Origin of the sequence: Ereboglobus sp. PH5-5, from assembly GCF_029504805.1 — a bacterium.
Taxonomy (GTDB): domain Bacteria; phylum Verrucomicrobiota; class Verrucomicrobiia; order Opitutales; family Opitutaceae; genus Ereboglobus.
On sequence record NZ_JAQFIT010000013.1, the window covers coordinates 57,672 to 115,342 of the forward strand.

Consider the following 57,671-nt stretch of genomic DNA (forward strand, 5'->3'; position numbering starts at 1 on the left):
GCCGACAACAACTGGATCTACGACCGTTCCACCTCCAGCCAGTCCGACATGAGCGGCGACCTCATCCTCACCACCGACACCCAGCATCCGATCACCCAGGCGCTCGCGGACAACAATCTCGCGCTCAAGTTCGGCGCAACCCGCTCGGTGCGGCCCGCGCCCTCGCGCGCGACTGATCCGAGCCTCTCCATCACGCCGCTCGTCCTCACCGCGCCCACGGCCTGGGGCGAGGTTTCCTACCGCACCATGCGCCGCGGTCGTGCGCCGCGTTATGATGTCGGCGCGGACCTGCCCGGCCCGCTCGCGGTCGTGACCGTTGCCGAGCGCGTCACCGCCAAGAGCGATTTGCCCTTCAGCATTCCCGTCGGACGGCTCGCCGTTTTCGGATGCTCCGATTTTATCGCCAACGGCCGCCTTGGCACCCGCGCCAATAGCACCGTCTTTTTCTCAACGCTCAATTGGATCACCGACAGCGACACGCAATTCAACATCCCCGCCCGGCCCATAGAAAGATTCCAGCTCGCCCTCAGCCGGGACCGGCTCTCACGCCTCCGCTACATCCTTCTTTTCGGCGCGCCCGGAGCGTTCGCCATCCTCGGCTTCATCGTCTATTGGACGCGACGGCGCTGATGCTGAATGCATAATGAACAATAAATTTTCTCCATGAGAACAAAGATCACCATAGTGCTGCTTTTGCTCAACGCCGCGCTTTTTTATTACATTTTCTACGTGCGCCAGCACGATATCGGCGACCGCGAAACCACCACCATTCTCGGCTCCGAGGCCTCGAATATCCAGGCCATCACGATAGAAGACCCCGACCAGCCTGGTTCGGCCATTCATCTCGTCCGGCAGGGTGACAACTGGACCATTTCCTCCCCCGTCGAATGGCCCGCCAACCCCTTCGCCGTTCGCCCCATCATCGCCGATCTGCAACGTCTTTATTCCATAACCAGCTTCACAGTTCAGGATCTCGTCAAAAGCGGGCAAACACTCGACGAATACGGCCTCGAAAAACCCAAACGCATCCTCACCTTCACCCCGGCCTCGCTTCCCGGGCTTCCCGTAAATCCCGTCACGCTCAAAATCGGCGCCCCCACCCAGGCCGGCAACCGCCTCTACATCCTCTCGCCCGACGGCCAGCGCGTTCACATCGTCATGCGCTCCCTTGCCGAAAGCCTCAACGTCAGGCTCGACACCCTGCGCGCCGACACGCTCTTCACAATCGATGTCTTTGAGGCGCGCTCGCTCAACATCGAGCCCGCCGCCGGCTCGCGCGTCCGCTTCCGTCGTGACAATGAGCGCTGGGCCCTCGAGGCGCCCATTCAGGCCCGCGCCAGCAAGACCGGCACCGAGATCACCATCAACGACCTGCGCGGGCTCCGCGTTGACCGCTTTCTCGACACGGCCGACACCGCCGCGCCCGCCCGCGACAGCCTCGCGCTTCCCGCCCTCCGCGTCACCGTCGAGGGCAACAACCGCTCCGAAACCCTGCTCATTGGCGACCGCCTTGAAAAGGCCCCGTCCGCCGCCTCAGGCGGAGAAGACACGGAGCCCGCCGCCGAATACTACGCCCAGCTCGACGGACGCAAAGCCTACTTCATCGTTCGCATTCCCGACATCCTCGTCAAAACCCTGCGCGACGCGCAGCAAGACCTTCGCGACCGCCACATCCTCGACTTCAACCGCGCCAACGTCACCTCCATCACGATCGCCGCCGCGCAACAAACCGAGGTTGTCCTCCAGCGACTCGAGGCCACCGGCAACCCCGAAAGCGCGCCCTGGCAAATCATCCGCCGCACCGACCACGGACCGCAAATCACGCCGGCGGATCACGACGCCGTTGTCAGGCTCCTCGACTCGCTCGCCGGCCTGAGGGTTCTCCAGGATGGCACCGAGGGAAAAGGTTTTGTCAACGACGCCCCCTCCGACGCCGAAAAGGAAAACTATGGCTTCACCATGCGACCCGCCCGCGAGATCACGCTCAACTTTGCCGCCGCGCCCGCCCTCACCCTCCAGGTCGGCTCGGGCGCGAGCACGGTCGCCGAGACGGCCGGCAACACCTACGCCCGCGTCACCAACCAAAACTACATCTACCGAGTTTCCCCCGACATCCTCGACGAGCTGCCCGCCAACCCGCTCGCCTATCGCGACCGCGTCATCCGCGAACTGCCCGCCGGCGCGCAAATCACCGCCCTCAAACTCACCGATCTCGCCAGGCGTGTTGTTGTCATGGACGCCGCGTTTCCCCTCGAACCCGGCACCGTTGGTCGCGAGGCCATCGAATCGCTCTCCGCGCAACTCCGCACCCTTCGCGCCAAACGGTTCACGTCCGACGATTTTGCGAACACCATTTACGTTGCGGGAGAGGAGCGCTCGTGGGCCTACCAGCTCGAAATGACCATCACCCTGAGCGGCGGCGCGGCGGCGCGCACCGACACGGACAGCCTGTTTGTCGCGGCCCGCTCCGGCGGCACGACCCAATACATCGGCTCGCCGCAATACCGTGTGATTTTTGAGGCCGAGCAATCCCTGATCGACGCCCTGCATACCATTACCTACGGCCCCCGCGACCCCGGTCCGCCTGAGCCGTCGAAATAACTCCCGACAACTCCAAAAAAGCCAATCAACACACATCCCAACAATGGAGCCCCACCCCCCTCAACTACCGCCGGCGCAGCCGCCAAATCAAAACGTTCTTCCACCACCCGCTCCCGCCCCGGCCAGCCGCCAGTCGCATTCCGGCCTGGGTATTGCGTCGTTCGTTCTCTCCATCATCAGCGGCATGGCGTTGTTTTGCGTGGTGCTCGCCGCCGGGGTCATTGAAAGCAGCACGCCCGGAGGCATGGATGAATCATCACCGCAGGCCATGGTTGTGGGCTTGTTTCTTTTTGCGTTCATGGGGCTGGCATTGCTGGCGGCGGGGCTTGGCGTTGGCGGATTGTGCCAGAAAAATCGCCGGAAAATCTTCGCGATTCTCGGTGTGGCCTTTTCCGGCGCCGCGATTGTGCTTGTGATGGGGCTGATGATTTTCGGACTGATGGCTGGATGAACCGGGGCGGATTGTTCCGCCCTGTTTTTTTGATCTTCACAATTTCGCCGGTTTTCCGAATAAACAAAACCGTGCCCAATCCCCGCAATCCCCGCGCCATGAACATAATGAAAAAAACATCGAAAGTCATATTCACCAAATCCCTCGCGTTTGCCGCCGGCATCGCACTCGCCCTGATTTGCGCCGTCGCGCCACTTCACGCGCAAAGACATGCCGACCCGCAAAAACTCGCGAACCCGGATTCGTTTTCAATGATCCTCCTCGGCGATCCGCAGGGTTACACAAAATACGACATCAACCAACCCATCTTTGAGCTCTGCACGGCGTGGATCAGCGACAACATCAGCCGCCTCAATATAAAAGCCGTGCTGTGCACCGGCGACCTCGTTGAGCAAAACGAGAACATCATCCTCAACCGGAAAATGCTCAACCAAACCAGCCGCGAAATGTGGCAGTCCGCCTCGCGCTCACTCGCGCGCCTCGATAACAAGGTTCCCTACATCGTCTCCTGTGGCAACCACGACTACGGTTACAGGTCCTCCGAGAATGGCATGACGCGCTTCCCCGAATATTTTCCCATCGAGCGCAACTCCACATGGCGCGACACCTGCGTCGCCGCCCTCCCGAACCGCAACGGCATCCCCTCGCTCGAAAACGCCGCCTTTGAGTTTTCCGATGAAAAATGGGGCAGGCTGCTGGTCATCACCTCCGAGTTTCACCCGCGAAACGAGGTGCTCGACTGGGCGAAAAAACTCGCCTCGTCCAAAAAATACGAAAACCACACGGTCATATTTATGACGCACAGTTTTCTCACCAACGGAAAAGACAGCCGCCGCATTGAAAAGGAGAAATACAAGCTCATCGACAACAATGGCGCCGACATTTGGGAAAAACTCATTCGCTCCACGCCCAACATCCGCCTCGTCATTTGCGGCCACACCGCCAACGGCAAGGGCAAGTTCGAGGACAACGTCTCCTATCGCGCCGACGCCAATGACGCCGGCAAAACCGTGCACCAAATGATGTTTAACGTGCAAACCCTCGGCGGCGGCTGGGAGGGCAACGGCGGCGACGGCTGGCTGCGCATCCTCGAATTTCTCCCCGACGGCAAGACCATCGCCGTGCGCACTTATTCGCCTCTGTTTGGAATCTCGCCGTCCACAAAACACCTCGCCCACCGCACCGAGCCGTTCGACCAGTTCGAAATGACAATCGAGCGCTGATCTGCGCGTGTGTTCGATGCGTTCAGTCGCTTGGTAGGGCGAACCCTCCGGGTGAGCCGGGAATTTTTCGACCCACCCGGAGAGTTCGCCCTACCAAAACAGCCACGTCATATCCATGGCCGCTGTTTTGGGTTTATTTCTTTTTCGGTTTTGCGTTGGCGAGCCGTTCGGTCGCGGCTTTCACGTCGTCGTTGGCGGCGTTTTTGCGAAGGTAATCCAGCGCCGCGGACTTCGTGCCGACGCGCTCCATCAATGTGACGAGCATTGTTTGCGCGAGCAGTCGCTCGTGGTCATCGTTGGCTGCCTTTGAAATCGAGACGAGCGCATCAACCGCGAGGGGGCTTTTCCAGGCCCCCAGCGTTTTGATGGCGTCGCTTCTCAGTTTTCCCGCGTGGGCGCGCGTGCACAGGGCGATGGCGTTTTCGCTGTCATGCAAGGGGGCGAAGCGCAGCCAGAAGGCTTTTGCGGGCGCGGCGGTTTGCGCGTAGGCGTTTTCCACCGCGGCGAACATCGCCGGCGTGAACACGGCTTGCGAGATGCGCATGAGCGCGCGCTGCATCGCGGTGCGCAGCGATGCGCTCGTTTCGACGGGAAGGCGGCGGGCGATTTCGCAGAAAACATATTCGTCGGCGAGGGATTCGCAGACTTTCAGCATGGCGCGTTTTTCGTCCGCGTTTGCCGAGTCGTAACCGGCGAGAAACTTGCGCCCGAAATGCGACAAATCCATCAGCGCGAGCGCGGATGCCGCCAGCTTTGACACGGACGAATCCCGAGAGCCGAGCGCGCCCGCCAGCGCGTCCGCGCGCGAGGGCAAGGGGGCTTGCGCCAGGTAAATCGCCATCTGTGCCGCCTGCTCCTTGTCGAGCATGGGGGCGAATGAAAGGAGGCGCGTGAGCGTTTGCGCGTCCTTCGTTTCTTTTGAAAAGGCGCATCCCAGCGCGAGCGCGAGTTCCGGCGTCGCGGGGTCTAGCGCCCACAAATTCATTTCATTTTTGCCGCGCGCCAGCAGCGCGTAAACCAGCCTCGGTTTCATTGGCTCGCTGAAGTTTTCAAACACCAGGTAGGCGGGCAGCGGTGTTTCCGGGTGGCTGCCCAGGTAATCAATCAGCAGCGCCTGGTCTTGCGCGGACGCCGGCAGCGCGGACGGGATGGAAAGCTGCTTTTCCGCGATAATCGAGGTGCCGCGTTTTGTGTGCGCGAGGGCTTCCGCCAGGCGCGAGCGCACCGATTCATCCTTTTCGGCGGCGATGATTTTTTCGAGCCGCTTCGCGCCGGCTTTTTGCATGCCGACGGCCTGGACCAGTTGCGCGAGCATCATTCGGTAGCGCGGAGTGCCCTTCCCTCCCGCAATCTCGTCGAGCAGCGCCTTCTCCATGCGCGCGCAAAAATCCTTGTCGTTGTTGTGATAATACACGGCAAAAACCAAATCGTTGATGGCCTTTGTTTCGGTTTCGCCGGAGCCAAAATCGCATTGCTGGAGCTGCCGCACTTGCGCCATGTCGGGGGCGGGATACAGCGGTTGCGACTGCGCATGGCAAACGCATGTGACCGCCAGCAATAGTATCAAGGGTGTGATGATTTTTTTCATAAAATATTATTACATTTAATTGTATTACAATTTTCGGGTGCTCGGGATCGGAAGCCGGGCTCCTTAGATCTTCGCCCATTCACCCCTGTTTTCGCGCCACAGGAAACGATTCGCCACCTCGTCGCCGACAAAGCTCCGCGTGCGCCAGTCCCATTCGAGGCTGCGTCCGAGCTGGTGCGCGATGTTGCCGATGAGGCACATGTTGCAACTCGACTGGCCGACCTCCGGCGGGCAGATCGTCGGGCGGCCCGTGAGCACCGCGTCGATGAAGTCGCGCCGATGGTCGTTGGACACTTGCACGGGATTGTTTCCGTCGCCGAAACGCACGTTGCGAAGCGACGGTTTGTTCACCCAAAACCGGCCGCCGCGCGCGCAGGATGCCGTGGCCTCGGTGCCCACGAACGTGACCATGGTCGCCTTGCCGGAATTGCGTTTCACCTCGTCGGGGCATCCGTAACGAACCTTCGTGCCGTTGGCGAATGTGTAGGAAATGTGCTTTGTGTCCGCCGGCATTTTCGGGTTCGGGCTTGGGAAAACCTCGACGTATTTCGGCCCCTTGCCATCGAGCCCGAGCCCCCAGAGCGCGATGTCGAAATGGTGCGCGCCCCAGTCGGCCTGCAAACCGTTGCCATACTCGATGTGCCAGCGCCACTCGCCCCAGGGATAACCGTAGGGTTTCGGCGGCGTGCCTCCCATCAAAGGAGGCAAAAAGTGCGACGTGTAAGGTCGCATGACCGCCGGCCCGACCCACATTTCCCAGTCCATGCCCGCGGGCAGTGGCTCCGCCGGCCAGTTGTAATCCGTCGGATACCAGCGCCCGAAATCGCACCACACCTCCTTGATGTCGCCGAGCATTCCCGTGCGGGCAAGCTGCACCGCCCGGCGGAATCCCGAATCGCTCCGCTGTTGCGAGCCCGTTTGGAAAACAACGCCGCTTGCGCGCACCGCGTCCACGACGCGCTGGCCTTCCTCGATCGTAAAGGTCATCGGCTTTTCGCAATAGATCGCCTTGCCCGCGCGCGCCGCGAGTATCGACATGATTGCGTGCCAGTGGTCGGGTGTCGCAATAACCACCGCGTCGATCGTGGGGTTCGCGAGGAGCGCCCGGAAATCCTTGTAACCCGCCACGCTGATTTTTTCCCCGTATGCCTGCTCATATTTCGAGGCGATGTTTTTCTTTTCGTAGGCAATGCGCTCGTCGTCGACATCGCAAACGGCGGTGATCCGGCAGCGCTCGTCGTTGACGAAGGACCTTATGTGCGAGGACGCCATCCGCCCCAATCCAATGACGCCCACATTGACCAGCGAGTTGCGCGAGGATGCCCGTGCGAGCACGGCTCGCGGAAGCAACAGGGCTCCGCCCGCGGCCACCGCCGCTTGTTTTAGAAAATCACGGCGTGTCGCCAGTGTGTGTCGGGGAGTTTTCATAGGATAATTGGCTCTGGGTTAAAATTGCGCGCACGCAATTCGAGGGTTTTAGGCAAGCCATGGATGGCATTATTTTCATGAGCGGAGTCAATTGTGAAGACGAACCGGGGCAAAACGCGTTCGCCTTTCAACGCCGCCCCGCAAAATAAAAGTGGAAGCATTCGCCCCGGGTGCTTTTATTTCGCGCCATGCCATCGAAACCCATTCCCGGATCGACTGGTGAAGTGCTCACTTGCCTGCCTTCGCCCTACATTCCCCATGCCGCAACCGGGCTGCTTTACCTGCCGCGCTTCATCGCCAAGTGCAAATACGTGAAAACCCACGGCGCCCTGCCCGCCAGCTACGCGAAAAACTACAAGCGCGGGCTCGACCGTTTTCTCTGCCTCCATCTCGGCGTGGATCCGTCCGCGGTCGAGGAAATCGTGCACACCTCGACCGGCGACGCCGAAATTGACCGACGCTTGCTCGAACTTTTCCCAAGGGACACCCGCGCCGCAAAATGGAACCGCGACCTTGTGCAAAAAGGCATGACCGACGCCGGGCGGGATTTTTTGCGCGACGCGCTCACCGCAATGGGCTGCGCCGACCGTGCCGGCGAAATCAAAAGCGTGCCCGACTTGATCGATTTCGACGAAGGCCGGATCGAATAATTCGCAGTCTTCATATGTAGGGGCGTCGCTTGCGACGCCCGGTTTGATCCAAAAATTCGAGCAAGATCGCGACATTCGCAGCAAGATCGCGGGCGAAATAATCACGCGGCGTGATATTATCCGGCGTTCGTGAACATGCGGGCGCGCCAGTGCTCCGCGCGCGCGGCAATGTCGCGCCTCAAAATATAAACCGATAATATAATGAAAAAGGATAAACTGATTTTAATGGCCGCCTTGGTTTCCGCTTCGCTTCTTTTCTCCGCCTGCTCCGAAAACTCCGGCACGGTTAACAAGACCGCCGCCAAACCCGCCGGGAAAAGCGAGAAGGCGAGGGTTTATTATACATCGGAAATCAGCTCGCAAAGTTTGATAGCAATATACAAGGCGCTCGGTCGCGAGGCCAGGGGCAATGTGGCGGTCAAGCTGAGCATGGGCGAACCCGGGGGAAACAATTACCTCAAGCCCGCGCTTGTCGGGGATTTTGTCCGGCTTGTGAACGGCACGTTTATCGACGCGAACACCGCTTACGGGGGACGCCGCTCCACCACGGAGCAACACTTGCAAACCGCCCGGGATCACGGTTTCGCGGCAATCGCCCCGGTGGATATTCTCGACGCCGAGGGCGAAATCGACCTGCCCGTGGTCGGCGGCAAACACTTGAAGCGCGATGTCGTGGGCTCGCATTTTACGAAATATGATTTTGTCGTTAACCTGTCGCACTTCAAGGGCCACGCGATGGGCGGGTTTGGCGGCGCGCTCAAAAACATGTCGATCGGCATTGCTTCCGTGTCGGGCAAGTGCCTCATCCACACGGCGGGCGCGAGCAGCACGAACGCGTTTGAGAAGGTCGAGCAAAACCATTTTCTCGAATCGATGGCCGAGGCGGCCAAGGCCATCGCCGACCATTGCGGCGAAAATATTATTTATATAAGCGTGATGAACAATCTCTCCGTCGATTGCGACTGTGACGCCAGTCCGGAGGACCCCAAGATGGGCGACATCGGCATCCTCGCCTCGCTCGACCCGGTGGCGCTCGACAAGGCGTGCGTCGACCTCGTGTATGCGTCCAAGGATCACGGGAAAATACACCTAATCGAGCGCATGGAATCGCGCAACGGCATCCGCATTGTCGAGCACGCCGAGCAAATCGGCATGGGCACGACCAATTACGAACTCGTAAACTTGAGCCGGTAAGGATTCGCCGAAACGAACTACGCCTGCGTCCGGGAGCGCGGGCATCTTGCCCGCCGGTTTGAAGGCCTGTGCGGCGCGGCGCGCCGTCTTGCGGGCAGTATGCCCGCGTTCCCGGGTGCAAGGTGCGCCCCTGCAAGATGAAACGCGTTGACAAGCATGCTGAACTCCCGAAACAGGAGCGCGATTTTTTCTTGGCGCCAATCTATGCTGGCAATCCCGGCGCGGATTTCGCGTCCCATTTGTTTTTATATTAATATTTAATAATATTCTTCATGATTAATTATATTACGACAACCCTGTGTCGTTCCTTTCAGTGTCTGCGCAGATTTATTATTATATTTTCCGCAATAACACTAATGGCGGGCGCCGGTTTTGCGCAGCAGCGCGCGGATGATATTGTCACATTGCCCGGGGTTTCGGTTGACGCGGCGCGGCTGCCGGTGGCGCGGGCGTTGCGGGAGACGAGACAGGTTCCCGGCGGCGCGGGCGTGGTGGACGCGGCGGCGTTGCGCGGCGGGCGGCTCAACAGCCCCGCCGACCTTTTCTCGCTTCAACCGGGCGTGCTCGTGATGACGGCATTTGGCGGGATCGATCATCCGCGCCTGAGCATTCGCGGCGCGAGCATCCAGCGCGGCGGCGATCCGAGCGCGGGGCGCGGCATTTTGTTTTTGCAGGACGGGTTTCCGGTGAACTTCAGCGACGGCAGCTACGATTTTGTCGAGTTTCTCGATCCGGCGGGCATTGATCACGCCACGATTTTGCGCGGTGGAAACGCGCTCACGCTCGGCGCGACCGCGCTCGGCGGCGCCGTCGATCTGGTGTCGCCCGCGGGACGCGATGCGTCGGGCGGCTTGGTGCGCGGCGAGGCCGGCGGGCATGGTTATGCGCGCGGGCAGCTCTCGCTTTCGGGTGACGGAAAGGGGAGGGATTTTCATTTCGACGCCACGGGGTTCGCGCTCGACGGCTGGCGCGAATACAGCAGGCAGGAGGCGTCGCGCGCGCGGCTCAATTTCGGCATCGACCTCGGGCGCGGCTGGAGCAATCGCGTTTTTCTTTCCGCGATGCACAGTCGCGTGGAGGTGACCGGCGTGCAGACGCTCGCGCAGATCGACGCGGGCGACACCGCGGCGCTGCCCATCGCCATCATGGCGCAGATCGGGCGCGATTCGTCGCAATACCGTTTCGGCGACCGCGTCACCGGGCCGCTCGCCGGCGGCACGCTCTCGGCGGGCGCGGGCGTCGCGTATGTGGATTTCACTTTTGCGCAGGGCGGCAATGTCACGCGTTCGCGCAACACCGATGCCAGCCTCGACGCGAAGTGGACGCGGCGCGGCGAAGTTTTCGGCGGGCTCGCAAACACGCTCACACTCGGCGCGCGCGCGCAAATCGGCCGCCGCGACCAGCAGGTGTTTCTCAACGGCAGCGGTGTCGCCCCGAACCTCGGCGGCGTGCGCGGACTCATGCATTCCGACAACCGCCTGACCGCGGAAAACGGCACGCTCTGGATCGACAACCACCTCGGGCTCGGACGCGGTTTCACGCTCGTCGCCACGGCGGCGGTCACGCGCGCCAACCGCATCAACGAGGACCGCTTCACGGCGATTCGCGCCGGGCGGCCCGACAGCTCCGGCAGCGTTGGCACGGCAGCGTTTTTGCCGCGCCTCGCGCTGGTTTACGAATGCAAGGATGTGCAGTTTTTTGCCAACATCACGCGCGGATTCGAACCGCTCACATGGGACGCGTTGCTGACGACCCGCGGCGGCACGGGCTCGGGCGAGGCGCTCATCAACGGCTCCGATCCTCGCCGCGCCGTCGCCACCTCCCACTCGCCGCAACGCGCGATCACGGTCGAGGCGGGCATGCGCGCGCGCACGCGCCGCGTCGCGTGGGAGCTCACGGCGTATCGCTCGTGGGTGAGCAAGGAACTGCTCCTGCTCGCGACCGACGCATCCGGCGTGGCGACCCGTTTTGGCAACGCCGACCGCACCATCCACCAGGGCGTGGAGGCTGCCGCGGGCGTTGACCTGTTGCAAACCGCGGCGCATTCGCTCATCGCGCGCGCCAGCTACACATGGAGCGATTTTTATTTCGACGGCGATCCCGTCTGGCGCAACAACACCCTGCCCGTGATTCCGCCGCACTTCGCGCAATTCGCGCTGCGCTATCACCACGCGCGCGGCTGGTATGGCGGCGCGACGCTCACCTGGCAGCCGCGCGGAGGCTGGGCCGATTACGCGAACACATTGCGCGCCCCCGGTTACGCGACCCTCGACTTGCGCGCGGGCTACGCGCCGGCCAAGGGCATCGGATTTTTCCTCGATCTGCGCAATGTGCTCGGCCGCCGCCACGTCACCGGCATCAACGCCGGCGCGGGCAATCTCGGCGGCATGGATGCCGCGCGCTTTTTCCCCGGCGAGCCGCGCACCCTCTACGGCGGGGCGGAATTCCGCTGGTAAAAGCGGCGTTGTGTGCTTTATTGCGGGCACACAACCCGAAGAATCCATGAAATACATCATCGCAATCGTTCTCATCGCAATCGGCGGCTGGCTTATTTATTCCGGCTATCAAAAACAGGAATCGCTCAGCGGCTCGTGGAATTCAGTGAGCAGCAAAGTCGCAAGCAGCGTGGACGGCAAAACACGCGTCACCAATTACACCTGGTATTACATCGGCGGCGGCGCGCTGGTCGTCGTTGGCCTGGGCTCGCTCGCGCTTGGGCGGAAGAAGGGGTGAGGGCATTTATACTGTAACCCTATACTCCGTCGTTGACATTCAATACTGCAGCGCGAGCCTAAACGCCGTTTTCACACATACAATTCAAAACCATTTTGACCTGATATTATCGGCTGTTTGATAAAAGATTCTCCTTCAATCCATAACTCACAAAAAGAAAACAACCTATGCCTGACTATGTAAACACATTCATCACGCCCAGTTATATCGAGGAAATTATTACTAAGAAAGAAACCGGAAAGGTAGTTGGCACAATTCGAATTAAACCATCCGGACTTCTTTGGAAGCCTGCTGGTGCTCGCAGCTATTACAGTGTATCTCTTGATACATTTACAACGTGGATTACTTCAAGTGCTACAGCTGCAGCTAAAGTTAAAAGTTAAAAAGAGCCTAATCAGTAACCAAAAACAATGTGGATGAACGATTTAACATATCAACTCCATTGACTCTGCGCGGCTCATCTTTGAGCCGCCCCAGAAGATGTCCAAGAGCATTCACACTACCCGGCGCATAGTTAGTAAAGTTCGACGATTTAGTCTTGGATCGGCGGAATATAAAGATGCGGCACTTGAACCGTTATACGACGAACTCACAGAGAAGCGATATTTGAAGCGTAATGAGAAGCGTCGGCGTGCGGTCAACAAGGCTGGCGTGCCGATTTATGTTCATTCGCACATCCCGCGTCATGAAGATTCAAACCGTCCGTATGTCGCAATCACGCCGGTGACTGCGGAGGAGTGTGGTCGCGCACTTTCCGATATAAAAGAAATCCGCATTGATACCAATGCCCTTTCAAAAGGAGATTGATTGACAGCAAGTCCCTCGTAGGGGCGCACCTTGCGTGCGCCCTGGTATGCGAAAGACTGTGTGCGCATGAATGATAACGCGAGGGCGCACGCAAGGTGCGCCCCTACGAGCCCGCGGCTCATCCGTTGAGCGCGCGGGCTTCCTCGGCAAGGTCGCGCTCCATTTTGGCGCAGACGAGGCCGCATAGCTGGTCCACCACTGAATCCGCCAGCTCGTAATTCACAAATACCCCGGCGCGCGATTTTTTGACCAGGCGCGCCCCGTGCAGCACCGTCAGGTGCTTCGACACGTTCGCCTGGCTCAGGCCCGTCACCTCGACGAGCTCGCCCACCGACAGGGATCCCTCCTGCAACGCCTGCAGGAGCCGCAGCCGGGACGGCTCGGACAGGGTCGCAAACAACATCGACGCCCTCTGGAGCTGGGGCTCGGAGAGTTTCTTATTTGACTTTTTTTTCACGGACATGGCCCTTGACATATTACTGATTAGTTATATCGTTATAAGTGAAATTGTTTTTTAATCAACCATGAACTCCAGTCAAACACAACCATCATCACGTCTTCGCGTTCTCATCGTCGGCGGTGTCGCGGCGGGTGCCTCCGCGGCGGCCCGCGCGCGCCGTCTTTCCGAGGGCGCGCACATTACCATCATCGAGCGCGGTCCCGATGTTTCCTTTGCCAACTGCGGCCTGCCATACCACATCGGCGGCGAAATCGCAGATCGCTCGCGGCTCGCCCTTCACACGCCCGAAAGCCTCGCGGAGCTTCTTAATGTGGAGGTGCGCACCAGGACGGAGGCCGTCGCCATCGACGCCCGGGGCAGGACGCTTGCCTTGCGCAATCTCGATACGGGCGCGGAGGAGACGCTTTCCTATGACAAGCTGGTGCTGGCGCCCGGCGCCGCCCCGTTGCGTCCTCCGCTGCCCGGCATAGATCTTCCGGCAATCCATACGCTGCGTTCCTTGCAGGACATGGACCGCATCAAGGCGGCGGCGGCCTCCGCCCGGTCGGTCCTGATTGTGGGGGGCGGTTTTATCGGACTGGAAATGGCGGAGCAGTTGCGCCACCTCGAAAAACAGGTGACGCTCGTCGAGACCAACGATCAGGTGCTCCCCCAGGTCGATGCCGAAATCGCCGGGCCGATCGCCTCCACGCTTCGCGCGCATGATGTCGAGCTGGTTCTTGGCGATGCCGCCGAGTCGTTTGCACCGGGGAAACCACCGGCGGGCGACGCGGTTGTCACGCGGCTGAAATCGGGCCGGGAAATCACGGCGGACATGGTGATCCTTTCAATCGGGGTGAAACCCGAAAACGCCCTTGCTTCCGCGGCCGGTCTCGAGCTCGGGGCGCGCGGGGCGATAAAGGTCAACCAGTGGATGCAAACCAGCGATTCGGACATCTATGCGGCGGGCGACGTGGTCGAGGGCGCGGATCGCATTTTTGGCGGTGCGATGCACCTCGCGCTCGGCGGGCCCGCGAATCGCCAGGGGCGGGTCATTGCCGACCATATTTTCCTCGGGCCTGAGAAGGCGCATCCTTATCCCGGGCACATCGGAACCGCCATTGTGCGCGTTTTTGACATGGCCGCCGGGGTCACTGGCTGGACGGAAAAACGTCTGCGCCAGGCGGGCACGGCCTTTGAGTCCACGATTGTCACGGATCATCAACACGCCGGCTACTATCCCGGCGCCACGCCGCTCACGATCAAGCTCCTCTGGTCGCCGTCGGACGGGCGGCTTCTCGGCGCGCAGGCATTCGGCGCAGATGGCGTGGACAAACGCCTTGATGTTCTCGCCACGGCCCTGGCCGGGCGCATGTCCATCGATGAGCTCGCCCAGTTGGAGCTGGCCTACGCGCCGCCCTTTGGCAGCGCCCGCGATGTTGTGAACACGGCCGCGTTCACCGCGCAAAACCAGCGCGACGGCCTTGTCAAAATTGTCCCGAAAATCACCGCCGACCGGCATTTGATCGACGTGCGGCCGCAAGCCGTCGCATCAATCGATCCGCTGCCCGACTCGACCAACATCCCTTTTTCGGACCTGCGCTCCCGCCTCGGCGAATTGGATGCGGGGAAAAAATACGCCGTCACTTGCAGCTTGGGAAAAACCAGCTACTTCGCCGCGCGAATCCTCATGCAGCACGGTTTTGACGTGGTCAGCGTGGCCGGCGGCCTGAAGATGTCCCGGCCCGTCGAGTCCGAAAAAACGCAGCCGCAACCCGCAACCGCCGCGCCGGTTTCGAAAGACGAATTGTTTCCCGAGGACGCGCGGATTGTCGAATCGCTGGATTGCACGGGCATGAGTTGTCCCGGCCCGTTGCTGCAACTCAAGTCCCGGATGGAAACGCTCGCCTCCGGCGCGGAGTTGCATGTGACGGCCTCCGATCCGGGATTCGCGCACGATGTCCGCGCGTTTTGCCGTTCCGCCAATCACGAGCTGCTCGGGGTGAGCAGCGGGAAGGGCGTCATTTCCGCGCGCATTCGCAAAACCGCCGGCGCCTCCATTTCCGCGCCCGCGACATCCTCGCCACAGGCGACCGCGCGCCGCAAGGGAGCCACGGTCGTTGTGTTTTCCGGGGAAATGGACAAAGTCATGGCCTCGCTGGTCATCGCAAACGGCGCCGCGGCGCTCGGCGGCAAAGTCACGATGTTTTTCACCTTCTGGGGGTTGAACGCATTGCGTCGCGAACGCCCCGTGCAAGTCCCGGGGAAAAAGTCGCTGCTCGACCGGATGTTTTCGTGGATGCTGCCGAGAGGCCTGTCGCGACTGCCCCTGTCCAAAATGAACTTCGGCGGCGCGGGCCGGGCCATGATGAAACACCAGATGGCCGGCAAAAACCTGCCAAATCTCGCCGGTTTGCTGGGCTCGGCCAAAATGTCGGGCGTGCGATTTGTGGCCTGCACCATGTCGATGGAGGCGATGGGAATACAACCCGAGGAGTTGATTGACGGAGTCGAGTTTGGCGGAGTCGCCGACTATCTCGATTCCGCCGAACTCTCCGGCACCAACCTCTTCGCGTAAAAGCAAGCAGCCGTGTGGGGGCGCACCTCGCGTGCGCCCTGGTGCGCGAAAGACGGGGCGCGCATGTATGCACAAAACGGGCGAACACAAGGGCGCACGCAAAGTGCGCCCCCACGATTCAGCTCGGATTGCCATCACTCACCGAGCACGAACGGCTGATAATTATCACGATTAATCACAGTATAGTTGGCGTTGGGATAATTGGTTGAAAAGGCGCCGGGTATTTTCGTGCGAGCGTCGCCCCATTTGAATTCGTAAGCGCGCAGGACGGACGCAGGCACGGCGGCTGTTGAACCGGCTCCACCGAGCTCTTCAATCAGGTCGATTTCCTGCCCGTCGTAGGTGCGCCAAAAGTAGTGCGCTTTGTTTTGGAAGAGATAGGCGTTTTGTTTGCGCCGTTCGGAAATGAGGTAGCTTTCCCAAAGCTGCCCGACGTCGTTGCGAAGAGCGAGCGGGCTCAGATTGCCGATGATCGCGTTGCGGATGCCGTTATCATAAAAATACCACTTCGACGTCTTGCGGATTTCCTTGCGCAAGTTGCGCGAAAAGGCGCCGAGGCGGTAAATGACAAAAACCTGGGTGAGCAAATCGAGATATTTTTCGACGGTGTTTCGGCTTAGGCCGAGTTGCGTGCCGAGTTCGTCGTAGGAGACTTCAGCACCGGTTTGAAAGGCGACAAGGCGCAGGAGATCACGCATTTTCGATGCGTTTTTGATGCCGTCGATTGAGAGAATGTCTTTTAGCAAATAAGCGTTAACGATATCGGCCAGATAGGCTTTTTTTTCGCCGGCGTCCGTCATGCCAACGATTTCGGGATAGGAGCCATGGACAAGGCGGTCTTCGAGGTGCTGGCGTGTTTCGAGGGTGTTTTCGGCGGGCGAGAGCTCGGCCTGGCTGAAAGGGAACAAGTGGAACGCGGTGCTGCGCCCGACGAGAGGCTCGCCCGCATGGTGCAGAAGGTCGAAGGATGAGGAGCCGCTTGCGATGACTTTGACGCCTTTGATTTCGTCGAGGATGAGTTTTAGTTTTTGCCCAATGCCGGGAATGCTTTGGGCCTCGTCGATGACGAGCAAATCGATGCCGCTGAGGAGCCGAGCGTAATTGGCGGCGGTGCGTTGTTCAAGCAAGGCGTGGGTGTCGAGGTCGTCTCCATTGAGGGAGAGCGTTTTGCCGTCAAAGTTTTCGAGGATGCTCCGAAGCAAGACCGTTTTTCCAACGCGGCGCGCGCCAAACAGCAACGCGGCTTTGTTCGGACGCAGGCTTTTGCGGATTTTATCCTCAAGGAGACGTGGTATGATTTGCATTGCTGCGCAAGATTGGGAGTTTGGAGCTTTGAAGGATTTACTAGTAAATTTTTCAATGCAATGAAGAAATTAGCATTAAATCTTTCATTTAATTGACAAAAACGCTGATTTTGAGCGATCAGACAAAACGGTGCGGGCGCCAGATTCATGAGTGAGGCGTTTACGCAGTCTGATTAAACCGTGTCTTCCGCGTTGAATCCATATCTCAAATTTTGCGGCGCTCATTTTTCCCTATCGACAAACACCGGTCATGCGTGTTTTAGGAACCCCTTCCCTTCTTTCCACACCATGCTCATCCATCACGGCTCCTCCGCTCTCTCCGAATTTCGCCTCGCCAAACTCCGGCAGGACCTGGCCGACGCCGGCGTGCCGGTCGCCCGCATCTCCGCGCAATTCATCCACATCGCCGAACTTGCCGACCCCGCCGCAAAATCCCTCTCCGCCGACGAGCAAGCCGTTTTCGAAAAAATCCTCACCTACGGACCCGCGGACTCCGGCAGTTCCGCAACCCGCAATCCCCAATCCGCACACTACATCGTCACCCCGCGCCCCGGCACCATTTCGCCGTGGTCCTCCAAGGCCACCGGCATCGCGCATATTTGCGGACTCGCCGCTATCAAGCGCATCGAACGCGTCATCGCCTACACCTTCGAATTCGCACCCGGCACGCCGGACACATTCCGCATTCCGCAATCCGCGTTCCGCATTTTCTCGGATCGCATGACGCAGGCCGTCTTTGAAAAACTCGACGACCTCACCGCGCTTTTCTCGCACGAAGCCCCCCGTCCGCTCACGACCATTCCCGTCCTCGCGCAAGGCCGCGCCGCGCTCGTCGAGGCCAACCAAACCCTCGGCCTCGCGCTCGCCGAGGACGAAATCGACTACCTCGTCAACGCCTTCACCGGCCTCAAGCGCGACCCCAACGACATTGAGCTCATGATGTTTGCGCAGGCCAACTCCGAGCACTGCCGCCACAAAATTTTCAACGCCACCTGGGACATCGACGGCCAGCCGCAGGACCGCTCGCTGTTCCAGATGATCAAGAACACCTACCAGCTCCACAGCGACGGCATCCTCTCCGCCTACAAGGACAACTCCGCCGTCATCGAGGGCACCCGCGCCGCCCGTTTCTTCCGCGACCCCGCCACCGGCGAATACATCACGCGCGAGGAGGACATCCACATCATGTGCAAGGCCGAGACGCACAACCACCCCACGGCCATCTCGCCGTTCCCCGGCGCGTCGACCGCCGCCGGCGGCGAAATCCGCGATGAAGGCGCCACGGGCCGCGGCGCCCGCCCCAAGGCCGGACTCACCGGCATCAGTGTGTCCAATCTTCAAATACCCGGCGCGCTCCAGCCCTGGGAAAAGGACAACGGCAAACCCGGCCGCATCGTCAGCGCGCTCGACGTCACAATCGACGGCCCGCTCGGCGCCGCCGCGTTCAACAACGAATTCGGACGCCCAAGCATCAACGGCTACTTCCGCACCTTCGAGCAAGCCGTCCCCGCCGCCAAACCCGCCTCTCCTGACTCCTCTCTCCTGACTCCTGACTCCTCCACCGCAGCGGAGCTGCGGGGTTATCACAAACCCATCATGCTCGGCGGCGGCCTCGGCAACATCCGTCCGGCGCACATCAAGAAAGGCGTGATCAACCCCGGCGACCACATCGTCGTCATCGGCGGCCCCGCGATGCTCATCGGTCTCGGCGGCGGCGCGGCCAGCTCGATGGCCGGCGGAAGCGGCAGCGACGACCTCGATTTTGCCAGCGTCCAGCGCGACAACGCCGAAATGCAATGCCGCTGCCAGGAAGTCATCGACCACTGCTGGGCGCTCGGCGACGACAACCCGATCGCCTTCATCCACGACGTCGGCGCGGGCGGCGTGAGCAACGCCATCCCCGAGCTCGTCAACGACGGCGGCCGCGGCGGCCGCGTCAACCTGCGCGCCCTCCCCAACGACGAGCCGGGCATGTCGCCCCTCGAAATCTGGTGCAACGAATCGCAGGAACGCTACGTGCTCGCCATCCCCGCCGCGCGCATCGAAACCTTCAAGGCCCTCTGCGCCCGCGAACGCTGCCCCTACGCCATCGTCGGCGCCGTCACCGAGGAAAAACAACTCGTCATCGAGGACCCGCACTTCAAAAACACACCCATCGACCTGCCCCTCGAAGTCCTCCTCGGCAAACCCCCGCGCATGCACCGCAGCGAAAAAACGCTCGTCCGCCCGCAGCGCCCGCTCGACCTCGGCGGCACCACGCTCGCCGAAGCCGCGCGCCGCATCCTCGCGCACCCCGCCGTCGCCGACAAAACCTTCCTCATCACCATCGGCGACCGCAGCGTCACCGGCCTCATCTCTCGCGACCAGTTGGTCGGCCCCTGGCAGGTGCCCGTCGCCGATTGCGGCGTGACCGCCACCGCGTTCGACACCTTCGCCGGCGAAGCCATGGCCATGGGCGAGCGCACACCCGTCGCCGTCAACAACGCCCCCGCCTCCGCGCGCCTCGCCGTCGGCGAAGCGCTCACCAACCTCGCCGCCGCCAGCATCCCCGACCTCGGCCGCGTCAACCTCTCCGCAAACTGGATGGCCGCGCCCGCGCATTCCGGCGACGCCGCCGACCTCTACGCCGCCGTGCGCGCCGTTGGCATGGAACTCTGCCCCGCGCTCGGCATCACCATCCCCGTCGGCAAGGACTCCCTGAGCATGGCCACCGCGTGGACGGAAAAAGACGCCGCCACCGGCAAGGAAACACGCAAGAGCGTCATCTCCCCCATCTCGCTCATCGTCTCCGCCTTCGCGCCCGTTGCCGACATCCGCAAAACACTCACCCCGCAACTCGCCACCACCGGGGAAGCCGGCGACGACACCACGCTCCTGCTCATCGACCTCGGTCGCGGCAAAAACCGCCTCGGCGGCAGCATCCTCGCGCAAACCCTCTCGCAAATGGGCGAGTCCACGCCCGACGTGGACAACCCCGCCGACCTGAAAAATTTCTGGAACGCGATCCAGCAACTCAACGCGCAGGACAAAATCCTCGCCTACCACGACCGCAGCGACGGCGGCCTCTTCGCCACCGTCACCGAAATGGCCTTTGCCGGAAACACCGGCGTGGACCTCGCGATCCCCGGCGGCGCGACAACGCCATCCGACCTCTTCGCGCAATATTTCTCCGAGGAACTCGGCGCCGTCATCCAAATTCGCACCGCGGATTTCGACGACGTCCACAGCGTCCTCCTCGAGCACGGACTCGAAGACTGCACCCGCGCGATCGGACGGCCCAACAACGACAAAACGCTCCGCATCCTCGACGATGTTGGCGGCAAGGAAATCTACGCGGAAAAAATCCACGCCCTCCGCGCCATCTGGAGCGACACCACCCGCCAGATCTCCGCCCTCCGCGACAACCCCGCCTGCGCCGAGTCCGAATACCAACTCAAACTCGACCCCGCCAACCCCGGCATCACGCCGAAAGTCACATTTGATTACACGACCGTCAGCGCCACAAAAACCCGTCCCCGCATCGCCATCCTCCGCGAGCAAGGCGTGAACGGCCACGTCGAAACCGCCGCCGCCTTCACCCGCGCGGGCTTTTCGGCAATCGACGTCCACATGACCGACATCCTCAGCGGACGCGTCAGCCTGCGCGATTTCCGCGGCCTCGCGGCATGCGGCGGCTTCAGCTTTGGCGACGTGCTTGGCGCCGGCGAAGGCTGGGCCAAGAGCATCCTCTTCAACGCCCGCGCCCGCGATGAGTTCTCCGCCTTCTTCGCGCGCCCCGACACCTTTGCCTTTGGCGTGTGCAACGGCTGCCAGATGATGAGCAACCTCCACAGCATCATCCCCGGCGCGGAAAACTGGCCGCGTTTCGTGAAAAACAAATCCGAAAGCTACGAAGCGCGCCTCGTGTCCCTCCTCATTGAAAAATCCCCGAGCATCCTGCTCGCCGGCATGGAAGGCTCGGTCCTCCCGGTCGCCGTTTCGCACGGCGAAGGCTACGCCGAGTTCCCGAGCGCGGCCGCGGCCGACGCGTTCAGCGCAAGCGGCCTCGTCGCCGCGCGCTATGTGGACAACCACCACCGCGCGACGGAGCAATACCCGCTCAACCCGAACGGCAGCCCGCACGGCATCAACGCGCTCACGACGCGCGACGGCCGCGTCACCATTCTCATGCCGCACCCCGAGCGCGTGCACCGCACCGTGCAAATGAGCTGGCACCCGAAATCCTGGCTCAAGCACGACGACTCCCCCTGGATGCGCCTCTTCCGCAACGCCCGCGCCTGGGTGGATTGATTCGTGATCGCCCGGCTTAAATCGACCTGAACCGATTCAGGTCGATTTGAGCCGAACCGCAGCATGACAAGTCTCGCCCGCAAATGCTTCGGCGCGAGACATTATTGTTGACCATCCGGTTTCGATGGCGGTTGTTTTTGCGCTGTTTTTCCCCATGAACAATACACCCGAGCAATTGAAGACAAAGACTGGTCGTCCCCGTTTATCACCGCTGGCAATCCTGGCATGGGCCGTTGTGGCCGTGCTGCTGGGAATCTCGGCAAGCATCATCGCGCTGGCGCGAGGCGAGCCGATCAACGCCATTTGGATTGTGATCGCGTCGGTGTGCGTGTTCGCGCTGGCGTATCGTTTTCACTCGTCGTGGCTGATGGCAAAGGTGCTGACGCTCGACGACATGCGCGCCACGCCCGCGGTCGCGAAGAGCGACGGGCACGATTTTGTGCGCACGCACAAGTGGGTGGTGTTCGGTCACCACTTCGCGGCGATCGCCGGGCCCGGGCCGCTGGTGGGACCGGTGCTCGCGGCGCAATTCGGTTATCTGCCGGGACTGTTGTGGATTCTGGTCGGCGCGACGCTGGGCGGCGCGGTGCACGATTCGCTTATTTTGTTTTGCTCGATTCGGCGCGGCGGAAAATCGCTCGGGCAAATGGTGCGCGACGAGGTCGGCACGTTCGCGGGCGTGGTGGCGTTGATCAGCACGGTGGCGATTTTGATCATAATCATCGCGGTGCTTTCGCTCGTCGTGGTGAAGGCGCTCGCGGAAAGTCCGTGGGGTTTGTTCACGATTCTGGCGACGATTCCGATCGCGATGGTCATGGGCGTGGGACTGAAATCCGGCAAGGTGCACGTGGGCGCGGTGAGCGTGTTCGGCGTGGTGATGCTGATCCTGTCGGTGTTTGCCGGAAAATGGATTCAGGGCACAGCACTCGAGGGCTGGCTGACGCTTGGCGGCGTGCCGCTGGCATGGGGAATCATGGGTTACGGTTTGCTGGCGAGCGTGCTGCCGGTGTGGTTGCTGCTGGCGCCGCGCGATTACCTGAGCACGTTCATGAAAATCGGCGCGGTGGCGATGCTGGGCGTGGCGATTGTGTTTCTCGCGCCGACGCTGCACATGCCCGCGCTGACCAAGTTCACCGACGGCACGGGGCCGGTGTTCGCGGGCAAGGTGTTTCCGTTTTGTTTTATCACGATCGCGTGCGCGGCGATCTCGGGTTTTCACGCGCTGATCTCGTCGGGCACGACGCCCAAGCTGCTCGCGCGCGAAAGGGACATCCGCGTGGTGGGCTACGGCGCGATGATCACCGAAATGCTCGTCGGCGTGATGGCGCTGGTCGCGGCGTGCGCGATGCAGCCGGGCGAATATTTCTCAATTAACATGACCGGCACCGCCGCCGAGGTGACGTCCAAGGTGACCGAGCTCGGCTTCCCCGTGAGCGAGGAGCAGATGGCGAAACTCGCGTCGGATGTCGGCGAAAAAACAATGATCGGACGCGCGGGCGGCGCGCCGACGTTTGCCGTGGGCATGGCGCGGATTTTCTCGAACGTGTTCAAGGATCCCACGGCGATGTCGCTGTGGTATCACTTCGCGATCATGTTCGAGGCGCTGTTCATATTAACGACGATCGACGCGGGCACGCGGGTGGGGCGGTTTCTTGTGCAGGACTTGCTCGGCTCGGTGTGGAAGCCGCTCGGCAACACAAAATCCTCCGCGGCGAACTGGGCCGCGAGCGTGTTGTTCGTGGCGGCGTGGGGATGGTTTTTGTATCAGGGCGTGGTCGATCCGCACGGCGGCATCAATTCGCTCTGGCCGATCTTTGGCGTGGCCAATCAGTTGCTCGCCGTGATCTCGCTTTCGCTCGGCGCGACGGTGCTCATCAAGATGGGGCGTGCGCGTTACGTGTGGGTGGCGTTCCTGCCGCTGGCGTGGTTGTTGTCGGTGACGATGACGGCGGGCTGGCAAAAGATTTTCGCCGCCGATCCGCGCCTCGGGTTCCTGAGCGCGGCGCGCGGGTTGAATGAAAAAATCGCCGCGGGCCTCGGTTCGCCCGAGCAAGTCGCGGTTTGGAAGCATCTCGTTTTTAACAACTACGTGAACACGGGCGTGACGGCGATTTTCATGGTGCTCGTGCTGCTCATCGTCGGCGCCAGCGCGCGCTGCTGGTGGCTCATGCTGGTGAAGGGGCAAAAGCTGCCGCTGCATGAGGACTCGCGCGTCGAGGTGGCGGCGGAAGGGTGAGACGCTTTCGCCGGAGTGTTTGTTTGCGCATGAGACGCTGATTGCGAAAGAGCGTCTCATGACAAAACGAATTGCGCGGACGCCTTGGCAAGCGGCTTGAAATTCGGCGGGACGAAGACTCAGGGAGTGTTTTTCAAAAAAAACGTGCAGCCGGTGCGCCAACCGCTATGTTGCCGACATCATGGCAAATAGCAACGGACGCATTCTTGTCACCGGCGGCGCCGGATTTATCGGCAGCGCGCTCATCTGGGCGCTCAACAAACGCGGCTTCACCGACATCGTCGTCACCGACATTCTCGGCCAGGAGGAGAAGTGGAGGAACCTCGTTCCGTTGAAATTCAGCGACTATATTGAGGCGGATGTATTCAGAAAAAAGATACACGAGACGCCGTCCGTGCTTGGGAAATTCGCCACCGTGTTTCACCTCGGCGCGTGCTCGGCCACGACCGAGAAAAACGCATCCTACCTCGTGGACAACAATTACGAGACGACCAAGGAGCTCGCCGGCTGGGCGCTGGCGCAGCAAGCGCGCTTCATCTACGCGTCGTCCGCGGCCACCTACGGCGACGGCGCGCGGGGCATGGATGACAAAAATGACAACATTTCCGAACTGCGCCCGCTCAACATGTATGGTTATTCGAAACACATGTTCGATCTCTACGCGCAACGGCACGGTCTGCTCGATCGCATCGTGGGCGTGAAGTATTTTAATGTTTTTGGCCCCAACGAAGACCATAAGGGCGAGATGCGCAGCCTTGTGAACAAGGCCTACCAGCAAATCCTCTCGACCGGCCGGGTGCAGCTTTTCAAGAGCCACAAACCCGAATACAAGGACGGCGAGCAGATGCGCGATTTCCTCTATGTGAAAGACGCCGTCGAAATGACGATTCACTTCGCCGAAACCGCGACCGGCGGCGGCGGTCTTTACAACCTCGGCTCCGGCGAGGCAAACACATGGCTCACGCTTACGAATGCGATTTTCTCCGCGCTCGGAAAGAATCCCAAGATTGACTTTATCGACATGCCGGAAGTCCTGCGCGGCAAATACCAGTATTACACCTGCGCCGACATTTCGAAACTGCGCGCCAGCGGTTACGAAAAACCGCTCACACCGCTTTCAGAGAGCGTGCGCGACTACGTGCAAAACTACCTGGTGACCGGCAAAAAGCTGGGAGAGTGAAGATCCTCGGGGTAAGCAGCGAGGCATTGTAAGGGCGGGCTCCGGCCTGTCTGTGCGCAATCGGAGTCCGTTCGTTTTTCAAACCGGACGACACAGAGGTCGTCCCTCCATCACAAAACATGCTTCGAGATATTGAACTTGTTTTAAATAAAAAAAGGGGCGTCGTTTGCGACGCCCCTGCCCTTGCGCATGAAACTTGCGCCTTAGATAAAGTGGAGGACGATATAGATGATACCGGTGATGATCGCCGCGATGCCGAGCTTGCCTTGGTAAGGAGCGACTTTTGCCAGCATTTCCTGACCCTTTGCCTGGGCCTCAGGACTCTTGGAAATCGCGTGTTTGGCGACCAAGTTGTATCCCATGATAAAACCAAGACCGATTTCAACGATGGATATGGCAAGGAAAATAACCCATGTTATAATCCCCCAAGTGCCGCTGCTAAGCAGACTTAGCGAACGAATTACGCGGTAAAGCGTCCAAATGCCCCAAATGAGGGCGACAACGCCGATCCAGCCCATGTAGGGGGCGACTTTGTCAAAGAGTTCCTTGGCGTTTGGCTTTTTGGCCAACACGAGCGAAGGGATTGCCAGCAGGCCAAGTATGATAATTACGATTCCGTATAGCATGATTTTGTTGTAGTGTAGTTTGCGTTGAGGGTTGTGGAAAACGATTGATGACTTATTGAAACGCAAATGCAGTTTCATCTGCCGGATCACTCGCACTTCTGAGAAGAAGATGGTCAAAAATGTGTTAAACCATTTACACTAAGCCAACCCAAAATTCATGGAAACGGCGGCAATATTTCCACATCCGCCAGTGGCAAATGGAAGGGTTTTTAATAATTTTGGAGATGTTTGTCTCTCGGATATTGACCCAACGGGCATAAAAAAAACCGCCTGTTCCCAGGCGGTTTTGATTCAAAATGCTGTTGTGTGTTATTCGACTGACACGACCTTGGTCTTGGCCCACTCGTCACCGAGGCGCAGGCCGGTTTCCTTGTTCTTGATAAGAACGCAGTAGAGCTCAACCAAGCCGAAGAACGGGATGAGCAACACAACCTGACGGATGGCGCAAGGGCCCCATTGACCGGCCATCGACTGACCGTCTGCCGTAACACATTTGATTTTCATCAGTTTACGACCCACGCTCTGGCCGCCGAGAAACGGAAGCGCGTCCTTCGTGAAAAAGTAAATCAGACCGACGATCGGTATGCAGATAATAACGCCATCGATAATGTAAGCTATGAGTCGGTTAACAAATGTTGCAGGTTTCATATAGTAGGTGTGGTGGATAAAGTCCGCATATAAATGCAACATGACCCTTTGATGGCAAGGATGTTTATTTGCGTTTAGAAACAATTGCCCGGCAACGCCGCATGTTAACAGTCCCTGAATCGCCTTAAAAAGGCATCACGCACGGAGCCCGCGAAATCAATTTTTACCGTCAACTGTGCGTCTGGTTGCGGATGCGCGCCGCCGCAGGGATAACCTTTGAGAAACGCTTGGCCCAAACTCCTCCTTTCCCATGAAAACACAAACCCGCATCGCACTCGCATGTTTGCTGATGGCATCCGCGCTCGCCGCCCAGACTCCTTCGCAAACCGCCACTGTCATCATTCGCGCTGACCAGCCCGGCCCGGTTATCAATCGCAACATCTACGGACACTTCGCCGAGCACTTGGGACGTTGCATTTATGAGGGCATTTGGGTCGGCGAGGATTCTTCCATCCCAAACACGCGCGGCATTCGCAACGACGTCGCCGCCGCACTGCGCGAACTCAACATCCCGGTGCTGCGCTGGCCGGGCGGCTGTTTTGCCGACGAATATCATTGGAAGGACGGCATAGGCCCGCGCGAGAAACGCCCCGCGATGATCAACACGCACTGGGGCGGAGTCGTGGAAAACAACCACTTCGGCACGCACGAATTCATGGACCTGTGCGAGCAAATCGGCGCCGATCCCTATGTGTGCGGCAATGTCGGCAGCGGCACCGTGCAGGAAATGATGGAGTGGGTCGAATACATGACTTCCGACGCCGATTCACCAATGGCAAACCTCCGTCGCGCCAACGGCCGCGACAAACCGTGGAAACTCCCCTACTTCGGCGTGGGCAACGAAAGCTGGGGTTGCGGCGGCAACATGACGCCGGAGTTTTATGCCGACCAATACAAACGCTACAACACATTCGTCAAAAACTACCCCGGCAGTAAAATCTATCGCATCGCCTGCGGCGCGAACGGCGGCGATTTCAACTGGACGGAAGTGCTCATGAAAAACGCAAGCCGCCGCATGAACGGCCTCTCGCTGCACTACTACACGCTCCCCACCGGCAATTGGAAAACGAAAGGCTCCGCCACCGATTTCGACGAGGCCGGCTACATCGCCACGCTCGTCAACACGCTCAAAATGGACAGTCTCATAGCGAAGCACGCCGCGATCATGGACAAATATGATCCGCAAAAACGCATCGGCATGATCATCGACGAATGGGGCATCTGGACGGATGTCGAGCCGGGCACCGAGCCGGGTTTCCTTTACCAGCAAAACTCGATGCGCGACGCGATCATCGCCGCGCTCAACTTCAACATTTTCCACGCCTACGCGGACCGCGTTGCGATGACGAACATCGCTCAAACGATCAACGTGCTCCAGGCCATGATTCTCACGGACAAGGGAAAAATGGTCCTCACGCCGACCTACCACGTATTCAATATGTATAAAGCGCACCAAGGAGCGGCCTCGCTGCCCCTCGCGCTTTCGACTCCGAATTATGAGCACGGAGGCAAAACAATCCCCGCGGTCAGCGCCACCGCCTCGCGCGCCAAAGACGGCAAAATCCACATCAGCCTCGTGAACACAAATCCGAGCGCCCCCGCAACCGTGCGCTGTGAAATCGCAGGCCTCGAAAAACAGCCTAAAGTTATATCGGGGCAATTGCTGACCGCGCCTGCCATCAATAGCGTGAACACCTTCGACTCGCCGCGAGTTGTGGAGCCGAAGGCGTTTTCCGATTCGAAAATCGCGGACGGAACATTGACAATCACCCTGCCCGCAAAAGCCATCGTGACGCTGGTTGTGGAGTAAAGGCCGATTTTTACCAAAGACTGCTCAATGCCCCGCGACAACAGCTTTGTCGCGGGGTGTTTTTTGTAAAAATCATGTCGAATGCATTTTTTTTAAAAAAAAGGTATTGACGAAACGCACACGAGGGCTTTCTTCTTAATCAAGATTTTTCATTTCTCCCGCATAGCGGGAGTTTTGGGGTAACTAAGAAAGCAAATGGCCGGTCGCTTAGGGGTAGGCGACCGGCCAACTTTTTTTCAAGTTTTGTTTCCCTCGGGAAAAATCACGAGCGCGCTTCGTGCTCAAAACCAAATGCGCAAAAGTCGTTTACTGGCACTTCATTGCGCTTATTTTTATCCCGCTCGCGAATGGGATTTTTTACCTTTTAGGTGTCGCCAATGGTAGGGCGAACCGTCCCGGTGAGCCGCAACATCCCCGGCTCACCGGGACGGTTCGCCCTACCAAAAGGCGTTTCATAAACCGAAACAGCTCTAAAGGCCAAAATGGCGCACAAACGCTATCACACCTCGATGAGGTCTTTTTCAGTGCGGAGGTTTTTGATGATGAACTCCTGGCGTTCGGGAGTGTTTTTGCCCATGAAAAAGCTCAAAAGCTGATCGCTGTTGTGGACGTGCTCGAGCGTGACTTTTTCGAGGCGGATGTCCTCGCCAATGAAATCCTTGAACTCGCCGGCTGAGATTTCACCGAGGCCTTTGAAGCGTGTGGTTTCGGCGGTCTGGCCGAGTTTTTTCAGGGCGCTTTGTTTTTCGGCTTCGTTGTAACAGTAAATGGTTTCCTTTTTGTTGCGCACGCGGAAGAGCGGAGTTTCGAGGAAGAAGACGTGGCCGTTGGTGATCAACTCCGGGAAAAATTGGAGGAAAAAGCTGAGGATGAGCAGGCGGATGTGCATGCCGTCCACGTCGGCGTCGGTCGCGACGATGATTTTGTTGTAGCGGAGGCTGTCGAGGCCGTCCTCGATATTGAGGGCGCTTTGGAGGAGGTGAAACTCCTCGTTTTCGTAGATGATCTTTTTGGTGAGGCCGTAGGTGTTGAGGGGTTTGCCGCGGAGGGCGAAGACTGCCTGCGTCTGCACGTTGCGGCAGGAGGTGAGGGAGCCGGCGGCGGAATCGCCCTCGACGATAAAGAGGGAGCTGTCCTCGGCGCGCTTGTCTTTGCTGTCGAGGTGCACGCGGCAGTCGCGGAGTTTTTTGTTGTGAAGGGAGGCCTTTTTGGCGCGCTCGCGGGCGATGTTGCGGATGCCGGCGAGTTCCTTGCGCTCGCGTTCGCTGTCCTCGATTTTGCGCTTGATGGCGTCGGCCGCCTCGGGGTTGCGGTGCAGGTAGTTGTCGAGGTGTTGCTGGAGAAAACTGGTGACAAAATTCCGGATGGTGGGGGCGTTTTTCTCGGGGGAGGTGGTGACCGATCCGAGCTTGGTTTTGGTTTGCGACTCGAAGATGGGTTCCATCACGCGAACAGAAACGGCGGCGACGATGGACTGGCGAATGTCGGCGGCCTCGTAGTCCTTCTTGAAGAAGTTGCGGACAGTGGTGACGACGCCCTCCTTGAAGGCGGTGAGGTGCGTGCCGCCCATGGTAGTTTGCTGGCCGTTGACAAAGGAGTAGTATTCCTCGCCGTAGTGGGCGCCGTGGGTCATGGCGATTTCAATGTCCTCGCCTTCGAGGTGAATCATGGGGTAAAGCGGCTCGCCGGTGAGCTTTTTGGCAAGCAAGTCCTTGAGGCCGTTTTCGGAGCGGAAATTTTTACCGTTGAAGCTGAGGGTAAGGCCGCGGTTGAGGTAGGCGTAGTTCCAGAGCATTTCCTCTATGAACTCGGAGCGGAAGCGGAAGTCCTTACCGAAAAGAGCCTCGTCGGGCGTGAACTCGACAAGCGTGCCGTTGCGTTCGCCAGGCGGGGTGTTGACGACCTTGCCGTCCTTTTTGAGTTTGCCCTGGTAGAATTCGACGAGGCGCGACTTGCCGTCGCGGATGGCCTGGGCGCGGTATTCGAGGGAGAGGGCGTTGACGGCTTTTTGGCCGACACCGTTGAGGCCGATGGCCTTCTTGAAGGTTTCGGAGTCGTATTTCGCGCCGGTGTTGATAATGGAGACGCACTCGACGAGTTTGCCGAGGGGAATGCCGCGTCCGTAATCGCGCACGTAGATGGAACGGTCGGCGAGGTGAATTTCGACGCGCTTGCCGAAGCCCATCGTGAATTCGTCGATGGCGTTGTCGATGGTTTCCTTGATGAGCACGTAGATGCCGTCGTCGGGATGGGAGCCGTTGCCGAGGCGCCCGATATACATGCCGGGGCGCAGGCGGATGTGCTCGAGGGCGGAGAGTGTCTTGATGGATTTTTCGTCGTAAGTGGCGGACATGTGCGAAAAAGAGAAGAAGTGTGAGTGGTGAAGTGTGAAAAATAGCGCGTTTGGCGTCGGGCGGGTTGCCGCCCGGACGGAAAAACGAAAACAAATAATCGTTCGGCTGAGAGCCCGCGGGGCAAGATGTTTTGCACAAATCCACCAGAATTGCCCTTGCGATCTGCGGCACCGTGCCACCGTGCCACTGGTTTTCAGTTGCCATGGCGCGGCTTGGGCGTGATTTGTTCTGCGAACCCCGTTTTACCCTTGGACAATGAAAAACCAGCCACGAATACGCCGAGTCGCTTGAAGGAATTGGCGGCGACTGAGCGTCCACAGGAACGACTGCAACGGCTGGGAGCGGGGGCGTTGAGCGATGTGGAGTTGTTGGCGATGCTGTTGCGGAGCGGAACGCGCGGGCATGATGTGCTAACACTCGCCGGGGCGTTGTTGCGCGAGGCGGGATCACTGGGGGCGTTGATTGGCTGGAGGGAAAACGATTTCAAGAAACTGAAGGGAATCGGGCGCGTGAAGGCGTTGCAGTTGTTAACGGTAATGGAAGTGGCGCGACGGGTGCTGGCGCAGCAAAACGGCGCGGCTCCGGTATTCGACAAGGGTGATGGGGTGGCGGCATATATGAGGCCGTTTTGCGCGGGGGCGGAGGTGGAGAAGTTTTGGATTTTGTGTCTGAACCGAAAAAACCGGCTGCTAAAACTGGTGGAGCTTTCATCGGGGACGGCGACGCAGGCGCTAGCGGGAACGCGCGAGATTTTTCGCGAGGCGTTGCGCGAGGGCGCGGTGGGTATCATTTGCGTGCACAATCATCCGAGCGGCGACCCGATGCCGAGCGCGCAGGATATCCAGACGACGCGGCAGATTCGCGAGGGTGCGAGGGTGCTTGGCGTGGATTTGGTTGACCACGTAATCGTGGGCGAGGCGGCAAACGACCCTGCCGGCGCGGGATGGTATTCGTTCAAGATGGCGGGGCTGCTGTGACTGCGTGAAAGCTCGTTGCAATCAATGCTGCAATTGGCGCCGGCTCGCGACTCATTTTGCCTCGTCGCGTCTGATCCGGTCGTGGTTATGGCATCATATTCCTTCGCACTTCGCATGCTTGCGCGGGTCTCAAGCTTTCCCAACTCTTCAAGCCGGTTTCGGTTCTCAACTTTTTCCCAACAGTTTTTCAACGAATGATTTTGTCGCGTTTTTTCTCCACATTCGCACCCGCCTTTTTGCTCGCGGGTGTTTTTTCGGGATGCGTCGCGTTTGCCGAGCTGCCGCCCGGGATTGCCGCGCCCAAGGGAGCGGATGCGCCACCACCCGCGCAATTCGTTCCCGTGCCGGTCAAACCCAAGCAACACCCGCAACTCGACACCGAAAAAGCCGATCGTGAATTGCGCGAAATCGTTGCCGCGCAAAATACTATTTTCGCCGAGGCCGAGGCGGCGGGCGCCAATTTTGACCGCGACAGTTTCCGCTCAAAATTGCAGCAACTCACCCATCGCTACGACAAGTTGCTCCGCATGAACCCCAATTACGTGCCGGGCTGCGTCGCCTACGGGCTCCTGCTGGACAAAATCGGCATGAGCCGCGAAGGAGCCGCGTTCATGTATAAGGCCAACGAACTCGACGACAAAATCCCCGTCGTGAAAAACCAGCTCGGCAATTTCTGCGCCGAGGAGGGCCGCCCGCTCGAAGCCTACATATTCTACAACGCCGCCATAGCGCTCGCCCCGCAAGAACCGCTTTATTATCATCAGCTCGGCACGCTGCTCGCCGAGGCGCGCGATATTTTTCTGAAGGAACAACCCGAAATGTGGTCGCGCTCGACAATCGACCAGGCCATGCAAGCCGCCTTCCTGCAAGCCACCGAGCTCACCCCCGGCGACTGGCGATACGCCTACCGTTACGGCCTTTCGTTTTACGACCTCCAAACCGGCGAATGGGAAGCCGCGTTGCAATTCTGGGAAGTCTTCGAGACAAAACTCAAACCCGGCATCGAGCAACAAGTCTGCCGCATCCACCAGGCAAAAGCCCTCGGCCAGCTCCGCCGTCTCAAGGACGCGCAAATCAAACTCGACACCGTGACCGCCGATGAACTCCTCACGCAAAAAATGTCGGCCGTGCTGGAAATCGACGCCCTGCGCAAAAAAGGCGTCGCAGACCAAAGCGAGCCGGCAAAAGAGGAAAAAGCTGAGCCGCAAAAAACCGCGCCAACTATTGATAAGCCGGATGAAGCACCCAAGGAAACTGCATCAACTCGGGAGAAAGAGGAAAGCTGACTGAGCAAACCGGAGGCGATCTGGGATTCAATTTTGTAAGGGCGCACCTCGCGTGCGCATCCACAAAGAGGGCGAACATGAGGGCGCGCACAAGGTGCGCCCCCACAATTGCGCTTGATCAAAACTTGCTGGAGAGTGTGACCAGATAATCCACCATAAAGGAAAAATGGCACCAAAGAACACGCCACCAACTGAACACCGGCCTTGCTTTGCGCACAATCCATGCGTCGGCGCGCATTTCGGATTTCACACTTGGCCGCGCTGTGTCCACATTGCACGGATATGATTTCCAACCGCGACACCATCGCCGCGCTCGCCACGCCGCTCGGCACATCGGCAATCGCCATCGTGCGCGCGAGCGGGCCGGATTGTGCCGCCATCGCCCGCGACGCGCTCGCCCTCCCCCACCCTCCCCAACCCCGCGTCGCCACCCATGCGGATTATCGCAACCGTTCCGGCGCGCTGCTGGATGATGTCGTCGCCATCTATTACGCCGCGCCCAACTCCTACACGGGCGATGACATTCTCGAAATCTCCTGCCACGGAAACCCTTTCATTGCCCAAAAAATCCTCGAAGACCTTCTCGCGCGCGGTTGCCGCCCCGCCGAGGCGGGCGAGTTCACGCGTCGCGCCTTCGCCAATGGTCGCATCGATTTGAGCCAGGCCGAGGCGGTCATGGACCTCATCCATGCGCGCAGTGAAAGGGCGTTAACCGCAGCCAACCAACAACTTCGCGGTTCTCTCGGGCGCCATCTCGACGCGCTCACCGAGAACCTCCTCTCCGCCCTCGCCCGCATCGAGGCGTATATCGATTTTCCCGACGAAGACCTTCCGGCGGAAGATCGCGCGATTGTCCGGCGCGACATTGAGGATCTCTCAAAAGGCACGGCGCGGCTCCTCGCCACACAGCACTATGGCGAACTTTTGCGCGAAGGCATCCGCACGGTCATTATCGGCGAGCCCAACGCCGGCAAAAGCTCCCTGCTCAACCGCCTCGTCGGCCAGGAACGCGCGCTTGTAAGTGCCGAACCCGGAACGACTCGCGATTTTATCGAAGAGCGACTCCACATCGGCCCGCACTGCCTGCGGCTCATTGACACCGCCGGCCTGAACCCCTCCCCTGCCCCGCTCGAAAAACTCGGCATGCAAAAAACCCTCGAGCGCGCAGCCGAGGCGGACCTGTTCCTGCTCGTGCTCGATGCCACACGCCCCCACCCCAGCCTGCCGCCGGAAATTTTGGAAAAGTTATCACAGGAAAACGCCCTGATTGTCTTGAACAAGATCGACCTCGTGCCCGTTGCCGGGGCGGCAACGGGAAATTCCAAATCTCAAATAAATCTCAAATTCCAAATCTCAAACTCCAGAAATAATGATATAACTCATTTTTGTAAAACAAGTTGCGTGACAGGAGAAGGGCTGGATGCGCTTGAAAAAGCCATTGTTGACCGCGCCGAAACATTTCGACGCGACCAAGGCGACGAGATTATCGCGATCAACGCCCGCCATGCCGACGCCCTTTCGCGCGCCCAAGCCAGCCTCACCTCCGCCCTCGTTCATCTCGACACCAACGGCCCCGTCGAGTTGCTCGCCGCCGACCTCCGCGCCGCCCTTGATGCCTACGGTGAAATCGGAGGCCGCATTGACAACGAGCGCATGCTCGACCACCTCTTCGCAACTTTCTGCATAGGAAAATAGTTATGAAATTAGAATACAGAACACAGGAGTCAGGAGTCAGAATATAGCAAAACAGAAAGCTTCCAACCCAAACCCGCCACGGCTCTATAGCGCCTCTCCTGACTCCTGTATTCTGACTCCTGACTCCTTTCCTTTTCTGTTCTTCAGCCTTTTTCTCCACCCGTGATCTACAATCCATCCAATCCATTTGATGTCATCGTCTGCGGGGCCGGTCATGCCGGCTGTGAGGCGGCGCTGGCCGCCGCCCGCATGGGGGCGCGCACCCTGCTTGTCACCGGCAATCTCGACACCGTTGCCCAGATGTCGTGCAATCCCGCCATCGGCGGACAAGCCAAGGGGCAAATCGTGCGCGAAATCGACGCGCTCGGTGGCGAAATGGCTGTCAATACCGATGTTACGGGAATCCAATTTCGCCTGCTCAATGAATCGAAAGGCCCGGCAGTTCAGTCCCCACGCGCCCAATGCGACAAAAAAGCCTACCAATTTCGCATGAAGCAGACGCTGGAGCTCCAGCCCAATCTGCAACTTTTCCAAGCCACCGTCACCGCCCTCACCTATGCCCTGCCCTCCCGCGACCGCGTCACCGGCGTGCAGACCAATCTCGATATTGAGTTTCTCGGCCATACGGTAATCCTCACCACCGGCACGTTTCTGCGCGGGCTCATGCACATCGGCTCAAACAAAAACGAAGGCGGGCGGCTCGGCGATTTCAGCGCCCTCACCCTTTCCGCCAGCCTGCTCGAAGGCGGCATTGAACTCGACCGCTTCAAAACCGGCACGCCCTGCCGCGTGCTCGGGCGAAGTTTGGATTTTAGCAAAATGCAGCCGCAATACGGCGACGCCTCCCCGACCCTTTTCGGATTTTACGACACGCGCGACCCGAAGGACTTGTTCCACGTGGAACAAGGGAATGCGGAATGCGGAATGCGGAGTGCGGAATGCCTGACTCCGCCATTTCACGGTGAATTGGGTAGGGCGAACCCTCCGGGTGAGCCGATGACTGGCGGCTCAGCCAGAGGTTTCGCCCTACCAAATATAAACGAGGGCGCGCGCGAAACGCCGTTCCACGTGGAACAGCAGAAGCTTTGGCCTTTCAAGCGGCCCGGCTGGAAGCCCGGCGGCGAGCAGCTTGCGTGCTGGATGACATACACAAACGAGCAGACAGCCTCGGTTGTGCGCGCCAATTTGCACCGCTCGGCGATGTATTCCGGTCAGATCGAGGGTATCGGGCCGAGGTATTGCCCGAGTTTTGAGGACAAAATCGTGAAATTCGCCGAAAAGCCGCGTCATTTGCTTTTTCTCGAACCCGAGGGCCGCACGACCGGCGAGTATTACATCAACGGGCTTTCCACATCGCTGCCGTTCGATGTGCAGCTCGAAATGGTGCATAGCGTGCCGGGACTCGAAAACGCCGTCATCCTTCGTCCTGCTTATGCAGTCGAATACGATTATGCGCCGCCGACCCAGCTTTATCCGTCGCTTGAATCGAAGAAGGTCGAGAATCTTTTCTTTGCGGGCCAGATCAACGGCACTTCGGGTTACGAGGAGGCGGCAGGGCAGGGGCTTGTCGCCGGAGTGAACGCCGTGCGAAAAATCCGACAACAAATTCCGCTCGTGATCAGCCGTCACGAGGCTTATATCGGCGTGCTCATCGACGACCTCGTGACCAAGGGCACAAACGAGCCCTACCGCATGTTCACGAGTCGCGCCGAGCATCGCCTGCTCTTTAACCACGGCAGCGCGGAGCTTCGCCTCATCCATCACGCCCGCGAACATGGGCTGCTAAGCGCGAGCCGGATTGCGCGCATCGATGAAAAATGCCGGCTGATCGCACATTGGATTGAGCAGTTGGAAAAAACGCGTCCGTCCGCAGGCAGCGGGGCAGGGCAGGGGACTTGGGGAGATATTATCCGGCGGGGTGGAACGGGTAGGGCGAAGCCTCCGGCTGAGTCGCAATCCGATGCGGACAAGTCGAGTGGTGATTCAAAAAACGGCTCAGCCGGAGGCTTCGCCCTACCATCGGAGCTTCTTGCGCAATCTCAAGCTGTTCGTGATGAAGTTTTGTATCGCATTGCATATCAAGGATATTTGTCACGAGAGCAACGCCAGATCGAAAAATATGCTCACATTGAAAAGGTCAAGATTCCGCCTGAAATGGATTTCCTGAACGTGCGCGGGTTGCGCAAGGAATGCGCCCAGAAACTCCAGCAATTCAGGCCTTACACGCTCGGTCAGGCGAGCCGGATCAGCGGCATCACGCCCGCCGATATCAACATATTGATGGCTTTGATCGAATCCGGGCGGTTGGGGGGCGTGAGTGTGAGCGCGGAGAAAGGTGGGGCAGGCGATCTTAAAAAATCTTAATATATTGATCACAAATATATTAAGATTTCAAGTGACCTCTTTACGCATTATCAAACGACTTCAGAACCAGCCAAACAGCATCTCTCAGGCTGGCCTTGGCTTCCTCCACGGTTTCGCCCTACCCCGCGCCCATTCCATTGTTCGATAAGGGAGGCGGCGGAATGAATCCCGCTGCCCAAAGCAGCGATAAATCGCCGCACTCCATAAATGCGTGCGCCTCGCTTCTTTATTACCTTTCGCAATTGCACCCCTCTAATGCCCAACCGTTTCGGCTACTTGATTCGGTTCTTTCGCCACCGTGTGGACGAACCGCTGAAGATATATGAGAGTCGTAACAAGTTGCACTGTTTTTTCTCCTTTTCGCGCTATATAGATATCTTCGTATGCTGGACGCCGAGTGTGATAATCCTCCGAGCAAATTTTAATCCTCTCGGGTGTAATGCGTTCAATGGATGTAATCTTGCATGAACCTGACATTTCACGCGCCAACGCTGCCACTTGTTCCTGGCCAAGGTCCAGCCGTTCCGCGTTCTCTTGCAATACCGCCAGCCGCCCCGGGGCTCGATACTCCCTGCTTATGCAACCAGCACAGAATAGAACCGAAAGCATGAATAGAAAAAGGGTAAGTGCTTTCATTTTTAATGGATGTTACAAATGAGCCGCCCACAGGCAAGCGTGTTTGCCTTGGATATGTCGCTGTTGAATGGGGAAGGGGAGTTTTTGCGGGCGTCGCAAGCGACGCCCCTACGCGCATGCGGTTGGTAGGATTAGGAGGCAGACTTGGAAGTCTGCGCCACGCCGCCACGTCGCTACGGGGCTTGACGATTTGGGCGGGGTGGGGTCGAGTCTTGGTTGCTCAATCTAACCATCATGGACCAAGGGATTTTTTTCATACAGGACCTCGCCTTGGTGCTCGTTGTCGCCGCAGCCGCCGGGTGGGTTTGCCAGCGCATCGGGCTGTCCGTCGTCGTCGGATACTTGATGGCGGGCATGCTCATTTCCTTGCATCCGTTCACAGAGACGATGCTCCAGGACACGGCTCGTATTGAACGGCTTGCGCAAGTGGGTTTGGTTTTTTTGATGTTCGGGATCGGCCTGCGGTTGAGCTTGCGACGGCTGCGCCGGCTCGGGCTGTCGGTGATGCTGGCGGTGTTTGTAAGCGCGAGCACGATCTACTACATCACGCGCATGGTGGCGACGGGGGTGTTTGCCATGCCGCCGATGCAGGGGCTTTTTCTCGCGGGCATGTTGATGGTGTCGTCGTCGGCAATTATCAGCAAGGTGCTCGAGGAAACGGGCGGGGCGCACGAGCGCGCGGGGCAGACGGCGATGGGCGTGGTGGTGCTCGAGGATGTGGTCGCGGTGATTCTCGTGGCGGTGCTCAACTCGGTCGCGAAATTCGGAAGCACCCAGGAGGCGCACATCGGGAGCACGCTCGGCACGTTCGCGATGTTTGTGTTGATGGCGGGCGTGGCGGGGTTGCTTTTTGTGCCGTGGTTGTTGCGCAAGCTGAGCATTTCGGCGAGCGGTGAGTTGCAGACCGTGGCGGTGGCCGGCATTTTGCTCGGTCTGGCGCTGCTGGCAAACGAGGCGGGGTATTCGCTCGCGCTGGGCTCGTTTTTGCTCGGCATGATCGTGGCGGAAACACCGCAGCGCATTCAGGTGGAGCGCACGTTCGAGGGAATGACGGATGTGTTTTCATCGGTGTTTTTCGTGGCGATCGGGCTGCAAATCGAACCGGGACTGCTGCTTTCCTCGTGGAAAATGATCGTGGCGGTCGCGGTGCTCACGATTGTGGTGCGCACGTTTGCGGTTTCGTTCGGGCTCTCGTTGATCGGCACGCCGCTGCGCAATGCGTTTCGGGCCGGCTTGATGGTGACACCCATTGGCGAGTTTTCCTTCATAATCGCGCAAGTCGGTGTCGCAGCGTTGCTTGTGCCAAAGGAATTTTACCCGATCGCCGTCGGTGTTTCGTTGCTGACGACCGTGTGCGCGCCTTCGCTGACGCGCAATGCCGGAAAAATCAGCAAGGCGATTGTCAACCGCATGCCCGGATGGATGCGCACGTGGCATTCGTATTACAACACGCAGCTCGATCAGCTGAAGATGCGCAGCAAGAAGAACATGCTCTGGCAGTTGAGCCGCAAGCGCATCATTCAGGTCGCCGTCGAAGTGCTCATGGTCACGGGCGTGATGGTTTTTTCGCGTCCGCTGCTCGGTTTGCTGACGGACTGGCTCGGCGAGGACTGGCTGTTTCCGAACGGGCTGTTCGTGTTGTTTTGGTTGCTCATGATGATCGTGGTTCTGGCGCCGCTCGTGGCGTTGTGGAGGAACCTCTCCGCGTTGAGCCTGCTTTATGCGCAAGTGCTCGTGCCGCGGCGTGCGACCGGATCGCATCGCCTGCGGCCAGTGATGGAGGCGATGTTCAAGATTCTCGCGGCGACGATCATGTTTGTGTGGTTTTTCACGCTGTTGCCGTCGATGCCCGGCACACGCTGGTTTTTGCTCACAAGCGTGCTCGCGGCGGCGGTGCTGTTGTTCATGTTGCGGCGCAGGTTGATTTACTGGCATAGCGAAATGGAGTCCGAACTGCACTCGATGCTCAACCATCCCGCGCAATTGGGCGTGGAAACAGCCGCGCCCTGGCTCGCCATGCGCGACGACTGGGGCATTCGCGCGACAAGCTGCACGCTGCCCGATCTTGTTGATTGCCAAGGGAAACGCATCAACGAGTTGGATTTGCGCGCGCTCTACGGCTGCGTGATCACCGGCATCGAACGTCAGGGTGTGATGATTCCCCACCCGAGCCCCGAGGAAGTGCTTTATCCGCGCGACAAGGTTTTGCTGATTGGCACCGAGGAACAAGTGGCCGCGGGCAAAAAAATGCTCACCTCCGTTTCCGGTCGCGCCTGCACGACCGAATTCGACGATGTGAGCATAGACACGTTGCTGGTGCCGCCGGACAGCCGCGCGGCCGGGAAAGATCTGCGCTCGCTCGCCCTTGCGCAAACGCACCGCGTGCAAATCTTGGGCATACGCCGCGAGAACCGCCGCATACTTAACCCCGATGGAAACGAAGTTCTCATGGCGGGGGACGAGTTGCTCGTGATAAGCACGCCCGACGAATTGCGCGCGTTCAACGCCTGGCTCGCGGAGTCGGGCGAGACGGAAGAGTAGGGGAGGGCGGTTGCACCTCGTGATTCCCGGCGCGCTCGGCGAGCGCGCCCCACCGCCCCGCCAGTGAAACCCAATCGCGTGTTGCTATTTTCCCGCGGGACGCTACGCATTTTCGGCTTCACCCACGTTTTAGCCTGAGATTTTTCCCAAAATGAAATCCGAATCCGCCGCTCCTCTTGTCGCAATTATCATGGGCAGCCAGTCCGACTGGCCTGTGCTCGAAAATGCCGCCAAGACCCTCGCCGATTTCGGCGTCGCCCACGAAGCGCGGGTTATCAGCGCGCACCGCACGCCGCACGCCGCATTTGAGTATGCGACGTCGGCGCAAAAACGCGGCTTGAAATGCATCATCGCCGGCGCGGGCATGGCGGCGCATCTCGCGGGCGTCATGGCCGGACTCACACAACTTCCCGTGCTCGGCGTGCCGATGGAGTCGCCGCAGTTGAAGGGCATCGACTCTCTTCTTTCCACCGTGCAAATGCCGGGCGGCGTGCCCGTGGCGACATTCGCAATCGGCAAGGCCGGCGCGGTGAACGCGGCGCTGTTTGCCGTGTCGATGCTCGCGCTGAACGATGAGAGCCTTTCAAAGTCGCTCAGCGATTTCCGCGCCTCGCAGGCGAAAAAGGTGCTCGATATCAAACTCGGCTAAACGCCTTTCCCCGCCGTTGTCCTGAAACGTGCGCCTTCGCTTCGCCGCCCGCCGGCGCGATCCCGTTTAATTAATCCCCAAAACAAAAAACACATGACCCCTGAACAGGCCAAGAGATTCAAATACTGGCAGACGCGCACGATCATCGGCACAATGGTCGGCTACGCGCTCTATTATTTCGTGAGGAAAAACTTCAGCCTCGCGATGCCGGGATTGGAGGCGGACATGGGCATCACCAAGGTGCAGTTGGGATTTTTCCTGACTTTGCACGGCGTCATTTACGGATGCTCGCGCTTCGTCAACGGCTTCATCGCCGACCGTGTGAGCGGGCGCAAGTTCATGACGCTCGGGCTGGTGCTTTGCTCGCTGGCCAATTACGCGTTCGGATTCAGCGACACGTTCGCGCGGTGGACGACCGGCATGTCGAACGGCGCGCAGTTTCTTTCCGTCACGGTTGTGTTCATGGGCGTCATTTGGGTGATGAATGGCTTTGTCCAGGGCATGGGCGTCCCTCCCGTCAACCGCCTGCTGACCCACTGGATTCCGGCCAGGGAGCTGGCCACAAAAATGTCCGTCTGGAACACGTCGCACTCAATCGGCGCCGGGCTCGTGGTTATTCTTTGCGGTTACCTGATGACGCATTTCGGTGTCGGCGCGTGGCGGTTGTGCTTTTTTGTCCCGGCAACGATTTCGCTTTGCGGCGCCGTCTGGCTGTGGTTCACGTTGCGCGACACGCCCTCCTCGCTGGGGCTTCCCGAGCTGACGAACACCGCCACCGCGGGAAAAGTCGAAAAAACGGACACCAAATCGCCCGCATACAGGGCCTTCGTCCGCAAGCAGGTTTTCGGCAACCGCATCATCTGGACGATCGCGTTCGTCAACTTCCTCGTTTACATCGTCCGCTTCACCATTCTCGACTGGGGCCCGACGCTCCTCAAGGAAACCAAGGGCGTGTCGCTCGCCTCGGCGGGCTGGATGGTCGCCCTCTTCGAAATCGCGGGCATCGTGGGAATGCTCGTCGCCGGCTGGGCGACTGACCGGTTCCTGAAAAGTCGCGCCCATCGCACCTGCGTGTTTTGCATGATCGGCGCCGCCGTATCGATGCTCCTGTTCTGGAAAATCCCGGCGGACGCGCATCCCATCGCCACCTTTGTCGCACTCTGCATGGCGGGCTTCTTCATCTACGGCCCGCAAGCCCTGCTCGGCATCGCCACCTCCAACCATGCGACCAAAAAAGCCTCCGCCACCGGCAACGGACTCGTGGGACTCTTCGGCTACGCCAGCACGGTGATCTCGGGATTGGGCATCGGGTTCATGGCCAAAAATTACGGCTGGGATCACACCTTTGTGGCGCTGCTCGGCGTCGCCATCTTCACCATCCTCGTCCTGCTGACCATCTGGAACATCAAGGCCGACAGCTACGAGGAGGCCGAAAAACTTGAAGCCAAAATCGCCGCCAAATACAAAGACGAAAATTCCCTCACGAACTAAAATGGAACGAAAAATCTCAGTATCATTAATGTGCGCCGACCTCCTGAACCTGGAGTCGGAAATCAAGCAGTTGGAAAAATCCGGCGTGGATTACCTCCACATGGACATCACCGACGGGCACCTGGTCCCGAACCTGACGTTCGGCCCCGATTTTGTGACAGCGATGCACCGCGTCAGCAACACGCCCACCGACACCCACCTCATGGTGAAAGACCCGGAGCTGATTCTCTCCAAGCTGAACATCCGCAAAGGCGACATCCTCTCCGCGCATGTGGAGCTCGACCGCGATTTCGCGTCGATGAGCAAAACCGTGCGCGCCGCCGGCGGAAAATTCGGCCTCGCAATCAACCCCGAAACTCCGATCGAGGCGCTCGAACCCTGGCTCGGCATCATCGACGTCGTCATCCTGATGCTCGTGCGTCCGGGCTTCGCCGGCGGCAAGCTGATCGACGGCATCCTGGACAAAGTGCCCCAAACGCGCGCCTATCTCGACGCGCGCGGCCATGCCGACGTGCTCATCAGCGTCGATGGAAGCGTGAGCACCGAACGCGCGCGCCTGATGGCCGGCATGGGCGCGAACCTATTCGTCGGCGGCACCACGGCAGTGTATCGCCCCGGCCAGCCGCTCGATCAATCCATGCGGGAATTTCGCGCGGCGATATCCTGATTTGACTGCCGGCCACGCTCACGAATACCGCATGCTTTTGCCGAGGTAGTTGAGCGTCCAAAGTTCCTTCCACGTGCGGTAGCGGCCGGCGTTGGTGATGCGGCCTTGCTCTTCGCGATGAAGCGGGGTTGTCAGAAAACCCATCTCGACATTGAGGCGCTCGATCATGCGTTGGTGCGCGTTCGTTTCCTCCAGCGGATCACTGGTGTGCGGCACCGGGGTCTCGTTATTCTTTTCGAGGCGGTTTTTGTGCCGCTTGAGCAACGATGTCAGCGAGCGAATCCACGGTCTGCGCTCAACAAACCAGTTTTCCGGATAAAACCCGGCGTAGGGCATGAAGGTGTTGTCGGTCACGTAACGGCATCCGTCGGCGGTCAGCGTTGAGAGTCCGATGATTGTCGCCATTCCATTGGTTTTTGTTTGCGGCAGAAAGGTGATTTGAAGGCGCGTCGCGGTCGAGGCGTCCTGGTAAACGGATATGCGCACATGCACGCTGTCCATGACCCGCGCGCGCATCGAGCACAGGTGGACAAAACCGTTGGCGCGGATATCCTCCCGCATTTTGAGGAAGCGTTTTTGTGTGGGCCACTCCTCGCCGGATTCGTTGGGCTCGTAATTCGGGAAGAGCGGCAGTTCGCTGTAACTGTATGCCTTGATTGCCATCCAGTTGTAGAGCGTTTCGCCGAGGAACCAGATCAGCGCGAACATAACCACCAGCATCCAATACGGATGATCGAGCATCAGCAATCCCTTCAGCACATACGCGCCGCCGGTGGAAAAAATCCCCCAGCGCAGCCAGCGGTTCACCAGCGCGATGATCGGCGACGCCTCGGTCCGGTTGATTTGAATCAACACAAGCGAAACGACCATCGCGAAAACAATGATGTATGCGGCGTTTTCCATCGGAGAAATTTTTGATTTTCGATTCTCGATTTTCGATTGCGCGCTTCCGCGCGGAATCACGCTTTGGTAGGGCGAACCCTCCGGCTGCGCCGCAACGTCAACGGCTCAGCCGGAGGGTTCGCCCTATCTCAAAATGCGACGAATCAAACATGTCCCAATCGCAAAATCGAAAATCGCCTCAGCTCATGCGCACGGGCATGATCACGCAAATAAAGCTGTCGAGCGTCTTGAACACGCCGGGGCTCACCTCGTCCTTCACCTCGAAGAATACCTCGTCCTTGTCGAGCGCCTTGAGCGGATCGAGGATGAAGTTCGGGTTGAAGGCGACTTGGAGTTCGGGGCCGCTGTAGGCAATCGCCATGTTTTCGTGGGCCTCGCCGAAATCGGGGCTTTGCGCCATGACTTCGAGCAAGTTGGTGCTGAGCTTGATTTTGACCGAGTTCGACTTGTCGCTGCACACGAGCGCGGCGCGATGCACGCATTGGTGGAAAAGCTCGCGCTCGAGCTTGATGCGCTGGTGCGTTTCCTTGGGAATAACCTGGTTGTAATTCGGGTAGTTGCCCTCGACGACTTTCGAATAAAGGTAGATGTTGTCGAGCAGGCCGCTGGTGTCCTTTTCGACATTGATTTGGAAGGAGGCGCGGCGTTCGTTGAACGAGACCTTCACCTTTTCACCCTTGTCGAGCATGCGGAGAAGCTCGGCGACGGTTTTTGCGGGAACGGTGATGTTGCCGGCGGCGTCCTCCGGGATTTCCATTTCCTTGCTCATGAGAGCGAGGCGGCGGCCATCGGTCGCGACAACGGAGAACTTGCCGTCCTTGAAGTTGAAATAAACGCCGTTGAGGATGTAGCGCGTTTCGTCGGTGGATTGCGCGTAGGCGACGTTTTTGAGCATTCCAATGAGCTCGGTTTGATCGAGCACGAAGGAGCGTTCGTTGCTGAACTCGGGCAGCGGGGGAAACTCCTCCTTGCCGATGCCCATGATGCGAAAGTTGGAGCCGCCGGAGGTGAGCTTGACCTGGTGGTTCGGCGAGGCGTCAAAGGAAACGTCGATGTTGGGCAGTTCGCGAACGATTGTGGCGAGGCGCTTCACGGGAAGCGTGACGGTGCCGGGTTGCGAAACCTCCGCCTTGATTTTGCAGCGAATGCCGAGGTCGAGGTTCGTGGTGGTGAGCGAGATGGAGTCTTTTTCAGCCTCGATCAGCACGTTGCTCAATATGGGCATTGTGGCCTTTGAGCCTACGACATTAAGGACTTGTGCCAGTCCGTTGCTGAAGTGATCGCGGTTGATCTTGAATTTCATATGATGTGGGATGGTGACGAAACAGGAGCGACTTTGAAAGGATTAACAAATGGTAAATACTTACTAAATCAATAAAGAATGATATCCGTATTATTATGGGGTGTGAAAAACGGGCACAAGCCGGTTTTTCCCCAGTGAAAACACGCCAAAAAAGGCCTGTGAACAAATGCGGACGGGAGCGTTAATAAGCGGGTGGTTGTTCACAAAAGGAAGTTGTTGGAAAGTTGCGGGCAGGTTGCTCACACAGTTGTTCGCTTGTTGGAATCGGCTGCCGCGGGGGCGGTTTTGTGGCCGAATACCTTTCGTTTGATGTGCCGCAAGATGCCGAAGAGCAGAAACGCCACGCACAGGCCGAGAAACGCAAACTCGCGGTAGTAAATGACAAAGCCAACCACAATGAGCAGGACGACAAAGTAACGCACGCGAATGCGCGTTTGCATGCCAAGGTTTTTGCCGCTCGGAAAACGAATCGTGCTCATCATCAAAAACGCGACCAATAGCATCAGCACGGGCAGCCCGAGCGAGATGACCTTGAGCGATTTTTCGGATTCCGTCAGGCGCATGAGGCAGAGAAGCGTGGCGGCCACGGTCGCGGCGGCGGTCGGCACCGGCAGGCCGATGAAATCCTTGTTGGAATCCTTGGCTCCGCGGTGGAGCAGGGGATTGGTGATGACGTTGAAGCGGGCCAGTCGCATTGCCGCGCAAAGCAGGTAAATAAAACCGACCGCCCAGCCGATGTTGCGAAACCAGGGAATGCCCTGCGTGGGCGAGAGGATGAAAAAGAAAACCATCATCGCCGGCGCGATGCCGAACGAAACCACGTCGGCGAGCGAGTCGAACTCGGCGCCAAAAAGCGATTCGCGACCGCCCATGCGCGCGAGCCGTCCATCGAGCGAATCAAACACTGCCGCGCCCAAAATCAGAAAAACGGCAAACCGGTAATAATCGTAGGACGAGTAGCCATTGTAGAGCCCGTCGGCGCCGTATTCGGCGAAACGCGCGAAGATGCAGCTGATGAGCGACGAGAATCCGCAAAAAAGATTCCCCGCCGTCATAAGGTTGGGCAGAAGGTAAATCCGGCTGGCCTGCGTGACATTGTAAGGGTCTCGCGGATCGGCATCAACGGGCGACTGCGGGTTTGTCGGTGAATCTTGCGACATGGGAAGGGAAGGTGGAAAAGGCGTCGGAACGTCGCGACTGCTTTATTTTTTCGTGAGCGTTTCGAGATATTTCCAGAACTTGGAGTGCTGTTCAACGAGTTGCGACTCGGAAACGGGAAGTTTGTTGCGCAAAAGAAAATCCTCCAGCGAGTTTTTGTGCAGGATGTAAATGGTGTGGAGCGTGCTGCCGCGCACCTCGAAATAAAAACGGAACTCGGCGGCGCGCAACCGGTAGAGCGTGTTTGTGCCGCGGGTGAAGCGGCTGAGCGGTTCGCGCGGATTGGCGATGTCGGACGGCTTGAGATTGCTGATGGGCAGGATCACTTCCAGCTGTTGGAGTTTGTCGAGCTTGTTGAGCTCGGCCATCGCTTGTTCTGAAAAGGTGACTTGATACATTGGCGTTGAGTGTGAAGCGCGTGTGGAAAAGTGCGCCTACTCTCGGGGGTGCTTTCACGCATTGCAAAGATTTTCCGCCGCGCCCGCGCCGCCGGGTTTCGGGGCATAACGCCGCCGTGGCGTCTCCGCGGCCAAAACGAAACCACGCCGATTTCTTCGATTGAAGCGGCGCCGTTTCGCGTTTTTCCTTTTCGCAAAACAAAGTCCGCACACACAAACAACCATCCGCATGTCCGCAACCATTCCTCTCCTATTGATCGCCAGCATTTGTTTCGGCGTGATTTCGATCGTGATCTTCTTTGTCCACCAAAACACGCGCAAACGCCAGGTCGCGGCCGCGCGCGCGAACACCCGCAACGATGCCGCGCCCGTTGTGCTCGATCTCGGCGGACGCCTTCCGGCAAAACGCCGCCGCCCCTGCGGACGCCATGGCGAGGGAGGCGGCAACTGCGACGATTGCGAGCACAAGCACGAGCACGGCGAACACGAACACAACCATTGCCAAAAATAACTCCTCCCACATCTTTCAGTCCTTCAGCCTTTCAGTTTTTCAGCCCTTCCCTCCACTCATGCACAAACCGATCCTCGCCCCGTCGATCCTTGCGGCGGACCACGCAAACCTCGCGGCGGGAACCGCCGTGGTCGAAAACCTCGTCCGCCCGCAAGAGCTCGCGTGGGTTCACCTCGACATCATGGACGGGCATTTCGTGCCGAACTTTTCCTTCGGCCCGCAGACCGTGGCGGCGCTTCGCCCAAACTCGCGCCTCTTCTTCGACACGCACCTGATGCTCGACGAGCCGCACCGCTACATCGAGCCATTCGCCAAGGCCGGCGCCGACCTCATCAGCATCCACATCGAGCCGCAATACGACCACGCCGGCACGCTTGCGCGCATCCGCGAACTCGGCTGCCAGTGCGGAATCGTTCTCAACCCCGGCACGCCCGCGACCGCCATCGAGCCGCTGCTTGCGCAAGTCGACCTCGTGCTTGCGATGACCGTGCAGCCCGGTTTCGGCGGGCAAAGCTTCCGGCGCGACGTGCTTCCGAAAATCACGCAAATCGACACCTGGCGCCGCGAACGCGGCCTGGGTTTCCGCCTCGAAGTGGACGGCGGCATCGACCTCAACACCGTCGTCGAGTGCCGCGCCGCGGGCGCCGACACTTTTGTCGCCGGCACCTCGTTCTTCAACGCCGCCGACCGCGCCGCCTTCGCCGAAAAAATCTCGGCACTTTAACACCCGCCTCCTTTCTCAAGCACAATGAATCTCCGCATGCCCGCCGCAAAACTCGCCTGCATCGCCCTTGCCGCTTTCGCGATGCAGCTCGCCTCGCCCGCCCAGTCCGCCCTTGAAAAACGGAACGAGGCCGGTCTCGCCCAAGCGGAGCAACAACTCAAAAACGCGCAAACCGACGGGGCCAGGCTCGCCGCGCTCAATGAAAAATCGCTCGCACTGGCCAGGCTCGGGCGCTCTGCCGAGGCGCTTGATGTCATCCGGCAGGCCGAGGCGCTCGCGCCGGACGACCTGGGCGCGCAGGTGAACAAGGCGATTATTCTCGACTCAAACGAAGAGCACCAGGCCGCGCGCGCGTTATACGACAGCCTTCTCGGAAAATTCCAGGAATGGCGCGGCGAGCGCGCGAAGAGCATCAGGAAGGGTGAAAAACCCGCCAAGTCGGACGGGGATGCCGGCATGCGCGCCATCAGCACGGATGCGCCGATGCACTCGGCGCTCAACTACGCGCTTCTCGGAAACTACAACAAGGCGCTCGCGCAACTCACCCGCGATTTTGAGATCCAGCCCCGCATTTCCATGCTGAGCAAGGACGGCGACTACGCCACGCTCTGGCGCCTCTGGCTCACCGCCAAAAGCCGCTCGGTCGACGGACTCCGCCCCGACATCGCGATCACGACCCTGATCCAAACGGCAAACGTCTCCACTCCGTATCACGAGGAAATGCTGCGCCTCTGGTGGGGCAAGGGCCACTGGCAGAGAATCCTGGCCGCCATCAACGGCATGAAAATCAGCGACGAGGAAAAGGAAACATTCCTCACTGAGGCGCATTTTTTTGCCGCGGGATATTACCGCTACATGAAGCGCGACACCGAAACCGCGCTTGAGCTGCTCAATGCCGAAAACGCGCGCCCGTTCAACGGCTGCATCGAGCGGCTCTTTATCCGCAAGGAAATCGGCGAACTGAAAAAATAACGGGTGCCGCGGCGGATTGCGCACTGCGCAAACGGAGTGAGATTAAAAGTGTGCCTGAAATGAGGGTGGGGCGGTTGGCAGACTGTCGCTAACCGCTCGAAACGCCGTTACCGAGCGCAAGCGACATCTGCCAACCGCCGTGTTGCGGGTTTCTCTCAATCGACGCCCACGATTCTCGGCGCGCTCGGCGAGCACGCCCTACCCATGACGTCGTGTTTCCGGTCACACTTTTAATCACACTCCGCGCAAAACCCGCCCGCGCACTTTGTCTTGCATCATGTGCGCGGGAAAAGAGTCTTGGCGCTGTCAAAACCACCGATGATCTGGGTTTACCGCATACTGTTTTTTCCCGCGCTATTCTTCATGCTTCCTTATTATTTGCTGAGGATGTGGCGGCGCGGCGGTTACAAAAGCGGTTTCTCGCAACGGTTCGGCGCGGTGAATCTGCCGCCCAAAAACCCCGCCAAAAAACGCGTGTGGTTGCAGGCGGTGAGCGTCGGCGAAATGCAGGCGATCTCGCCCTTGCTTCAGGCGTTGAAAGCGCGCGGTGACGTGGAGGTTTACCTGACAACCACAACGAGCACGGGCCACAAAATCGCGCTCGACCGCTACGGCGAAAAATCCGGCCTCACAATCGGCACCGGCTATTTTCCGCTCGACTGGTGGGCGTTTTCCGCGCGCGCATGGTGGCGCGCGCGCCCCGACTTGGTGATTCTGATGGAGGGCGAGCGCTGGCCCGAGCACATCGCGCAGGCGCGGCGGCGCGGCGTGCCCGTGCTGGCGGTGAACGCGCGCCTTTCGGACCGCAGCTACTCGCGAATGAAAGCATGGCGCGCGGTGGCGATGCCCCTCATGCAGCGCGGCATCACGCGCGTGCTGGCGTGCTCGGAAATCGACGCGGAGCGCTTCCGCGAACTCGGCTTCACGGCGGAGCAAGTCACGGTGACGGGCAACATCAAATGGGATGTGACCATTCCGCTGATGCGCGAGGAGGAGCGCGTGTCACTGCGCGCGGAGATTGGCCTCGGCGCGAACGCAAACGAACTGATCCTGCTCGGCTCGTCCACATGGCCGGGCGAGGAGGATGCGCTGCTGGAGGCGCTGCGTGCGATTCGCGCGGCGGGCATCGCGGCGCGATTGCTGCTCGTGCCGCGCCACATGGAACGTCGCGGCGAAGTCGAGGCGCTGCTGCAAAAACAGACAACCCCGGACAGGGAAGACACCGCGCCGACCTGGCATTTTCGCTCGCGTGGCGCCGCGCCGGGCGTGGTTGACATTGCGGTGGGCGACACCACGGGCGAGTTGAGAAAATTCACGCAACTGGCCGACCTGGTTTTTGTTGGCAAAAGCCTTCCCCCGCACACGGAAGGCCAGACGCCTGTCGAGGCGGCGGCGCTTGGCCGCGCGATCCTGTTCGGCCCGGGCATGGGCAACTTCCGCGAAATCGCGAGGCGGCTGACCGACGCCGGCGCGGCAAAGGTTGTGCATAATCGCGAGGAGCTTTGCGTCACGGCGGCGCGCATACTTGGCGACGCCGATGCGCGCGCAAAAATGATGACCGCCTCAACCGAATGCTACCGCGGCAACCAGGGTGCCGTCGCGCGCACGCTCGAAATCATCGAAAAAACACTGGGATAAACCCCTGCGAGCCTGCGATGTCACAAAGCGGACGGGCTGAGTATTGTTGATTTTGAGGGGAGCCTTGAAATAAAAAGACACAGGCTTTTGCACATGCCACAAGCGATTCGCTTTTATCCATCAAGGAGCTTCGGTCGCGTGGTGACTACATTCACCTCAACCCAGCAACGCCGTGCCGATTTTTCGGAATGTCATCGCGGCTTCGCTTTGCGGCGCGCTCACCACAATTGGCGCGCCCAAGTCGCCGCCTTCGCGAATTTCCGGTTGTATCGGCACCTGCCCGAGCAGTGGCGCGCCGAGTGACTCCGCCGTTTTTGCGCCGCCGCCGCTGCCGAATAACTCGTGTCGCAATCCCGCCGGATCGGTGAACCAGCTCATGTTTTCCGCGACTCCGAGCACGGGCACGTTCACTTTTTGAAACATCAGGCCGCCTCGGCGCGCCACTTGGGTCGCGGCGAGTTGCGGCGTGGTCACGATGACCGCGCCGTCGAGCGGCAGCGTTTGCACGAGGGAGAGTTGCGCGTCGCCCGTGCCCGGCGGCAGGTCGACCAGGAGGACGTCGAGCTCACCCCATTTCACGTTTTGCACGAATTGCTGCACGGCCTTCATGATCATCGGGCCGCGCCAGACAACGGGCGTGTTTTCGTCCACCAGAAAACCCATGCTCATCACCTTCACGCCGTGGTTTTCCAGGGGAATAATGAAGTTGTCGTCCTCGACATACGGGCGTCCCGAAATCCCCATCATCAGCGGCACGGACGGACCGTAAATGTCGCAATCCATCAGTCCCACGCGTCCCGCGCGCCCGCGCTCGGCGAGCAGTTGCGCAATCGCGCACGCGAGGTTCACCGAGAAAGTCGACTTGCCCACGCCGCCTTTTCCGGAGGCGATGGCGATGGAGCGGCTGATGCCCGCCGGGGCCGCGCTGGCGGCGGCTTGCGCGGGGGCGTTTGCGGGCGGCGCGATTTCAACCTCGATGAGCGTGTCGTTCACGCCCGGCTGCGCGCGCAGGCATTTGTCCACCTCGGTCTTGATAAACTGCGCCACTTTTGGGTCGGAGGTGGTCAGCGCGAGCGACACCTTTGCGACTCCATCCGCAAAACCGGCGCCGCGCACCAGCCCGAACGAAACGATGTCGCGGCTGAAGCCGGGATATTTCACTTGTTTGAGAACTTCTTTGATTGAGTCGGAGGTCACGTTGGGAAATGTGAATAATTTTTTGGCGATTTCGACTGTTTTGACATTGTTAATGACGCCCAGCCAGTAAATAGAAATGGGCTGCAACAACGCCTCCCGGGGCAACACACTTTTTCCATGAAACATAACTTCGCACTTTCCCTTCTCATCCTCGCAACCGCCGCGACATCCGCCTTCGCGCAAAAAACCGGCGGCCAGCCCGTCACTGTTTACGATCTCGACACGCTCCAAAAAAACACGGTGCCCATCGTGATCGCGGGCGACACGCAACTCGCCGCCTACGCGCACAAGGCCTTCGAGTCGCACGGCCGCTATTCGCGCGTCACCAGCGGCGGCGATTTCACGCTCACTTTCTCGCCCGTCTCGGCCACGCAGGTTCGCGTTGATATTGCCAAAAAAGGCTCGCCCACCATCACCACTGTCACCGCCGGCGGCGCGGATGCGCGCGACGCCCTCTACCGCGCCGCCGACGCCGCCGTGAAAAACACCAGCGGCACCAGCGGCTACTTCACCTCCCGGCTCGCCTTCGTCAGCAACAACACCGGCAAGGACGAAATCTACGTCAGCGACCTTTTTCTCAACGAAGCGCGCGCCGTCACCAACCAGCGCGCCAGCATCCTCATGCCTCGCTGGTCGCCCGACGGCTCCCGCATTCTCTACACGAGCCTTTTCAGGAGCAACTCGCCCGATCTCTTTCAACTTGATTTGCGCTCCGGACGCTGGACCACATACGCCGATTACAAGGGCACCAACATGGGCGCCCGTTACAGCCCCGACGGCTCGCGCGTTGTCTTCGTGATCGGCCACACCAACGACACCCATGGCCTCTACATCGGCACGCCGGACGGCCGCGCCAAACCCAGGTCCATCCTGAATTCGCCCGACGCCAAATCCTCGCCCTGCTTCTCGCCCGACGGCCAGCGCATCGTGTTTGCGATGGCCTACGGTTCCAGCCCGCAACTCTACATTATGCCCGCCGGCGGCGGCACGCCCGAGCGCATCAAAACCGGCGCGAGCTACAGCGCCGAGCCCGACTGGAGCCAGGCGAACCCGAACCTCATCGTGTTCACCGCCAGGCGGAACGGCGCCTTCTGCATCGGCGTGTATGATCTTTCGACAAAAAAGACGCGCTTCATCACGCCGAAAACATCCACCGGCGCGGTGATCAGGGGCGATTTCCTCGAACCCTCGTGGCTGCCCGACGGGCGTCACGTCGTCTGCACCTCGCGCCCCTCGGGCGACCAGCGCTATCTCTACATCCTCGACACCGTGGAAAGCCCAGATGGCGAGGAAAAGGCGCACAACCGCGCCACGAAAATCAGCGCCCTGCGCGCCGAGCACGCCAGCGTGCTGCCGCAGCCGTAAACGCGGCAGCCGGTTTTTTGGCGGGGCGGTTGGTGTTCAAAAAAGCCGGCGCGCCCGCGGCGGACGCAGTTTCAATTAAGCTGCCTTAAATCGCACCGGCCGTCTCCGTGCTCCGTTGACTACGGAGCGCACATTCACCCATGCTGCGCGCGTTCCATGCTCTCAGTTCTCGAAATCATCAAAAAGACGACCGATTTTTTTGCCACCAAGGGAATCGAGTCCGCGCGCCTCGACGCGGAATTGTTGATCGGGCACTCGCTTGGATTGAAACGCATGCAGCTTTATTTGCAATTTGAGCGGCTGCTGACCGAGGCGGAGCTGGAAAAAATGCGCGCGCTTGTGCGGCGGCGCGCGGCGCGCGAGCCATTGCAATACATCACGGGCGAAGTGGAGTGGGGCGGCGTCAAGCTCAAGGTGGACAGGCGCGCGCTGATCCCGCGTCCCGAGACGGAATTGCTATTCGAGATAGCGCTCGAGGTTGCGGGTGCTGCGCGCACGGAAACCGCGGCGACGGCGGAAAACATCCTCGACTTGGGAACGGGAACGGGCGCGCTCGCGCTTGCGCTGGCAAAGGCGCGCCCCGATGCGCGCGTGCTTGCCGCGGATGCGAGTGATGACGCGCTTGCGCTCGCGCGTGAAAACGCCGCCGCGCTCAGCCTGGACGCGCGTGTTTCATTTTTAAAATCGGACTGGTTTGGCGCGGTTCCCGCCGGCGAGAAGTTTGATTTGATTGTTTCCAATCCGCCTTATTTGACGCGGGAGGAAATCGCCGAAACGGAGCCCGAGGTGAGGCAGTTCGAGCCGCACTCCGCGCTCGTGGCGGAGGATGACGGATGCGCGGATTTGCTGAAAATCATTTCGGGCGCGCCGGCGTTTCTCAAGCCCGGCGGCGTGCTTGCGCTCGAAACGGGAATCGCCCAGCACACCACACTTCTCACCGCGTGCGCGGATGCGGGTTTTGCGCGAAGCGAATCGCGCCAGGACTTGACGAAACGCGACCGGTTTGTGATCGCGTGGCGGGGGTAGGGGACTTTTGGGGCGTTATTCCTTGGCTGCCGGCGGCGCGGGTGTTTCGGCGGACGTTTCCGTTGACAAAGGTTGGGGCTCGGGCGTGGCGGGCGGCTTTTCTTGATTGTCGGCATCCTTTGATTTTTTTGCGTGCTCCTGCTCGAGCGATTCGGTGTCGCCGCTCTTGCCGATGAGCGTGCGCAGGAGGCTTGTCGGGCCGTAGCTGAAACGCCACTTTGGCGCGTCGAGCGAGCCGGTCAGCCGCAGCTCGGTCAGGTGCGTAACCGGCACGAGCAGAAAACCGAGCCCCTTGCCGATGATGCCCCTGCTCTCGGAAAGCGGATAAACCTTGGCGGTGAGGTTGGCGAAACGGGTGTCGAGCGTGTATTCGCCGCTCAGTTTCACATGCGCCTTTTGTCCCGTGAGCACGGCCTCGGGAATGAAGACCCGCCGTCCGTCGAGGGTGAAGTTGAACTGGCCGTCCGTGAGATTTAGCGACGTGAAGTTGAGCACCTTGACATCGCGCAACGCCTGCGAGAGCTCGCCGAAAATGTTGATATTAACGAGCTCGGCGCCGGAAACCTCCGCGCTTCCGTTGCCCTTGAAGCTGAGGCTGTCGCTCAAAAAGCCATCGGCTGAAAAACGAAGATCCAGCTGGGCGTTCGCGGGCTGGTTGTAGTGCTCGTCCGGCGGCGCGGCCACGCCGCGTTTGCGGGCCGATATTTCCTCAACCATTTGGAACGCCCGCCCGAAACTCGCGCCGTTGAGATTCATGTCGAAGCCGAGGCGTCGCGTGTTGTCCGCGCCGGAGACCTGCGCCTTGAGGGTGAGGTGTCCGCCGGCGAATTGCGTGCGCAGCCGGTCGATGGTAAGGGCGTCGTCACGGACGCGCAGGCTTGCGGAGAGGCTTGTGAGGGGAATTTGCTCGTAGCTGAACGCGCCGTCGCCCTCCACTTCCACGTCGATCAGCGTGTGCTCGCCGCGCGGCGCGGCCGGGCCGTCGATGCGCCCGGCGGCGCGCAGTCGTGCCGGCGGCTTCTCGAAACGCACCGGCGAGAGGCCGTCCACCAAGGCGGGCGAAATTGCCGGCGCCACGGCGACCGGGTCGATGTTTTCACCCTTGAAGTCGAACACGGTCAGCAGTGTGCGATCGCCGGGATCGACACTTTGGTGGGTGAACGTGCCGCGCGCGTAACCGTTGCCACGCCGCGCGAAAAGATCGAGCGCGTCGCAATAATCGGGCCTCACGAAAAGCGTGAGCAGCGCATGGTCGACCGCGACTTTTTCGTAGGTGAAGCCGGTGGCGTCCGCGAAGACAAACACGCGCGCCAGGCTCGTGTTTTTCCAATTTCCGCGCACATCCACGTCGCCGTGGGGCGGCGGGTCGTTGAAGGTGAAATCGTTCCAAATGCTCGGCCACCATTTGCCAAACCAGCCGTTGATCGCGGACGGGCGCAGCCTGCCGGTCAGCAGGAAGCGGAAGTCGAGCGTCTTGAAATTCGTTTCAAAACTCCCGCGCGCAAAGCTCTCCCCGACCGCCGCCGACGCGGGCGAAAAGACGATCACCCGCTTTGCGTGATCATACGCAAACGTGCCGCGCGCGCGATCCACCGCCACGTTGTCGGCGTTTATCGGCCCGATGTCGAGCGCGCCGCGCGCGCCCGCGAAACGCCATCCCGCGCCAAGCCGCGCCGCGGCGTCGATTTCGATCGGGCGCGCGGGTTTCAGGATTTCGCCAAGGTCGTAATTCACCTCGCGGGAGATCGCGGCGATGTGCAGCGGCGTCGCGCGGGTGCTGATGCGCGCGTCCGCTTTCTTTTCCGCAAAATCAACCTCCGTTTCAAACGCGACCGGCTCCCCCAGCACCCGCGTCGTGATGCTTGCCCGCAGCGTTTGCGGGAGGCGCCCGTCCGCTCGCGCCGTGAACGAGCGCGCGGTGATGCCGCGGGCCGCGAGCGATTCCGCCGAGCAGGCCAGCGACAGGTTCACAACAGGCGGGACGCCCGACGCCACGGATTTCCGGCTGGCGGGGGAAAGGATGTCGGCCATCGGCATGGTGAGCCGCAGGCGCGCGTTGCGCGCGCGCATGGTGTTTCCGATCGCCGCGCTTGCGGTTGAAAGCTGGACGCTAAAATCGCGGGCTCGCGGAGTTGAAACCAGGCCGCCCACGTCCACGGTTGCGCGCGCGAGCAGCGGGCCGAGCTCGATTTTTGAGGCGGAAAAAATGGAGGCGTCCGCGTCCGCCCGTCCGATGTCGCCCGGGTGCAGGCCTCCGCACATGAGCTCGACGCGGGCGGAGGCGATTTGCTTCGCGTCGGGAGTGAATGTTATGTCGAGCACCGGGTTGTCGAGCGCGTCAAGCCGCTGCGTCCATGCGTTGAGTGCGCGCACGGTTTTGAGGTAGGAGGCGATTGCGTCCGAGAGCGCTTCCGCGCCGCCGCGTTTTTTGGCGCGCGTTTTTGGGATCACCAGTTCGCCGCGGCAGAGCACGGCCAGGTTGCCGGCGCGCGCCGACAGGTTCTTGATGGAAAGCACGGACGACTTGAGCTCCACCTCCGCGTTTATCCTGTCAACCGCGGCGGCGTTGGTGCCGTCGTTCGAGAGCATCGCGGGCACGCGAAGGCTCGCGCCGTCGATGCGCCCGGCGAGGCGGGGCGCGATGTTGTGCAGCAGCAGCGTGGGGAGGTTTATTTCGAATCGCACCGCGTTTGCCGTGAGCACCGGGTCGGGATGCAAGCTGGAGAACAGCTTCAAGTCGCGCGCCACCACATGCCCCGACGAATCGCAATGGATCGCGCCGAATGTGAGGCGCAGCCCGTGCTCCGCCAGCCGTTGCTCGACCCTGCGCAGCACCGCGTCGGGAATCGTGATTTCATCGGCGGTCGCGATGCGCGCCTGCGCAAGAAGCAGCGCCGCCAGCGCCAGCCACAACGCCCAGAGCGCAATCGTGCCAGCCCAGCGGAGGCATCCGCGGCAAATCCGCCCGGCAAAATGTGGAGGTTTCGATTTCAGAAAAAGCGCGTGTTAATGCGTTGAAGTGGGTTGAAAAAACACCGCATTGGACAATGCGAACCGGCGCGGGTTCAAGGCCAAGTTGCGGGGGTCGGGCGGCCTGTCATCCTGTGGTTTCATGGGACGTTCCGCGCTTGTTTCAACGCGCCGGAATCGTCGGGTGCAGCTGGCCGCGATAGTTTGTGGGCGAGCAGCCCTCAAGTTTGCGAAACACGCGGTTGAATTGCGAAAGCGACTGGAAGCCCGCCTCGAACGCCGCCTCGCTCACGCGTTTGTGCGGATTGAGCAGCAGGTTTTTCACCTTTTCCACGCGCACGCGCGCCAGGTAGTCGGTGAACGTCATGCCCGTGGACTTCTTGAACATCTTGCAAAAATAAAACGCGCTTGTGTTCACCGAATGCGCCACTTGCGCGAGCGTGAGGTCGTCGTCCTGGTGCTCGTGGATGAAGTTGCGCGCCCGCGTGATGACGGGCGACTCGGCGTGCTCCTCCTGCACCATGAGCCGGTTGCTGATCGCGGCGAGATGCTGCGCAAAAACCGCGAGCAGCCGCAGGATTGCGTCGTATTGTTTTTTGGAGACCACGCGGCTTTGGTAATACGCGGCGGCGGCGGGTTTCGCGTCGATTTCAACGCCCCATTTTGCGAGTTGCCGCGCGACCCGGTCGAACTGCCCCGCCAGCGGTTTTTGGAAAAACACCTGCCCGGTCTGCAAAAAAGCCAGCACGTTTTCACCCGCGCGGACCGGCACCGCCGAGTCATAAAGCCCGGCGAAACATTTTAATGTGGCCGGCTCGCGCTGCGCCTGCTGCTCGACTTCGCGCTGCAGTTGCAGGCATGCCGAGCACGAGTGGTTCGATTGGGCCATGAGCGCGCAAAACGGGTTTTGCCTCGGATCGTTTGCGTGCTGCAAGTCAAACGACTCGACCGGCCGCAGGCTCAAAGGCAGCCCCGTCGCGTCGCGAAACGCTTGCGCGTAGTCCCGATAGATTTGCGACTGCTTGAACTGTGTCACAAGCATCCGGCTGCGCTTGGGATT

The 57,671-nt window shown here is 59.9% G+C and carries 44 protein-coding genes (2 of these 44 cut by a window edge); 29 read left to right on the plus strand and 15 right to left on the minus strand.

Annotation, left to right across the window (positions count from 1 at the left end; genetic code table 11):
- The 4 genes from M2103_RS09740 to M2103_RS09755 form a co-directional block, all read left to right on the plus strand.
- A protein-coding gene (locus M2103_RS09740) for a GldG family protein (protein WP_277510280.1) crosses the window boundary here: on the plus strand, positions 1 to 630 show its final stretch. Its footprint begins 870 nt before the window's first position; only the last 630 of its 1,500 coding nucleotides appear in the window; its start codon lies off the left edge, out of view; the stop codon is at positions 628 to 630.
- Positions 631 to 663: 33 nt separating this feature from the next.
- Positions 664 to 2,601, plus strand: coding sequence for a DUF4340 domain-containing protein (locus M2103_RS09745; RefSeq protein WP_277510282.1), 1,938 nt, complete (start codon positions 664 to 666; stop codon positions 2,599 to 2,601).
- Positions 2,602 to 2,644: 43 nt separating this feature from the next.
- Positions 2,645 to 3,052: a hypothetical protein gene (locus M2103_RS09750; protein ID WP_277510284.1), complete on the plus strand. Its 408-nt coding sequence runs from the start codon at positions 2,645 to 2,647 to the stop codon at positions 3,050 to 3,052.
- Between the two features lie 107 nt (positions 3,053 to 3,159).
- Positions 3,160 to 4,275 carry a metallophosphoesterase gene (locus tag M2103_RS09755; protein ID WP_277510285.1) on the plus strand — a complete coding sequence of 372 codons (1,116 nt, stop codon included), beginning with the start codon at positions 3,160 to 3,162 and terminating at the stop codon, positions 4,273 to 4,275.
- A gap of 133 nt (positions 4,276 to 4,408) precedes the next feature.
- On the opposite strand, the gene M2103_RS09760 is transcribed toward M2103_RS09755, so the two are convergent.
- Together M2103_RS09760 and M2103_RS09765 are read right to left on the minus strand one after the other, a co-directional pair.
- Complete coding sequence (locus tag M2103_RS09760) at positions 4,409 to 5,863, minus strand: hypothetical protein (RefSeq protein ID WP_277510287.1); 1,455 nt, start codon at positions 5,861 to 5,863, stop codon at positions 4,409 to 4,411.
- Positions 5,864 to 5,926: 63 nt separating this feature from the next.
- Positions 5,927 to 7,291 (minus strand): Gfo/Idh/MocA family oxidoreductase, encoded by a 1,365-nt coding sequence (locus M2103_RS09765; RefSeq protein ID WP_277510288.1) that lies wholly within the window; start codon positions 7,289 to 7,291, stop codon positions 5,927 to 5,929.
- Positions 7,292 to 7,479: 188 nt separating this feature from the next.
- Between M2103_RS09765 and M2103_RS09770 the strand changes: the two genes are divergently transcribed.
- From M2103_RS09770 to M2103_RS09795, 6 genes are all read left to right on the plus strand, one after another.
- Positions 7,480 to 7,941 (plus strand): DUF5069 domain-containing protein, encoded by a 462-nt coding sequence (locus tag M2103_RS09770; protein ID WP_277510289.1) that lies wholly within the window; start codon positions 7,480 to 7,482, stop codon positions 7,939 to 7,941.
- A 201-nt stretch (positions 7,942 to 8,142) separates the two neighbouring features.
- The gene (locus M2103_RS09775) at positions 8,143 to 9,135 is read left to right on the plus strand and encodes a DUF362 domain-containing protein (protein ID WP_277510290.1); all 993 of its coding nucleotides are present in this window, start codon (positions 8,143 to 8,145) and stop codon (positions 9,133 to 9,135) included.
- Positions 9,136 to 9,491: 356 nt separating this feature from the next.
- Complete coding sequence (locus M2103_RS09780) at positions 9,492 to 11,591, plus strand: TonB-dependent receptor (RefSeq protein WP_277510292.1); 2,100 nt, start codon at positions 9,492 to 9,494, stop codon at positions 11,589 to 11,591.
- Between the two features lie 46 nt (positions 11,592 to 11,637).
- Positions 11,638 to 11,868 carry a DUF3185 family protein gene (locus M2103_RS09785; protein ID WP_277510293.1) on the plus strand — a complete coding sequence of 77 codons (231 nt, stop codon included), beginning with the start codon at positions 11,638 to 11,640 and terminating at the stop codon, positions 11,866 to 11,868.
- A 167-nt stretch (positions 11,869 to 12,035) separates the two neighbouring features.
- Positions 12,036 to 12,251 carry a hypothetical protein gene (locus tag M2103_RS09790; protein ID WP_277510294.1) on the plus strand — a complete coding sequence of 72 codons (216 nt, stop codon included), beginning with the start codon at positions 12,036 to 12,038 and terminating at the stop codon, positions 12,249 to 12,251.
- Between the two features lie 97 nt (positions 12,252 to 12,348).
- Positions 12,349 to 12,675 (plus strand): hypothetical protein, encoded by a 327-nt coding sequence (locus M2103_RS09795; protein WP_277510295.1) that lies wholly within the window; start codon positions 12,349 to 12,351, stop codon positions 12,673 to 12,675.
- Positions 12,676 to 12,793: 118 nt separating this feature from the next.
- On the opposite strand, the gene M2103_RS09800 is transcribed toward M2103_RS09795, so the two are convergent.
- Positions 12,794 to 13,132 (minus strand): metalloregulator ArsR/SmtB family transcription factor, encoded by a 339-nt coding sequence (locus M2103_RS09800; protein WP_277510296.1) that lies wholly within the window; start codon positions 13,130 to 13,132, stop codon positions 12,794 to 12,796.
- A 67-nt stretch (positions 13,133 to 13,199) separates the two neighbouring features.
- Here M2103_RS09800 and M2103_RS09805 point away from each other — a divergent pair, with 67 nt between their 5' ends.
- Positions 13,200 to 15,692 (plus strand): FAD-dependent oxidoreductase, encoded by a 2,493-nt coding sequence (locus M2103_RS09805; RefSeq protein ID WP_277510297.1) that lies wholly within the window; start codon positions 13,200 to 13,202, stop codon positions 15,690 to 15,692.
- Positions 15,693 to 15,826: 134 nt separating this feature from the next.
- Here the strand turns inward: M2103_RS09805 and M2103_RS09810 are convergent, their stop codons facing one another.
- Entirely contained in the window at positions 15,827 to 16,996 is a 1,170-nt protein-coding gene (locus M2103_RS09810) for an ATP-binding protein (protein ID WP_277510298.1), read from the minus strand.
- 288 nt (positions 16,997 to 17,284) lie between these two features.
- Between M2103_RS09810 and purL the strand changes: the two genes are divergently transcribed.
- From purL to rfaD, 3 genes are all read left to right on the plus strand, one after another.
- Positions 17,285 to 21,286, plus strand: a complete 4,002-nt coding sequence (gene purL, locus M2103_RS09815; RefSeq protein ID WP_277510299.1) for a phosphoribosylformylglycinamidine synthase — start codon at positions 17,285 to 17,287, stop codon at positions 21,284 to 21,286.
- A 154-nt stretch (positions 21,287 to 21,440) separates the two neighbouring features.
- The gene (locus M2103_RS09820; protein WP_277510300.1) at positions 21,441 to 23,522 is read left to right on the plus strand and encodes a carbon starvation CstA family protein; all 2,082 of its coding nucleotides are present in this window, start codon (positions 21,441 to 21,443) and stop codon (positions 23,520 to 23,522) included.
- Between the two features lie 181 nt (positions 23,523 to 23,703).
- A complete protein-coding gene (gene rfaD, locus M2103_RS09825) occupies positions 23,704 to 24,702 on the plus strand; it encodes an ADP-glyceromanno-heptose 6-epimerase (protein WP_277510301.1) in 999 nt (332 codons plus the stop codon).
- Between the two features lie 203 nt (positions 24,703 to 24,905).
- Here rfaD and M2103_RS09830 read toward each other — a convergent pair whose 3' ends face one another.
- Together M2103_RS09830 and M2103_RS09835 are read right to left on the minus strand one after the other, a co-directional pair.
- Positions 24,906 to 25,328: a hypothetical protein gene (locus tag M2103_RS09830; RefSeq protein ID WP_277510303.1), complete on the minus strand. Its 423-nt coding sequence runs from the start codon at positions 25,326 to 25,328 to the stop codon at positions 24,906 to 24,908.
- A 309-nt stretch (positions 25,329 to 25,637) separates the two neighbouring features.
- Positions 25,638 to 25,976: an RDD family protein gene (locus tag M2103_RS09835; RefSeq protein ID WP_161554732.1), complete on the minus strand. Its 339-nt coding sequence runs from the start codon at positions 25,974 to 25,976 to the stop codon at positions 25,638 to 25,640.
- A gap of 250 nt (positions 25,977 to 26,226) precedes the next feature.
- Here M2103_RS09835 and M2103_RS09840 point away from each other — a divergent pair, with 250 nt between their 5' ends.
- Positions 26,227 to 27,786, plus strand: coding sequence for an alpha-N-arabinofuranosidase (locus tag M2103_RS09840; protein ID WP_277510304.1), 1,560 nt, complete (start codon positions 26,227 to 26,229; stop codon positions 27,784 to 27,786).
- Positions 27,787 to 28,285: 499 nt separating this feature from the next.
- Here the strand turns inward: M2103_RS09840 and M2103_RS09845 are convergent, their stop codons facing one another.
- Complete coding sequence (locus M2103_RS09845) at positions 28,286 to 30,139, minus strand: DNA topoisomerase IV subunit B (RefSeq protein ID WP_277510305.1); 1,854 nt, start codon at positions 30,137 to 30,139, stop codon at positions 28,286 to 28,288.
- Between the two features lie 249 nt (positions 30,140 to 30,388).
- Here M2103_RS09845 and radC point away from each other — a divergent pair, with 249 nt between their 5' ends.
- The 4 genes from radC to M2103_RS09865 all read left to right on the plus strand — a co-directional run bounded on the left by radC (position 30,389) and on the right by M2103_RS09865 (position 36,462).
- Entirely contained in the window at positions 30,389 to 31,117 is a 729-nt protein-coding gene (radC, locus tag M2103_RS09850) for a DNA repair protein RadC (RefSeq protein ID WP_277510306.1), read from the plus strand.
- Positions 31,118 to 31,311: 194 nt separating this feature from the next.
- A complete protein-coding gene (locus tag M2103_RS09855) occupies positions 31,312 to 32,403 on the plus strand; it encodes a hypothetical protein (RefSeq protein WP_277510307.1) in 1,092 nt (363 codons plus the stop codon).
- Positions 32,404 to 32,685: 282 nt separating this feature from the next.
- Positions 32,686 to 34,098, plus strand: coding sequence for a tRNA uridine-5-carboxymethylaminomethyl(34) synthesis GTPase MnmE (mnmE, locus tag M2103_RS09860; protein WP_277510308.1), 1,413 nt, complete (start codon positions 32,686 to 32,688; stop codon positions 34,096 to 34,098).
- A 162-nt stretch (positions 34,099 to 34,260) separates the two neighbouring features.
- Entirely contained in the window at positions 34,261 to 36,462 is a 2,202-nt protein-coding gene (locus M2103_RS09865) for an FAD-dependent oxidoreductase (protein ID WP_277510309.1), read from the plus strand.
- A 252-nt stretch (positions 36,463 to 36,714) separates the two neighbouring features.
- On the opposite strand, the gene M2103_RS09870 is transcribed toward M2103_RS09865, so the two are convergent.
- Positions 36,715 to 37,098 (minus strand): hypothetical protein, encoded by a 384-nt coding sequence (locus M2103_RS09870; protein ID WP_277510310.1) that lies wholly within the window; start codon positions 37,096 to 37,098, stop codon positions 36,715 to 36,717.
- A 234-nt stretch (positions 37,099 to 37,332) separates the two neighbouring features.
- On the opposite strand from M2103_RS09870, the gene M2103_RS09875 reads away from it, so the two are divergent.
- The 4 genes from M2103_RS09875 (at position 37,333) to M2103_RS09890 (ending at position 42,446) form a co-directional block, all read left to right on the plus strand.
- Complete coding sequence (locus M2103_RS09875; RefSeq protein WP_277510311.1) at positions 37,333 to 39,639, plus strand: cation:proton antiporter; 2,307 nt, start codon at positions 37,333 to 37,335, stop codon at positions 39,637 to 39,639.
- A gap of 151 nt (positions 39,640 to 39,790) precedes the next feature.
- A complete protein-coding gene (gene purE / locus M2103_RS09880; RefSeq protein ID WP_277510312.1) occupies positions 39,791 to 40,288 on the plus strand; it encodes a 5-(carboxyamino)imidazole ribonucleotide mutase in 498 nt (165 codons plus the stop codon).
- Between the two features lie 93 nt (positions 40,289 to 40,381).
- Positions 40,382 to 41,779: an MFS transporter gene (locus M2103_RS09885; protein WP_277510313.1), complete on the plus strand. Its 1,398-nt coding sequence runs from the start codon at positions 40,382 to 40,384 to the stop codon at positions 41,777 to 41,779.
- A 1-nt stretch (position 41,780) separates the two neighbouring features.
- Positions 41,781 to 42,446 carry a ribulose-phosphate 3-epimerase gene (locus tag M2103_RS09890; protein ID WP_277510314.1) on the plus strand — a complete coding sequence of 222 codons (666 nt, stop codon included), beginning with the start codon at positions 41,781 to 41,783 and terminating at the stop codon, positions 42,444 to 42,446.
- Between the two features lie 18 nt (positions 42,447 to 42,464).
- Here the strand turns inward: M2103_RS09890 and M2103_RS09895 are convergent, their stop codons facing one another.
- From M2103_RS09895 to M2103_RS09910, 4 genes are all read right to left on the minus strand, one after another.
- The gene (locus M2103_RS09895) at positions 42,465 to 43,349 is read right to left on the minus strand and encodes a hypothetical protein (protein ID WP_277510315.1); all 885 of its coding nucleotides are present in this window, start codon (positions 43,347 to 43,349) and stop codon (positions 42,465 to 42,467) included.
- A 178-nt stretch (positions 43,350 to 43,527) separates the two neighbouring features.
- The gene (gene dnaN / locus M2103_RS09900; protein ID WP_277510316.1) at positions 43,528 to 44,652 is read right to left on the minus strand and encodes a DNA polymerase III subunit beta; all 1,125 of its coding nucleotides are present in this window, start codon (positions 44,650 to 44,652) and stop codon (positions 43,528 to 43,530) included.
- Positions 44,653 to 44,891: 239 nt separating this feature from the next.
- Entirely contained in the window at positions 44,892 to 45,812 is a 921-nt protein-coding gene (gene pssA / locus M2103_RS09905) for a CDP-diacylglycerol--serine O-phosphatidyltransferase (RefSeq protein ID WP_277510318.1), read from the minus strand.
- Between the two features lie 42 nt (positions 45,813 to 45,854).
- Complete coding sequence (locus M2103_RS09910) at positions 45,855 to 46,208, minus strand: cytotoxic translational repressor of toxin-antitoxin stability system (RefSeq protein ID WP_108824508.1); 354 nt, start codon at positions 46,206 to 46,208, stop codon at positions 45,855 to 45,857.
- A gap of 229 nt (positions 46,209 to 46,437) precedes the next feature.
- Here M2103_RS09910 and M2103_RS09915 point away from each other — a divergent pair, with 229 nt between their 5' ends.
- The 4 genes from M2103_RS09915 (at position 46,438) to M2103_RS09930 (ending at position 50,053) form a co-directional block, all read left to right on the plus strand.
- Positions 46,438 to 46,719, plus strand: coding sequence for a hypothetical protein (locus M2103_RS09915; protein WP_277510319.1), 282 nt, complete (start codon positions 46,438 to 46,440; stop codon positions 46,717 to 46,719).
- A 58-nt stretch (positions 46,720 to 46,777) separates the two neighbouring features.
- Positions 46,778 to 47,443 carry a ribulose-phosphate 3-epimerase gene (gene rpe, locus M2103_RS09920; protein ID WP_277510320.1) on the plus strand — a complete coding sequence of 222 codons (666 nt, stop codon included), beginning with the start codon at positions 46,778 to 46,780 and terminating at the stop codon, positions 47,441 to 47,443.
- Between the two features lie 24 nt (positions 47,444 to 47,467).
- Entirely contained in the window at positions 47,468 to 48,415 is a 948-nt protein-coding gene (locus M2103_RS09925) for a hypothetical protein (RefSeq protein WP_277510321.1), read from the plus strand.
- 363 nt (positions 48,416 to 48,778) lie between these two features.
- On the plus strand, positions 48,779 to 50,053 hold the full coding sequence (locus M2103_RS09930; protein WP_277510322.1) for a glycosyltransferase N-terminal domain-containing protein: 1,275 nt from the start codon (positions 48,779 to 48,781) through the stop codon (positions 50,051 to 50,053).
- A 156-nt stretch (positions 50,054 to 50,209) separates the two neighbouring features.
- Here the strand turns inward: M2103_RS09930 and M2103_RS09935 are convergent, their stop codons facing one another.
- Complete coding sequence (locus M2103_RS09935; protein WP_277510323.1) at positions 50,210 to 51,250, minus strand: P-loop NTPase; 1,041 nt, start codon at positions 51,248 to 51,250, stop codon at positions 50,210 to 50,212.
- Between the two features lie 117 nt (positions 51,251 to 51,367).
- Here M2103_RS09935 and M2103_RS09940 point away from each other — a divergent pair, with 117 nt between their 5' ends.
- A complete protein-coding gene (locus tag M2103_RS09940) occupies positions 51,368 to 52,615 on the plus strand; it encodes a biopolymer transporter Tol (RefSeq protein WP_277510324.1) in 1,248 nt (415 codons plus the stop codon).
- A 156-nt stretch (positions 52,616 to 52,771) separates the two neighbouring features.
- Complete coding sequence (prmC, locus tag M2103_RS09945) at positions 52,772 to 53,641, plus strand: peptide chain release factor N(5)-glutamine methyltransferase (RefSeq protein WP_277510325.1); 870 nt, start codon at positions 52,772 to 52,774, stop codon at positions 53,639 to 53,641.
- A 15-nt stretch (positions 53,642 to 53,656) separates the two neighbouring features.
- Here prmC and M2103_RS09950 read toward each other — a convergent pair whose 3' ends face one another.
- On the minus strand, positions 53,657 to 56,554 hold the full coding sequence (locus M2103_RS09950) for an AsmA-like C-terminal region-containing protein (protein ID WP_277510327.1): 2,898 nt from the start codon (positions 56,552 to 56,554) through the stop codon (positions 53,657 to 53,659).
- A gap of 220 nt (positions 56,555 to 56,774) precedes the next feature.
- Positions 56,775 to 57,671, minus strand: partial view of a helix-turn-helix domain-containing protein gene (locus M2103_RS09955; protein WP_277510328.1) — the 3' portion only. Its footprint extends 15 nt past the window's final position; 897 of the gene's 912 nt are visible here — the last part of the coding sequence; its start codon lies beyond the right edge, outside the window; it ends in the stop codon at positions 56,775 to 56,777.

Bases quoted from the DNA above. Each gene is read 5' to 3' on its own strand.
- M2103_RS09790 (WP_277510294.1), top strand. From the start codon at position 12,036: ATGCCTGACTATGTAAACACATTCATCACGCCCAGTTATATCGAGGAA.
- M2103_RS09895 (WP_277510315.1), bottom strand. From the start codon at position 43,349: ATGGAAAACGCCGCATACATCATTGTTTTCGCGATGGTCGTTTCGCTT.
- M2103_RS09805 (WP_277510297.1), top strand. From the start codon at position 13,200: ATGAACTCCAGTCAAACACAACCATCATCACGTCTTCGCGTTCTCATC.
- pssA (WP_277510318.1), bottom strand. From the start codon at position 45,812: ATGTCGCAAGATTCACCGACAAACCCGCAGTCGCCCGTTGATGCCGAT.
- dnaN (WP_277510316.1), bottom strand. From the start codon at position 44,652: ATGAAATTCAAGATCAACCGCGATCACTTCAGCAACGGACTGGCACAA.
- M2103_RS09770 (WP_277510289.1), top strand. From the start codon at position 7,480: ATGCCATCGAAACCCATTCCCGGATCGACTGGTGAAGTGCTCACTTGC.
- M2103_RS09785 (WP_277510293.1), top strand. From the start codon at position 11,638: ATGAAATACATCATCGCAATCGTTCTCATCGCAATCGGCGGCTGGCTT.
- rfaD (WP_277510301.1), top strand. From the start codon at position 23,704: ATGGCAAATAGCAACGGACGCATTCTTGTCACCGGCGGCGCCGGATTT.
- M2103_RS09755 (WP_277510285.1), top strand. From the start codon at position 3,160: ATGAAAAAAACATCGAAAGTCATATTCACCAAATCCCTCGCGTTTGCC.
- M2103_RS09820 (WP_277510300.1), top strand. From the start codon at position 21,441: ATGAACAATACACCCGAGCAATTGAAGACAAAGACTGGTCGTCCCCGT.
- prmC (WP_277510325.1), top strand. From the start codon at position 52,772: ATGCTCTCAGTTCTCGAAATCATCAAAAAGACGACCGATTTTTTTGCC.
- M2103_RS09765 (WP_277510288.1), bottom strand. From the start codon at position 7,291: ATGAAAACTCCCCGACACACACTGGCGACACGCCGTGATTTTCTAAAA.
- mnmE (WP_277510308.1), top strand. From the start codon at position 32,686: ATGATTTCCAACCGCGACACCATCGCCGCGCTCGCCACGCCGCTCGGC.
- M2103_RS09830 (WP_277510303.1), bottom strand. From the start codon at position 25,328: ATGCTATACGGAATCGTAATTATCATACTTGGCCTGCTGGCAATCCCT.
- M2103_RS09940 (WP_277510324.1), top strand. From the start codon at position 51,368: ATGAAACATAACTTCGCACTTTCCCTTCTCATCCTCGCAACCGCCGCG.
- M2103_RS09910 (WP_108824508.1), bottom strand. From the start codon at position 46,208: ATGTATCAAGTCACCTTTTCAGAACAAGCGATGGCCGAGCTCAACAAG.
- M2103_RS09875 (WP_277510311.1), top strand. From the start codon at position 37,333: ATGGACCAAGGGATTTTTTTCATACAGGACCTCGCCTTGGTGCTCGTT.
- M2103_RS09885 (WP_277510313.1), top strand. From the start codon at position 40,382: ATGACCCCTGAACAGGCCAAGAGATTCAAATACTGGCAGACGCGCACG.
- M2103_RS09775 (WP_277510290.1), top strand. From the start codon at position 8,143: ATGAAAAAGGATAAACTGATTTTAATGGCCGCCTTGGTTTCCGCTTCG.
- M2103_RS09795 (WP_277510295.1), top strand. From the start codon at position 12,349: ATGTCCAAGAGCATTCACACTACCCGGCGCATAGTTAGTAAAGTTCGA.
- M2103_RS09890 (WP_277510314.1), top strand. From the start codon at position 41,781: ATGGAACGAAAAATCTCAGTATCATTAATGTGCGCCGACCTCCTGAAC.
- M2103_RS09750 (WP_277510284.1), top strand. From the start codon at position 2,645: ATGGAGCCCCACCCCCCTCAACTACCGCCGGCGCAGCCGCCAAATCAA.
- purL (WP_277510299.1), top strand. From the start codon at position 17,285: ATGCTCATCCATCACGGCTCCTCCGCTCTCTCCGAATTTCGCCTCGCC.
- purE (WP_277510312.1), top strand. From the start codon at position 39,791: ATGAAATCCGAATCCGCCGCTCCTCTTGTCGCAATTATCATGGGCAGC.
- M2103_RS09925 (WP_277510321.1), top strand. From the start codon at position 47,468: ATGAATCTCCGCATGCCCGCCGCAAAACTCGCCTGCATCGCCCTTGCC.
- M2103_RS09930 (WP_277510322.1), top strand. From the start codon at position 48,779: ATGCTTCCTTATTATTTGCTGAGGATGTGGCGGCGCGGCGGTTACAAA.
- M2103_RS09915 (WP_277510319.1), top strand. From the start codon at position 46,438: ATGTCCGCAACCATTCCTCTCCTATTGATCGCCAGCATTTGTTTCGGC.
- M2103_RS09745 (WP_277510282.1), top strand. From the start codon at position 664: ATGAGAACAAAGATCACCATAGTGCTGCTTTTGCTCAACGCCGCGCTT.
- M2103_RS09780 (WP_277510292.1), top strand. From the start codon at position 9,492: ATGGCGGGCGCCGGTTTTGCGCAGCAGCGCGCGGATGATATTGTCACA.
- rpe (WP_277510320.1), top strand. From the start codon at position 46,778: ATGCACAAACCGATCCTCGCCCCGTCGATCCTTGCGGCGGACCACGCA.
- M2103_RS09855 (WP_277510307.1), top strand. From the start codon at position 31,312: ATGATTTTGTCGCGTTTTTTCTCCACATTCGCACCCGCCTTTTTGCTC.
- M2103_RS09835 (WP_161554732.1), bottom strand. From the start codon at position 25,976: ATGAAACCTGCAACATTTGTTAACCGACTCATAGCTTACATTATCGAT.
- M2103_RS09760 (WP_277510287.1), bottom strand. From the start codon at position 5,863: ATGAAAAAAATCATCACACCCTTGATACTATTGCTGGCGGTCACATGC.
- M2103_RS09870 (WP_277510310.1), bottom strand. From the start codon at position 37,098: ATGAAAGCACTTACCCTTTTTCTATTCATGCTTTCGGTTCTATTCTGT.
- M2103_RS09845 (WP_277510305.1), bottom strand. From the start codon at position 30,139: ATGTCCGCCACTTACGACGAAAAATCCATCAAGACACTCTCCGCCCTC.
- M2103_RS09840 (WP_277510304.1), top strand. From the start codon at position 26,227: ATGAAAACACAAACCCGCATCGCACTCGCATGTTTGCTGATGGCATCC.
- M2103_RS09810 (WP_277510298.1), bottom strand. From the start codon at position 16,996: ATGCAAATCATACCACGTCTCCTTGAGGATAAAATCCGCAAAAGCCTG.